At 63.7% G+C, this 57,671-nt stretch carries 49 protein-coding genes (2 of these 49 only partly in view); 24 read left to right on the top strand and 25 right to left on the bottom strand.

Annotated features, from left to right (window positions below; genetic code table 11):
• Positions 1-466, top strand: partial view of a helix-turn-helix transcriptional regulator gene (locus QA643_RS02200; RefSeq protein ID WP_283031581.1) — the 3' portion only. It extends 155 nt beyond the left edge of the window; 466 of the gene's 621 nt are visible here — the last part of the coding sequence; the start codon falls outside the window, past its left edge; its stop codon occupies positions 464-466.
• A gap of 108 nt (positions 467-574) precedes the next feature.
• On the opposite strand, the gene QA643_RS02205 is transcribed toward QA643_RS02200, so the two are convergent.
• The 3 genes from QA643_RS02205 to QA643_RS02215 all read right to left on the bottom strand — a co-directional run bounded on the left by QA643_RS02205 (position 575) and on the right by QA643_RS02215 (position 2,409).
• Positions 575-820 carry a hypothetical protein gene (locus tag QA643_RS02205; RefSeq protein WP_283031582.1) on the bottom strand — a complete coding sequence of 82 codons (246 nt, stop codon included), beginning with the start codon at positions 818-820 and terminating at the stop codon, positions 575-577.
• A 206-nt stretch (positions 821-1,026) separates the two neighbouring features.
• The gene (locus QA643_RS02210) at positions 1,027-1,419 is read right to left on the bottom strand and encodes a response regulator (protein ID WP_283031583.1); all 393 of its coding nucleotides are present in this window, start codon (positions 1,417-1,419) and stop codon (positions 1,027-1,029) included.
• A 264-nt stretch (positions 1,420-1,683) separates the two neighbouring features.
• On the bottom strand, positions 1,684-2,409 hold the full coding sequence (locus QA643_RS02215; protein ID WP_283031584.1) for a Crp/Fnr family transcriptional regulator: 726 nt from the start codon (positions 2,407-2,409) through the stop codon (positions 1,684-1,686).
• A 1,027-nt stretch (positions 2,410-3,436) separates the two neighbouring features.
• Between QA643_RS02215 and QA643_RS02220 the strand changes: the two genes are divergently transcribed.
• From QA643_RS02220 to QA643_RS02255, 8 genes are all read left to right on the top strand, one after another.
• Complete coding sequence (locus QA643_RS02220) at positions 3,437-3,853, top strand: response regulator (protein WP_283031585.1); 417 nt, start codon at positions 3,437-3,439, stop codon at positions 3,851-3,853.
• Between the two features lie 317 nt (positions 3,854-4,170).
• On the top strand, positions 4,171-6,171 hold the full coding sequence (locus QA643_RS02225; protein ID WP_283031586.1) for a flagellin: 2,001 nt from the start codon (positions 4,171-4,173) through the stop codon (positions 6,169-6,171).
• Between the two features lie 171 nt (positions 6,172-6,342).
• Complete coding sequence (gene flbT / locus QA643_RS02230) at positions 6,343-6,723, top strand: flagellar biosynthesis repressor FlbT (RefSeq protein ID WP_283031587.1); 381 nt, start codon at positions 6,343-6,345, stop codon at positions 6,721-6,723.
• Between the two features lie 254 nt (positions 6,724-6,977).
• On the top strand, positions 6,978-9,704 hold the full coding sequence (locus QA643_RS02235; RefSeq protein WP_283031588.1) for a hybrid sensor histidine kinase/response regulator: 2,727 nt from the start codon (positions 6,978-6,980) through the stop codon (positions 9,702-9,704).
• Positions 9,705-9,796: 92 nt separating this feature from the next.
• The gene (locus QA643_RS02240) at positions 9,797-10,276 is read left to right on the top strand and encodes a chemotaxis protein CheW (RefSeq protein ID WP_283031589.1); all 480 of its coding nucleotides are present in this window, start codon (positions 9,797-9,799) and stop codon (positions 10,274-10,276) included.
• A gap of 41 nt (positions 10,277-10,317) precedes the next feature.
• Positions 10,318-10,710: a response regulator gene (locus QA643_RS02245; RefSeq protein WP_283031590.1), complete on the top strand. Its 393-nt coding sequence runs from the start codon at positions 10,318-10,320 to the stop codon at positions 10,708-10,710.
• A gap of 31 nt (positions 10,711-10,741) precedes the next feature.
• On the top strand, positions 10,742-11,611 hold the full coding sequence (locus QA643_RS02250) for a protein-glutamate O-methyltransferase CheR (RefSeq protein WP_283031591.1): 870 nt from the start codon (positions 10,742-10,744) through the stop codon (positions 11,609-11,611).
• 3 nt (positions 11,612-11,614) lie between these two features.
• Positions 11,615-11,938 (top strand): PilZ domain-containing protein, encoded by a 324-nt coding sequence (locus QA643_RS02255; RefSeq protein WP_283031592.1) that lies wholly within the window; start codon positions 11,615-11,617, stop codon positions 11,936-11,938.
• Positions 11,939-12,141: 203 nt separating this feature from the next.
• On the opposite strand, the gene QA643_RS02260 is transcribed toward QA643_RS02255, so the two are convergent.
• Complete coding sequence (locus tag QA643_RS02260; protein ID WP_283031593.1) at positions 12,142-12,474, bottom strand: hypothetical protein; 333 nt, start codon at positions 12,472-12,474, stop codon at positions 12,142-12,144.
• Between the two features lie 142 nt (positions 12,475-12,616).
• Between QA643_RS02260 and QA643_RS02265 the strand changes: the two genes are divergently transcribed.
• Entirely contained in the window at positions 12,617-13,255 is a 639-nt protein-coding gene (locus tag QA643_RS02265; protein ID WP_283031594.1) for a response regulator, read from the top strand.
• A gap of 60 nt (positions 13,256-13,315) precedes the next feature.
• Here QA643_RS02265 and QA643_RS02270 read toward each other — a convergent pair whose 3' ends face one another.
• The 3 genes from QA643_RS02270 to QA643_RS02280 all read right to left on the bottom strand — a co-directional run bounded on the left by QA643_RS02270 (position 13,316) and on the right by QA643_RS02280 (position 18,251).
• The gene (locus QA643_RS02270; protein ID WP_283031595.1) at positions 13,316-16,822 is read right to left on the bottom strand and encodes a PAS domain S-box protein; all 3,507 of its coding nucleotides are present in this window, start codon (positions 16,820-16,822) and stop codon (positions 13,316-13,318) included.
• A gap of 67 nt (positions 16,823-16,889) precedes the next feature.
• Positions 16,890-17,315 (bottom strand): response regulator, encoded by a 426-nt coding sequence (locus QA643_RS02275; RefSeq protein ID WP_283031596.1) that lies wholly within the window; start codon positions 17,313-17,315, stop codon positions 16,890-16,892.
• Positions 17,316-17,531: 216 nt separating this feature from the next.
• Positions 17,532-18,251 (bottom strand): GntR family transcriptional regulator, encoded by a 720-nt coding sequence (locus tag QA643_RS02280; RefSeq protein ID WP_283031597.1) that lies wholly within the window; start codon positions 18,249-18,251, stop codon positions 17,532-17,534.
• A gap of 113 nt (positions 18,252-18,364) precedes the next feature.
• Here QA643_RS02280 and QA643_RS02285 point away from each other — a divergent pair, with 113 nt between their 5' ends.
• The 7 genes from QA643_RS02285 (at position 18,365) to QA643_RS02315 (ending at position 26,303) form a co-directional block, all read left to right on the top strand.
• On the top strand, positions 18,365-19,366 hold the full coding sequence (locus tag QA643_RS02285) for an ABC transporter substrate-binding protein (RefSeq protein WP_283035087.1): 1,002 nt from the start codon (positions 18,365-18,367) through the stop codon (positions 19,364-19,366).
• A 5-nt stretch (positions 19,367-19,371) separates the two neighbouring features.
• On the top strand, positions 19,372-20,136 hold the full coding sequence (locus QA643_RS02290) for an ABC transporter ATP-binding protein (protein ID WP_283031598.1): 765 nt from the start codon (positions 19,372-19,374) through the stop codon (positions 20,134-20,136).
• A 12-nt stretch (positions 20,137-20,148) separates the two neighbouring features.
• Complete coding sequence (locus QA643_RS02295) at positions 20,149-21,012, top strand: ABC transporter permease (RefSeq protein WP_283031599.1); 864 nt, start codon at positions 20,149-20,151, stop codon at positions 21,010-21,012.
• On the top strand, positions 21,009-22,745 hold the full coding sequence (gene araD, locus QA643_RS02300; protein WP_283031600.1) for an L-arabinonate dehydratase: 1,737 nt from the start codon (positions 21,009-21,011) through the stop codon (positions 22,743-22,745). The genes QA643_RS02295 and araD overlap by 4 nt, the downstream gene beginning before the upstream one ends.
• 122 nt (positions 22,746-22,867) lie before the next feature.
• Complete coding sequence (locus QA643_RS02305) at positions 22,868-23,959, top strand: SMP-30/gluconolactonase/LRE family protein (protein WP_283031601.1); 1,092 nt, start codon at positions 22,868-22,870, stop codon at positions 23,957-23,959.
• Between the two features lie 129 nt (positions 23,960-24,088).
• Positions 24,089-24,808 (top strand): ribonuclease activity regulator RraA, encoded by a 720-nt coding sequence (locus QA643_RS02310; RefSeq protein WP_283031602.1) that lies wholly within the window; start codon positions 24,089-24,091, stop codon positions 24,806-24,808.
• 52 nt (positions 24,809-24,860) lie between these two features.
• Positions 24,861-26,303: an aldehyde dehydrogenase family protein gene (locus tag QA643_RS02315; protein ID WP_283031603.1), complete on the top strand. Its 1,443-nt coding sequence runs from the start codon at positions 24,861-24,863 to the stop codon at positions 26,301-26,303.
• Positions 26,304-26,442: 139 nt separating this feature from the next.
• Here the strand turns inward: QA643_RS02315 and QA643_RS02320 are convergent, their stop codons facing one another.
• From QA643_RS02320 to QA643_RS02360, 9 genes are all read right to left on the bottom strand, one after another.
• Positions 26,443-26,865, bottom strand: coding sequence for a GNAT family N-acetyltransferase (locus QA643_RS02320; RefSeq protein WP_283031604.1), 423 nt, complete (start codon positions 26,863-26,865; stop codon positions 26,443-26,445).
• A 248-nt stretch (positions 26,866-27,113) separates the two neighbouring features.
• On the bottom strand, positions 27,114-29,219 hold the full coding sequence (locus QA643_RS02325) for a S9 family peptidase (RefSeq protein ID WP_283031605.1): 2,106 nt from the start codon (positions 29,217-29,219) through the stop codon (positions 27,114-27,116).
• A gap of 176 nt (positions 29,220-29,395) precedes the next feature.
• Positions 29,396-31,111 (bottom strand): iron ABC transporter permease, encoded by a 1,716-nt coding sequence (locus QA643_RS02330; protein ID WP_283031606.1) that lies wholly within the window; start codon positions 31,109-31,111, stop codon positions 29,396-29,398.
• 120 nt (positions 31,112-31,231) lie between these two features.
• Positions 31,232-32,299, bottom strand: coding sequence for an extracellular solute-binding protein (locus tag QA643_RS02335; RefSeq protein WP_283031607.1), 1,068 nt, complete (start codon positions 32,297-32,299; stop codon positions 31,232-31,234).
• A gap of 25 nt (positions 32,300-32,324) precedes the next feature.
• Positions 32,325-33,386, bottom strand: a complete 1,062-nt coding sequence (locus tag QA643_RS02340) for an ABC transporter ATP-binding protein (protein WP_283031608.1) — start codon at positions 33,384-33,386, stop codon at positions 32,325-32,327.
• A gap of 298 nt (positions 33,387-33,684) precedes the next feature.
• Positions 33,685-34,869: an aminotransferase class V-fold PLP-dependent enzyme gene (locus QA643_RS02345; protein WP_283031609.1), complete on the bottom strand. Its 1,185-nt coding sequence runs from the start codon at positions 34,867-34,869 to the stop codon at positions 33,685-33,687.
• Between the two features lie 197 nt (positions 34,870-35,066).
• Positions 35,067-35,852, bottom strand: coding sequence for an LssY C-terminal domain-containing protein (locus QA643_RS02350; protein WP_283031610.1), 786 nt, complete (start codon positions 35,850-35,852; stop codon positions 35,067-35,069).
• Positions 35,853-36,044: 192 nt separating this feature from the next.
• On the bottom strand, positions 36,045-36,776 hold the full coding sequence (locus QA643_RS02355) for a thermonuclease family protein (protein ID WP_283031611.1): 732 nt from the start codon (positions 36,774-36,776) through the stop codon (positions 36,045-36,047).
• Between the two features lie 196 nt (positions 36,777-36,972).
• A complete protein-coding gene (locus tag QA643_RS02360; RefSeq protein ID WP_283031612.1) occupies positions 36,973-38,700 on the bottom strand; it encodes a hypothetical protein in 1,728 nt (575 codons plus the stop codon).
• Positions 38,701-39,116: 416 nt separating this feature from the next.
• On the opposite strand from QA643_RS02360, the gene QA643_RS02365 reads away from it, so the two are divergent.
• Positions 39,117-39,956, top strand: a complete 840-nt coding sequence (locus QA643_RS02365) for a caspase family protein (protein ID WP_283031613.1) — start codon at positions 39,117-39,119, stop codon at positions 39,954-39,956.
• Between the two features lie 204 nt (positions 39,957-40,160).
• On the opposite strand, the gene QA643_RS02370 is transcribed toward QA643_RS02365, so the two are convergent.
• Positions 40,161-40,442 (bottom strand): GIY-YIG nuclease family protein, encoded by a 282-nt coding sequence (locus QA643_RS02370; protein WP_283031614.1) that lies wholly within the window; start codon positions 40,440-40,442, stop codon positions 40,161-40,163.
• Between the two features lie 132 nt (positions 40,443-40,574).
• The gene (locus QA643_RS02375) at positions 40,575-41,477 is read right to left on the bottom strand and encodes an HlyD family efflux transporter periplasmic adaptor subunit (RefSeq protein ID WP_283031615.1); all 903 of its coding nucleotides are present in this window, start codon (positions 41,475-41,477) and stop codon (positions 40,575-40,577) included.
• Positions 41,478-41,794: 317 nt separating this feature from the next.
• Between QA643_RS02375 and QA643_RS02380 the strand changes: the two genes are divergently transcribed.
• Positions 41,795-42,061, top strand: a complete 267-nt coding sequence (locus tag QA643_RS02380) for a DUF1127 domain-containing protein (RefSeq protein WP_283031616.1) — start codon at positions 41,795-41,797, stop codon at positions 42,059-42,061.
• 65 nt (positions 42,062-42,126) lie between these two features.
• On the opposite strand, the gene QA643_RS02385 is transcribed toward QA643_RS02380, so the two are convergent.
• The gene (locus QA643_RS02385; RefSeq protein ID WP_283031617.1) at positions 42,127-44,580 is read right to left on the bottom strand and encodes an adenylate/guanylate cyclase domain-containing protein; all 2,454 of its coding nucleotides are present in this window, start codon (positions 44,578-44,580) and stop codon (positions 42,127-42,129) included.
• A 356-nt stretch (positions 44,581-44,936) separates the two neighbouring features.
• Positions 44,937-47,003 (bottom strand): AsmA family protein, encoded by a 2,067-nt coding sequence (locus QA643_RS02390; RefSeq protein ID WP_283031618.1) that lies wholly within the window; start codon positions 47,001-47,003, stop codon positions 44,937-44,939.
• Between the two features lie 218 nt (positions 47,004-47,221).
• On the opposite strand from QA643_RS02390, the gene QA643_RS02395 reads away from it, so the two are divergent.
• Together QA643_RS02395 and QA643_RS02400 are read left to right on the top strand one after the other, a co-directional pair.
• Positions 47,222-47,896, top strand: coding sequence for a Crp/Fnr family transcriptional regulator (locus QA643_RS02395; protein WP_283031619.1), 675 nt, complete (start codon positions 47,222-47,224; stop codon positions 47,894-47,896).
• Positions 47,897-47,942: 46 nt separating this feature from the next.
• Positions 47,943-48,164: a hypothetical protein gene (locus QA643_RS02400; protein WP_283031620.1), complete on the top strand. Its 222-nt coding sequence runs from the start codon at positions 47,943-47,945 to the stop codon at positions 48,162-48,164.
• A 142-nt stretch (positions 48,165-48,306) separates the two neighbouring features.
• Here the strand turns inward: QA643_RS02400 and QA643_RS02405 are convergent, their stop codons facing one another.
• The 4 genes from QA643_RS02405 to QA643_RS02420 all read right to left on the bottom strand — a co-directional run bounded on the left by QA643_RS02405 (position 48,307) and on the right by QA643_RS02420 (position 54,841).
• Positions 48,307-51,456: an efflux RND transporter permease subunit gene (locus QA643_RS02405; protein ID WP_283031621.1), complete on the bottom strand. Its 3,150-nt coding sequence runs from the start codon at positions 51,454-51,456 to the stop codon at positions 48,307-48,309.
• The gene (locus QA643_RS02410; protein WP_283031622.1) at positions 51,456-52,379 is read right to left on the bottom strand and encodes an efflux RND transporter periplasmic adaptor subunit; all 924 of its coding nucleotides are present in this window, start codon (positions 52,377-52,379) and stop codon (positions 51,456-51,458) included. The genes QA643_RS02405 and QA643_RS02410 overlap by 1 nt, the downstream gene beginning before the upstream one ends.
• A 160-nt stretch (positions 52,380-52,539) precedes the next feature.
• A complete protein-coding gene (locus tag QA643_RS02415) occupies positions 52,540-53,214 on the bottom strand; it encodes an OmpA family protein (protein WP_283031623.1) in 675 nt (224 codons plus the stop codon).
• A gap of 142 nt (positions 53,215-53,356) precedes the next feature.
• Positions 53,357-54,841 carry a caspase family protein gene (locus QA643_RS02420; RefSeq protein ID WP_283031624.1) on the bottom strand — a complete coding sequence of 495 codons (1,485 nt, stop codon included), beginning with the start codon at positions 54,839-54,841 and terminating at the stop codon, positions 53,357-53,359.
• A gap of 506 nt (positions 54,842-55,347) precedes the next feature.
• Here QA643_RS02420 and QA643_RS02425 point away from each other — a divergent pair.
• The 3 genes from QA643_RS02425 (at position 55,348) to QA643_RS02435 (ending at position 57,513) form a co-directional block, all read left to right on the top strand.
• Positions 55,348-56,154: an N-acyl homoserine lactonase family protein gene (locus QA643_RS02425; protein ID WP_283031625.1), complete on the top strand. Its 807-nt coding sequence runs from the start codon at positions 55,348-55,350 to the stop codon at positions 56,152-56,154.
• A 12-nt stretch (positions 56,155-56,166) separates the two neighbouring features.
• The gene (locus tag QA643_RS02430) at positions 56,167-57,048 is read left to right on the top strand and encodes an NAD(P)-dependent oxidoreductase (RefSeq protein WP_283031626.1); all 882 of its coding nucleotides are present in this window, start codon (positions 56,167-56,169) and stop codon (positions 57,046-57,048) included.
• 120 nt (positions 57,049-57,168) lie between these two features.
• Positions 57,169-57,513, top strand: coding sequence for a RidA family protein (locus tag QA643_RS02435; protein ID WP_283031627.1), 345 nt, complete (start codon positions 57,169-57,171; stop codon positions 57,511-57,513).
• Positions 57,514-57,666: 153 nt separating this feature from the next.
• Here QA643_RS02435 and QA643_RS02440 read toward each other — a convergent pair whose 3' ends face one another.
• On the bottom strand, positions 57,667-57,671 hold the 3' end of the coding sequence (locus QA643_RS02440; RefSeq protein ID WP_283035088.1) for a MarR family transcriptional regulator. Its footprint extends 511 nt past the window's final position; the window shows 5 of its 516 coding nt (coding positions 512-516); the start codon falls outside the window, past its right edge; the stop codon is at positions 57,667-57,669.

A 57,671-nucleotide genomic window follows, 5' to 3' on the forward strand; every position in this document is an offset into this window, starting at 1 on the left:
CGGCCCGCTGACGGCGCTCCTGCTCTACATGAACGAGATCAAGCAGCACAGCCATCAGTTTGCGCAGGCGCCAGGCAACCGGCTCTATCTGCAGCAGGTGGTCGAGAACGCGCTTCAGCAAACCGAACGGGTCTGCGCGTTGGTGAAGCAGATGTCGGACCGTCATCCGTCGTCCGTGTCGGAAGCGGTTTGCAGGCAGGCGGGCGACGGTCAGGCCGGCCGCGCCGCGGACGGCGCCCGCAGATCCAGCCTGACGCTTAACCCGGAGTCCGGCCAGAAGCCGCTCACCAAGCGCGAGCGCGAGGTGCTGAGCCTGATCAGCGAGGGGTGCTCCAACAAGCAGGGTGCCTTGCGGATGAATATCAGCCCGAGGACCTTCGAGAGCCACCGCGCCGAGGCTATGCGCAAGCTCGGCGCGCGCAACACCGCCGATCTGGTCCGCAAGGCGCTGCTGCAGCCTGCCTGATTTCTTCCCAAGCAATACCGGCGATGCAATGGCGCGGCCGCGCGTCATGACGCCTTCGGCGTGCCCGGCGCGAGCAAACGCGCCTTCGCGTTCGCCCCGCGCTGAGGTTCAGCAGAAATCTTCCATGAAGGAGCGCGCGCGCGACGGCGGACGCATCGCAGGCGCCGGCTTCGGCTCTTCCGGAATGATCGTGATGGTCCACGCGGCCGGAATGCTCGATTTGTTTTCCACGATCGATCGCACATGACCGGTGACGGTCGATTCCGCCGAACGCGCGGTTGCGGTCCTGCCATTGAACTGGGCGATACGAAAACGCCGCACTTCTTTCGGATCGCTCGTTTCAAACGTGAACATGAGGGCACTCCCTTGGTCGACGCAACTATCGTCAGTCAACGTTATCCGGAAGTGAAAATCGCAAACCGTAGAAGTACGGCTAAGCCGCATCTGCAATGCGGCGCGAAACGTCTGATCGAGGAGGAGAACTCCCGCGCGGTTCGCCGCACCGACGCTGACGAGCGGGAATGGATGGGCGGTCTCGAAGGCGAAGGCGCCCTGCGCTGCTATCCGACAGCGTCGGGAAACACCGCTTCCATTTTCGTCTTCAGCGTGGCGGCGTTGAACGGCTTGACGATGTAGTTGTTGACGCCGGCCTTCTTCGCGGCGATCACGTTTTCAGTCTTGGATTCAGCCGTGATCATGATGAAAGGCGTCTTGGAGAATTCAGGGCTGGCGCGAACTTCCTTGAGCAGGTCGTAGCCGGTCATCGGCTCCATGTTCCAGTCGGAAATCACGAGGCCGTATCGCTTGGTCTGCAACTTGGCGAGCGCGGCCGACCCGTCGCTGGCTTCATCGACGTTCTCGAAGCCAAGCTGCTTGAGCAGGTTGCGGATGATGCGGATCATGGTGCTGTAGTCATCGACCACCAGGATCGGCATCGACAGGTCAAAAGCCATGTTATTACTCCGCGCGAACTGCAAAATGGCCGAACTCGGGTGAATGCGCGCGAAAGAGTCTCGATCGCTTCTTCTCGAACCCGCACCGGTCAGCACCGCCGACAACTATCAGGGCTCGTTGAACAGCGCGTTAATTCGCGATCGGCCGAATCTGCGTTTGGCCGTAGTATTACGGTGGCGGGTGCGGGCGAGGCGCAATCCTCGCGCGCAATGATCGCGCGATGCGTATCACAGATCGGGCCTTCGCATCTGTTGCAGTGAGCGTCAGGCGGCCGCGAAGTGGATGCGCGGATGCAGCAGTCTGGTGTACTGCGCCTTGACCGTCGCATAGCACTCGCAGGACGTCTTGATTAGTCCGTCCACGTTGGTGATTTCGATGTGCCCGCGGCTGTAGTGGATGAAGTTCGCCTGTTGCAGCGTGTTGGCCACCAGCGAAACGCTGTTGCGGCGCGCGCCGATCATCTGGGCCATCGCTTCCTGGGTCAGAACGATCTTGTCGCTGCCGGAAAGATCGCGTGTATGCAGCAGGCATCGCGCCAGCCGGGATTCCACCGTGTGCGAGGCGTTGCAGCCGGCGGTCTGCTGGATCTGGGCATAGACGGCGAGGCCGTGCCGCACCAGCATGGTGCGCAACGTCGCGCTCTGGTCCGCGGCGTTGCGAAGCTGGTCGAGATCGATCGTCGAAGCGACGCCCGGCACCAGCACCACGGCGGTGTTGAGCGCGACCGCGTCGCCGAGCGAGGCAAATGCACCGAAGATGCTGTCGCGGCCGATCATTGCGATCTGGACGTGCTCGCCGCGCGCGAGCTTGACGACCAGCGAGATGACGCCCTTGTGCGGGAGATAGGCACGCTTGAGCGCTTCGTCGACTTCGACCAGCACCATTTCCTGGCCGAGATCGGCGAGGCGCAGATGCGGACGAATCAGTTCGAAGTCGTCCGCGGACAGCGAGGACAAAAATCCATTCGGAGAACGAGGGGCTGAATCCAAAGCAGCCTCCTGCCTTACGGGCTAAGCCGGTCTCTAGCGTGTGGCGCCTGACGCGTACAATCCGAAATGCAGGATGATCCTTGCATATTTTATTGGCAAGAAAAATTGGCAAATGGACGCATAAGCCAATGTTCCTCCGGGCTTTCGCGAAACGAGACCGCGCGGCGCCGCAGGCCCGGCTATCCGAGGATTGCCCGGGCTGGAAGCCGCGCATTGCAGAGCCATGCGCACAGGTGCGATACAACTCCGCGACGTCGGTGGTCGCCGTGCAGGCAATTGCTATGCATTGGTCAGCTGCCCATTACGGTCTCGCGTTGGCGTACCTGAAAGTTGATCATCGATGACGTGATGGCCAGATCAATTGGTTGCACGCGGCCGGCGCCGGCGGATCTGCTCGCATCGATTGGAGACGCAACTCCATTCTTCCCGACGGCGCGCGTTCGAACCGCTGCATCAATGATTGGCACAGCATTCGTTCGCGTGAGCCAGGTGCAAATGCCTGTTCGCCTTGGCCGGGTTGTGGAACCCGCCTTATACACTGTGGAGGGCAGACAGATCGCGCCATTTGCGGCGGAAATGCCGTAGTGCACTGATTCGCAAGGCAAAACTGCCGCGCGAACGGATGGAAGACTGTTCCTTCTCGGGGGCGCGGCTTCCGGTGCATGGGAGTGTTCGGCGCGAGGGAGGGAGGTAGGCGTCGCATTTTGGTGGTCGACGACGACCCGCACACCCGCGTTGCCATTGGGTGATCGACGAATGCCTGTCGGAGGCGGAACAGAAGCGAAGACATGCGGTAACGCTCGCGGCCGCTGGGAGCACGCCGCCGGATATTTTGCGGGAGAGGGCAAATACGGGCTGAACTGCCAGGAGAAGCCTCGGCGCGTTCTGCGTTGTGTTCGTCGATCCCGATGAGACGGCGGAAGTTGCCGGGCATTTCGCGCCGATCAGAAAATTCGGGCGGCCCCATGACCATTGTGAGTGATGACGATTGGATTGAAAGCGCATTATCTGCTTCCCGAGGGCTGACATGACACGCGTTCTCGTCGTCGATGACGATCCCATGGTCTGCACGGCCATTGAGGTCTATCTCGATCGCCACGGTTTTGAGGTCACGATAGCCGACGGCGGCGAAGCCGGGCTTCGGGCATTGGAGGACTCCTGCTTCGACCTGATGCTGGTCGATATCTTCATGCCGCATATGCGCGGCTTCGAATCGATCAGGATATTCCACGAGCGCGCACCGGCCATTCCGCTGGTGGCGATGTCAGGATACGCCTTCGCCAACCTCGATTCGCCGGCGCCGGATTTTCTGCGCATGGCGCTCGAGCTCGGTGCCGCGCGTTGCCTGCGCAAACCGTTCACGCCGGGGGCGCTGCTCGCCGTCGTCAACGAGTGTCTTGCCGAAGCCCGCTCTCGCCTCCGTGGCGCGGTCCAGTCGAACTAGCGGCCCGCGATATCGCCTGCTGCCATCGTCCGGCGATCGATCGTTCGGCGGCGCGATACGCAGCCATTATTATGGACTGATCATTATTATCGACCGGTCATTCGGCGTCCGTCGCGTGCGGCGGCGCGATTGGCGTCTGCGTCCTCGGTAACACTCTATTTACCATAAATTGGATTAGCGCGGCTTTTCGGCGTCTTTCGTACGTTTGCGGATCGCCCCGTTAACCAGCAGGTAGCGGTGCAGGACCAGTGTGGCAGCATCGCCCAAAGAACTTTGTGGCGTTGCGTCAATTGTGTTCATCCAGAAGGGTATGAGTTATGTCCGGTATTGTTCTTTCGGCTTCGGTTCGCCAGAACCTCCTCTCGCTGCAGTCGACCGCCGATCTGCTCGCCACCACACAGAATCGCCTTGCCACCGGCAAGAAGGTCAACACGGCCCTCGATAACCCCACCAACTACTTCACGGCGTCGTCGCTCGATGCGCGCGCCGGCGATATCAACAATCTCCTCGACGGCATCGGCAACGGCGTGCAGGTCCTGCAGGCCGCCAACACCGGCATCACCTCGCTGCAGAAGCTCGTTGACTCCGCCAAGTCGGTCGCCAATCAGGCGCTGCAGACGACGGTCGGTTACTCGACCAAGTCCTCGTTCACCTCCGTCGTGATCGACGGCGCAACGGCCGACAATCTCGTCGCCGATCAGGCCCCGACCAACGCCGCATTCACCGGTACTGCAGGTCCGCAGCGCGCCGCGTATACCGACACGCCGGCGACCGCAGGCACCCAGCTCACGCAGGCCACCCCGGCTGGCAACGCAACCCCTGCGTCGCTGCTGTCGAACCTCTCCCTTACCACTGCGATCGCTGCCAACGACACGCTGACTGTGAACGGCAAGACGATCACGTTCCAGGCCGGCGCGAATGGTCTCGTCGGCACAGGTAATGCCTATACGCTGGGTATCGATACTTCGCTGAGCGGTTTGGTCGCGGCGATCGACACCCTGTCGGGCAACACAGCCGCCACCTCGACGGCAACGGGCGGCGTCATCACCCTGCATTCCGGTACGGCCGCCGATCTCGTCGTGACCGGCTCCACGGGCGTGCTCGCCAAGCTCGGCATCGGCGGCGCCGGCCAAGCCACCGCCACTCGTGGCGGCGGCGCCGTGACTGCCGGTGCCCTGGCCGGCACCACCAAGCTGAGCGTCGGCGACGGCACAGCTCCTTCGCTGTCGAATGCCTTCGCGGTGGGTGACACCCTCACCGTCAACGGCAAGACGCTGACCTTCGTGGCCGCGACCGCGACCGGCAACGATCCGAACGAAATCAAGATCGACAGCGACGTCACCGGCCTGCTGGCGAAGATCGACGGTCTGACCGGCTCGTCGACGGCCTCGACGATCAGCGGTGGCAAGATCACGCTGAACACCGGCACGCTGAGTGACCTGACGCTGACCAGCAGCAACACTGCGGCACTCACCGCGCTCGGTCTGGCAGGCGGCGTGACCCAGGCTCGCACGGAAGTCCCGGGCGTGCTGGAAGGCAAGACCCTCAAGATCGCGGCGACTGGCGGCGGCACTGCCACCGACATCGTGTTCGGCGCGGGTGCGGGCCGCATCTCCAACCTCAACCAGTTGAACGAGGCCCTTGCCGCCAACAACCTGCAGGCCACGTTCGTGTCCGGCAAGCTGACGATCACCACGACGAACGAAGCCGCTTCGGCCACGATCGGTGCGATTACCGGTTCCGCGGTTGGCGCCAGCCAGGCGTTCGCTGCCGGCACCACGGCGCCGGCTCCGGTTGTTGACGCAGATGCCAAGCTGGCCCGTGATAATCTGGTCATCCAGTACAACAACATCATCAATCAGATCACCACCACCGCGCAGGACTCGTCCTACAACGGCATCAACCTGCTCGGCGGTGACACGCTGAAGCTGACGTTCAACGAAACCGGCAAGTCCACGCTGAGCATCCAGGGCGTGAACTTCAACCCGGCCGGCCTCGGCCTCGACGTCCTGAGCACGGGCGCCTTCAAGGACAACGCTGCGATCAACGACATCGTGACGGCGCTGAACGGCGCGTCGTCCACGCTGCGCGCGCAAGCTTCGGCCTTCGGTTCGAACCTCTCGATCGTGCAGATCCGTCAGGACTTCTCGAAGAACCTGATCAACGTGCTGCAGACCGGCTCGTCGAACCTGACGCTGGCCGACACCAACGAGGAAGCGGCGAACAGCCAGGCGCTGTCGACCCGCCAGTCGATCGCGGTGTCCGCGCTGGCGCTGGCCAACCAGAGCCAGCAGAGCGTGCTGCAGCTGCTCCGCTAAGCGCGACGGCAATTTCAACGATCAAGGCGGCGGAGGAAACTCCGCCGCCACCATCGATCCAAATTCCTTGAATATTATCTGGCGGCAGTTCCGCCATGCCTTTGCACGAACGATGTTTCGTAAACGACGTGAGCCGCCGCGCTCGCGCGCGTCTTCGAACGGGGGACGATTGTGCCGCTACGTGTTGAACTGAAGCCATTTGAACGGATCGTGATTGGGGAAACCGTTCTCGTTAATTCCGGCACCCGCACGTCGTTTCTGATCGACGGCGAGGCGCCGATCCTGCGCGAGCGGGATACCATTAACGCCGAGACAGCCAATACGCCAGCCAAGCGGCTCTATCTCTGCGTCCAGACGATGTATCTGAAGAACGACATCCCGCGTTACCGGACGGCCTATCAGGGCTTCCTGCGCGAATTGCGCGAGGCCAATCCGGGCGCCCGCCTCACGATCGATGCCGCCAACGCTCATGTTGCCGCCGGCGCGCTCTACAAGGCGCTCAAGGAAATCAGGAAGCTGGTGAAGCGCGAAGACGAGCTGCTCGTCGCCTGAAGGCACGACCTGGCCCACGCTCCTTGAGGCGTCGTGCATGACGCCCGCTTTATGCCGTCAAGGCTATTTTCAAAAAGCTTTTCTCAAAATCCGCCGATCGTTTTCTGATCGCGCGATCGCATCGCTCGAGCGGCGACGCACGAAATTATTCACCATATCCGTATTAGCACGGACGGCGAAATTAACGCTGCCGTGAAATCCGAGTGGTTATTTCTACACAAGACCGGTGTCTGAATTTCAGAAGGCGTACTCATATGGACGATCTGTTGCGGGAGTTCCTGACGGAGACCAGCGAGAGCCTGGATACGGTCGATAATCAGTTGGTCCGGTTCGAGCAGGATCCGAGCGACGCGAAGATTCTGGATAACATCTTCCGCCTGGTCCACACCATCAAGGGCACCTGCGGCTTTTTGGGGCTGCCGCGGCTGGAAGCGCTGGCCCATGCCGGCGAGACCTTGATGGGCAAATTCCGCGACGGCATGCCGGTCAAGGCCGAGGCCGTGACGCTGATCCTGTCGAGCATCGACCGCATCAAGGAAATCCTCGCCGGCCTGGAAGCCACCGAGGCCGAGCCCGAAGGCACCGACGAAGACCTGATCGAGCAATTGCATGCGATGGCTGAGGGCGGCCACGCCGCCGAGGCGCACGCGGTGCCGCCGCCCGCGCCCGTCCCGGTGGTTGAAGCCCCGCCGGTTGCGCCCACCATGACCAAGGGCACGCTGGTCGAGCAGGTGCTGGAGCGTCCCTTGCGTCCAGGCGAAGTCTCGCTCGACGATCTCGAACGCGCCTTCCGCGAGACCGAGACCGAAGTCGCACCTGCGCCGGCCCCAGCGCCGGTCGCCAAGGCCGCGCCGGAAGCCGCCAAGGAAACGAAGGAAAAGGCCAAACCCGCCAAGCGCGCCACGGCGGTGGAAGCCGACGGCGAGGTCGCCGACAAGATCGCCAACCAGTCGATCCGCGTCAATGTCGACACCCTCGAACATTTGATGACGATGGTCTCCGAGCTGGTGTTGACCCGCAACCAGCTGCTGGAAATCTCCCGCCGCAACGAGGACACCGAGTTCAAGGTGCCGCTGCAGCGGCTCTCCAACGTCACCGCCGAGCTGCAGGAAGGCGTCATGAAGACGCGCATGCAGCCGATCGGCAATGCCTGGCAGAAGCTGCCGCGCATCGTCCGCGACCTCTCCGGCGAACTCGGCAAGCAGATCGAATTGGAGATGCACGGCGCCGACACCGAGCTCGACCGCCAGGTGCTCGATCTGATCAAGGATCCCTTGACGCACATGGTGCGCAACTCCGCCGACCACGGCCTGGAGACCCCGGCTGAGCGGCTCGCTGCCGGCAAGGGCGAGCAGGGCACCATCCGGCTGTCCGCCTATCATGAGGGCGGCCACATCATCATCTGCATCGCCGACAATGGCCGCGGGCTCAACACCGAGCGGATCAAGGCCAAGGCGCTGCAGAACGGTCTCGTCACCGAGGCCGAGCTGGAGAAGATGACCGAGGCCCAGATCCACAAGTTCATCTTCGCGCCGGGCTTCTCGACCGCGGCGACCGTCACCTCGGTGTCCGGCCGCGGCGTCGGCATGGACGTGGTGCGCACCAATATCGACCAGATCGGCGGCACCATCGACATCAAGAGCGTCGCCGGCGAGGGCTCTTCGGTCACCATCAAGATCCCGCTGACGCTCGCGATCGTCTCGGCCCTGATCGTGGAGGCCGGCGGCGACCGCTTTGCGATTCCGCAATTGTCCGTGGTCGAGCTGGTCCGCGCCCGCGCCAACTCCGAGCACCGCATCGAGCGCATCAAGGACACCGCGGTCTTAAGGCTGCGCAACAAGCTGCTGCCGCTGATGCACCTGAAGAAGCTCTTGAAGATCGACGACGGCTCCTCGTCCGATCCCGAGAACGGCTTCATCGTGGTCACGCAAGTCGGCAGCCAGACCTTCGGCATCGTCGTCGACGGCGTGTTCCACACCGAAGAAATCGTCGTCAAGCCGATGTCGACCAAACTGCGGCACATCGACATGTTCTCCGGCAACACCATTTTGGGCGATGGCGCGGTGATCATGATCATCGACCCCAACGGCATTGCCAAAGCGCTCGGCGCCTCCGGGGCCTCGGCCCATGAGATGGCCGATGAAGCCTCCGCCGCGCACGCAATCGGCGGCGAGCAGCTCACCTCGCTGCTCGTGTTCCGCGCCGGCTCGAACCAGCCCAAGGCAGTGCCGCTCGGCCTCGTCACCCGCCTGGAAGAGATTGCGACCGACAAGATCGAGCTCTCCAACGGCCGCTACATGGTGCAGTACCGCGACCAGCTGATGCCGCTGGTGCAGATGAACGGGGTCAGCGTTCAGACCCAGGGCTCGCAGCCGATCCTGGTGTTCGCCGACGACGGCCGCTCGATGGGGCTGGTGGTCGACGAGATCATCGACATCGTCGAGGAGCGGCTGCACATCGAGGTCGCCGGCCAGGCCGACGGCATTCTGGGCTCGGCCGTGATCAAGGGCCAGGCCACCGAGGTGATCGACGTCGGCCACTTCCTGCCGATGGCGTTTGCCGACTGGTTCTCGCGCAAGGAGATGCGGGCGTCCTCGACCGCGCAATCGGTGCTCTTGGTCGACGACAGTGCCTTCTTCCGCAACATGCTGGCGCCGGTGCTGAAAGCCGCCGGCTACAAGGTGCGGGTCGCCGTCAACGCGCAGGAGGGCCTCGCCGCGCTGCGCTCGAACCAGAGCTTCGACGTGGTGCTGACCGACATCGAGATGCCGGACATGAACGGCTTCGAGTTCGCCGAGACGATCCGCGCCGACAACAATCTGAGCCAGATGCCGATCATCGCTTTGTCCTCGCTGGTGTCGCCGGCGGCGATCGAGCGCGGCCGGCAGGCCGGCTTCCACGACTATGTCGCCAAGTTCGACCGCCCCGGCCTGATCGCAGCGCTGAAGGAACAGACCGCCGAGACGCGGAAGGCGGCATGAACAAGTTCAGCCGGACGGCCTAGAGCATGATCTAGAAAAGCAAAACCGGTCTTCCGAAAAATCATGTTCAAAACGAAAGAGCATAAATAGTCATGACACCCAAGACCAAGACCGAGACCATTGAGGGCAACATGGTCGAATACGTCACCGCCGTGATCGGTGGGCAATTGTTCGGCCTGCCGATTTCACGGGTGCAGGACGTGTTCATGCCGGAGCGGCTGACGCGGGTGCCGCTGGCATCGAGCGAGATCGCCGGCGTGCTCAACCTGCGCGGCCGCATCGTCACCGTGGTCGACATGCGGGCCCGGCTTGGCCTGCCTAGGGACGACGACGGCAAGCCGCCGATGGCGGTCGGCGTCGACCTGCGCGGCGAATCCTACGGGCTCTTGATCGACCAGATCGGCGAGGTGCTGCGGCTGTCCGAAGCGAGCTGCGAGGAAAACCCCGTCAACCTCGACCCGCGCATGGCCAAGTTCGCCGGCGGCGTGCACCGCCTCGACGGTCAGCTGATGGTCGTGCTCGATGTCGATCGTGTTCTCGAACTGGCGCCGAAAACCGCGCTCGCAGCCTAGCGCCGTCGGCCTCCACCGCTCGCAGGAAAAGGATTCCGGATATGAAGAAAACGTGTCTCATTGTCGAAGACTCCAGCATCGTTCGCAAAATGGCGCGCCGCATCCTGGAAAGCCTCGGTTTTGAAGTCGTCGAAGCCGAGGACGGTGTGGACGCGCTGGTCGTTTGCAAGCGCGCGATGCCTGAGGCAATTCTTCTCGACTGGAACATGCCGGTGATGGACGGCTACCACTTCCTGTGTCATCTGCGCCGTATGCCGGGCGGCGATGAGCCCAAGGTGGTGTTCTGCACCACCGAAAATGGCATCGATCATATCAAGCAAGCAATCAGTGGCGGCGCCAACGAATACATCATGAAGCCGTTCGACAAGGACATCATCGCGGCGAAATTCCAGGAAGTCGGCTTGATTGAGCTCGTCGAACCGAGCCTCATTTGAAACTTTTTCTGCTTACCACCGAGAGGCTCCCGTGACTCCGCCAGACTATGAGTATCTGCGTAAGATCCTGAAGGATCATTCCGGTCTCGACCTGTCTGCAGACAAGCAGTACCTGATCGAAAGCCGCCTGCTTCCGCTGTCACGCAAGTGCGGCCTGCCGGGCATCGCCGAACTCGTGCAGAAGATGAAAGGCGGGTCGTCATCGATCATCGCTCAGGTGGTCGAAGCCATGACCACCAACGAGACTTTCTTCTTTCGCGACAAGGTGCCGTTCGAGCATTTCCGCGACACGATCATGCCGGAGATGTTGAAGGCGCGCGCTGCGCGTAAGAGCATCCGGATATGGTGCGCCGCCGGTTCGACCGGGCAGGAGCCGTATTCGCTTGCCATGACGCTCAAGGAGATGGGCGCGGCCCTCGCCGGATGGCGCGTCGAGATCATCGCGACCGATCTGTCGACCGAAGTGCTCGAGAAGTCGAAGTCGGGCGTCTACAGCCAGTTCGAGGTCCAGCGCGGCCTTCCGATTCAACTGCTTGTCAAATATTTCAAGCAGAACGGCGAATTGTGGCAGATCAACCCGGAACTGCGGGCCATGGTGCAGCACCGGCAGCTGAATCTGCTGCACGATTTCTCCCTGCTCGGCACGTTCGACGTCATCTTCTGCCGGAACGTGCTGATCTATTTCGATCAGGACACCAAGGTCAGCATCTTCGGCCGTCTCGCCAAGGCGATGGAAGGCGACGGGTTCCTGGTGCTCGGTGCGGCTGAAACCGTGGTCGGCCTGACTGACGTCTTCAAGCCGTTCCCGGACAAGCGCGGCCTCTATCGGCCGAGCGGCGCGCGTGCGACGTCAGGAGCGGGCGCGGCGATGCCAAGGATCGCAGCGATGGCAGGACGGTGAGCAATGACGGACGAGAGCAAGGGCGCGGAGCGGGTAACGTTCAGCCGGGGCTATGATGTCTGCCTGATGGCGATCGACGGCACCTGGCGGAGAGACTGCCAGCTCAACGCCATCTCGGACACCGACGCCACGCTGACCGTGGAAGGATCCATTCAAGGCCTCAATCTCAAGGAGTTCTTCCTGCTGCTGTCGTCGACCGGCCTTGCGTATCGCCGCTGCGAACTTGTTCGCGTCAACGGCACCGAGATGGACATTCGCTTCCTCAGAGGCAAGCATGGCAAGAAGAAGTCAGGCGCCTCGTCAAAGGCCGAAGAGGCGATGCATTGAGACCGGCCGCGCCGGCGGTCCAAAAATTCCGGCGCAGCGCAGACCGATTGCCATGGTGGCGGCATCCGCGTCCGGTGGTGCGCCGGCCGCATGCCGGATGCCAGGCGGCGATTGCACCAGGTAGTTAACGACGCGAGAAAGTCCGAAGGAAAATTTGCGGCGGAGGGACATGTGCTCTACAGCGGGTCGGCGCCGGGTCGGCCTTATGCCCCGATGACCGGAAGCGCCGGCCGATCCGTGGCGGATCGATCGCTACCCTCGGCATCCAGCAGGGCGCGCAGAGCAATGCCAAGGTTGACGTCGCAGGCCTGCACCGCCGCGGCCGCTTTCATGTAACGAGGCGACACGTCATCGAGCACGATGACATTGGTGGAACTCTCGGGACCGCCGATGGACATTTCGCCCGCGATCGTCTGTTCGATCAGCCGCAGGCTGCTCTGGACGTGCTCGATCATGCTGACGAGGTCCGAAACCACGGCGCGATCGGCGTCATTCTGGTCGGGCGCCTGTGCGAGGCCGGCCGCTACATGCTGCATGAGTGCACTCCTCAATCACTTTTTTAGGTGTGCGTTGCTACTTGTGCGTTAAGCCGTGGTCCCGTACAAATACGGTTCGGTATGGCGTTGAATACCGTTATCCGAGTGTGCGTCACATCCAACCACGCATGGACGATGGAACATGGCTGAAAAAGCCTCCCGCGGGGAGATTTTCGTAGTCGATGACGACCCTGCCGTTCGCGACACGCTTTCGATGGTCCTATCGGCAGCTGGCTATCAGGTCATCTGTTTCGCCGATGGCGCCGCTTTGCTGGCGATAGCACGAACGCGGACGCCAGCCTGCATCCTGCTCGATGTGCATATTCCCGGTAAGTCCGGTCTCGATATTCTGAGGGAACTTCAAGGCGAGGACTATCCTGCGCCGATCTTCATGATCTCGGGGCAGGGCGACATCGCCATGGCGGTCAGTGCCATCAAGAATGGCGCGCTGGACTTCATCGAAAAGCCGTTCCGCGGCAGCGAAATCGTGGCAAGGCTCGAAGAAGCGATCGAGGCCTATGCCCGCCGGCAGGCGCAAAACGCGCCGTCGCGCATCGCGACCCTGCACTTTCCGGGACGCGAGCCGCTCACGCGGCGCGAACGCGAGGTGCTGGAGCAATTCACCGCCGGGGCTTCCAACAAGGAAGCCGGGCGGCATCTCGGGATCAGCCCGCGCACGATCGAGGATCATCGCGCCAACATCATGAAGAAGCTGGGCGCGCGGAATGCCGCCGACCTGGTTCGAATCGTGATGACCACCCAGCGTCAGGGCCAGATCTGAACGCAGCTGCGCTCCGATCGTCGCCGGATCCGACGCGCGCCTGCGCCGGGCAATGCGCCGTCATCCGGCGAGCGCCTTGCGAATCATGATCGCCATATCCGATTTCCGATACGGCTTGGCCAGCAGCAGGACTCCTTCGTCGAGCCGGCCGTGATGAATGATGGCGTTCTCGGTGTAGCCTGAGGTGAACAGCACCTTCAGCCCCGGCCTGACTTTCGCTATCTCGTCGGCAAGCTGGCGCCCGTTCATGCCCGGCATGATCACGTCGGTGAACAGGAGGTCGAAGGCGTGGCCGGCCTGGACCAGCGCGAGGGCTTCCGTCGCATTCGCCGCATCCAGCGTCACGTAGCCGAGCGAATGCAGTTGCGCCAGCACATAGTCGCGCACCAGCTTGTCGTCCTCCACGACCAGGATCCGCTCGTGGCCGCCCTCGACGGCCGGCGCCGGCGTGGGCTCCGCCGCGGGCAATGCGCCGGTGGCCGGCGGCAGATACATCTTGATCGTGGTGCCGTGGCCTTCCTCGCTGTAGATCATGACGTGTCCGGCCGATTGCTTGATGAAGCCGTACACCATGCTGAGTCCGAGGCCGGTGCCCCTGCCGGGACCCTTCGAGGTGAAGAACGGGTTGAACACCTTGTCGAGGATCGCGGCCGGGATGCCGGTTCCGGTATCGCTCACCGCGATCATCGCGTAGCGGCCCGGCCGGACGTCGCTGTGCATCTTCGCATAATTGTCGTCGAGCACGACAAAGCCGGTTTCGATGATCAGCTTGCCTCCGTCAGGCATCGCGTCGCGGGCATTGAGGGCCAGGTTGAGGATGGCGGTGGCGAGCTGGTTGGGATCGACGATCGCCGGACAGGTCTCCTCGCCAAACACGGATTCGATCTCGACATGCTCACCGAGCGTTCGCTGCAGCAGTTTTGCGGTGTCGATGATCAGCGTGTTGACGTCGGTCACCTTCGGCTCCAGCGGCTGCTTGCGCGCGAAGGCGAGCAAATGCTGGGTAAGGTCAGCGCCGCGCGAGGCCGCCTCGTCGATCATGCGCGTGATGGCGGCGAGTTGCGCCTCGCCCTTGACGGCATCGGCGAGGATCTCGATCGTTCCGGTGATGACAGTCAGGATGTTGTTGAAGTCGTGCGCAATGCCGCCGGTGAGCTGTCCCATCGCCTCCATCTTCTCGGCCTGGCGGATTCTGTCTTCGGCGGCGATCCTGTCGGTGAGATCGCGGACGAAGGCGTTGAACAGGAAGCCGCCGCGCGTCCGTAGCGCGGCGATGCTCAGCTCCGCCGTGATCTCCTTGCCGTCGCGCCGCCTGATCCGGAGTTCGCGGCGGGGTTGGCGCACCACCTCGTTGCCGGACTGCAGGAAGGTTTGCAGGGCCTTTTTCAAGGGCCCTTCGCCGTCCCGCCGGCCCATCAGATCGAACACGTTCCTGCCGAGCGCTTCCTCGCGCGGCCAGCCGAAGATGTTTTCCGCCTGGGCGTTCCAGTCTCGTATCAGGCCCTTCTCGTCGATCTGAACGAACGCGTCGAGCGCGGTGTCGATGATACCGCGCGCGAGCCGTTCGCTTTCACGCAGCGTCTCCTGCGCCAGCCGGCTCTCGGTCATGTCACGGCCGACGAAGAAGAAGCGCTTGACCGGCTCGGACCACGTTCCAAGCCATGACAGCCACACCTCGCGGCCGTCCTTGTGAATGCAGCGCGTATCGGCGATCTTCGGGCGCAGTCCGCGCCGGGCCGCGCGCATTTCCTCGCGCGAGTTCGCAAGATGGCCGGGATGGATGAAGTCCTCCCCGCTGCGGCCGATCATTTCCTCCGGCCGATAGCCCAATATGGTCTCGCAGCTCGGGCTGATCTGAACCAGATAACCGCGGGAATCCATCACCATGATCAGATCCTGCGAAGTCTCGAAGATGCGCCGAAGTTCCTCGGTTTGTTGCCGCAGCACTTGCCTGGTCTTGTTGGCCTCGGTGATGTCCCGCGCGACCTTCGAGATCCCGATGATCGCGCCCGAGGGCGCCTTGATCGGGGAGGTGCTGAGCGAGACCTCGATCCGGCTGCCATCCTTTCGCAGGCGGACGGTCTCGTGTTGCTCGATGTGTTCGCCCCAGCCGATCCGGCGCAGCGTGTCATGCACCTCGGGCAGGCGATCCATCGGAACGATGAGGGTGATGTTCTTGCCGGCCGCTTCCGCGGCCGTGTATCCGTACAGCCGCTCCGCGGCCGAGTTCCAGCCGGTGATCGTGCCGTCGAGCGAGGTCGTGATGATGGCGTCGTTGGAGGATTCGACGGCCGCGCTGAACAGTCGCTCCCGTTCGGCGTGATGGTCACGCGCCGCTTCGGTGCGGCGATGCTCCTGGACCTCCTGCTGAAGCGCCGCGGTCTTTGCGTTGATCTCCTTGATCGCCTGTGCGAAGGCGCGCGCCAGCACGCCGGTTTCGCCGCGTGCACTCACGGGGATGGCGACCTTTCCCTTGCCGGCCACGCCCTGAACCGCCTCGGTCAACTGCACGATCGGCCGCGTCAGCGACCTCGCGATCAGGAGCGCCAGCACAGCCGCGCATAGCACCGCGATCCCCCCGACCAGCAGCGAGGTGTTCCTGATGCTCGCGGCCGGCGCCATGATTACGGCGTTGGGGGCGGTTTCGATCACCCCAACCCATTCGGAGCCGGCCAAAATCGCAGGAGCAAATGCGATCCCGTTGGATCGGCCGTCCTCGCCCGTCACGATATCGGCGCTGCCCTGGTTGGCGCCAGCCAGCGTCGCCAGATGCGGGAAGTCGGCTTTCCAGTCATTGGGCCTGCCGAGCAGCGCGCCGAATTCGCGGGACCGGTCCGGGTGAATGAGATAGTCACCGGCCTGGTTGACGACGTAGATGGTCTCGCCCGGCCATACCGACGAGCGGATGCGGTCGAAGGCGCGCCGCATGTCGACATTGATCATGAAGAGGCCGAACAGCTTGCCATCGCCCGCGAAGATCGGTGTCGCGACGCGTATCGTCGGCCGGTGCACTTCCTCAATCAATCCGTTGAAGCGGCCGAGATCGAGCGGCGAGACGTAGAGCTGCGTGGGCCCGAGCCGCATGGTTTCCTGGAAGTAGCCGCGATCGCCTCGCTTCTGCAGGCCCTGTTCCGGGACGATCCTGACCGTGCCGTTCGGACCATTGCGATCGACGCGAACCAGCTCGCGTCCGCCGTCATCGAGGCCGACAATCCGGAACATCGAATAGGTCGGCTTGGCGTTGAGCTCGGCCGCGAAGCGTGCCGCTATCCGGTCACGCCAGGTCTTTTCGGAGACACCGTCGACCGGATCGGCGCCGCCGGCATTGTGGGCGCGCACCAGTCCGTGCAGGGCCACCGCCGAGCGAAAGCCCGCGACATCTCCTGTCGCGCTGGCGGCATAATATTCGAGATCGGTTGCGATCTGCCGTGAATGGGTCTCGATGCGGTCGCGGGCGCGCTGCAGGAGCGCCTGTTCCAGGCTGCGATAGCTCAGCCATCCGACCGCGGTAACCGCGATCGCGACCAGTGCAATCATCGCGATGGCCAGCCTGGTCGTGAGCGTCATGTCGGTATTCGCTCGCCCTCCGCCTCTGCCCGGCAGGCTGCCGGGGCGAATCGGATGCTAGGGCGCATTACGGGGAGGAAGCAACACCGCCGGCAGGGCGCGCGCCGCGCTGCGCGGCTTCCAGGCAGCCGGTGACGGCGGCCAGGAGGTCGGCAGGCCTGAACGGCTTCTGCAGGCTGGAGACGGCGCCGAGCTTGGTCGCCATGGTGAGGAAGTCGGGACCTGAATCCGCCTCGGCCGAAATCGGTCGGCCGGAAATGACGATGATTGGAAGCTGTGGCTGCTGCTGGCGAACCATCCGCATGGTTTCAAATCCATCCATGCCCGGCATGAAGATGTCGAGGAACAGCAGGTCGAAATCTCCGGTCTGGCATAATGCCAAGCCCTTTCGTCCGTCGCCGGCGGTGACCACACTATGGCCGGCACGCTCCAGCAGCAGGCGGACGGTCATCTGGACCGCCGCATCGTCATCCACGACCAATATTCTCGCCAAAGTAAAAAGTTCTCCGGCTCCGATTGAATCAGGCAACGGCAGGTTGCGAGTGTCGCCGAATCCGCACGTTGCCGCAACTGCTTCACAGCCGCGAACGTTCCGCGCCCGGCCGTTAAAATGCAGGTAAAATATGCTGTATCCGCATGTTGCTAGGCAGACAAAAGCGGGGAGCGAGCGACTGCGGGCGTGATTCCCACCCGTGCTGCGCGGCGGGGATCAGTTGCTGAGATATTCGGGATAGCGCGAGCGGATCCGGACGAGTTCGCTGAGCGTGCCGGACAGATGGGTGCGCAGATGTTTCTGCGCCTCATCGGGCTCGCCGGCATCGATCGCTTTCACGATCAGTCTGTGATGCCGCACGATGTCCTGCGCCTTGCCGGGCGAGGGCAGATGCATCCGGCGCAGCCGGTCGATATGTCCGCTGCGGCTGCGCACCAGCGACCAGATGTCCTGCTTGTCGGCCGCGGTATAGAGCTGGCTGTGGAACTCGTTGTCGGCAGCCATGAACTTCTCGAAGTCGCCGGCCTTCGCATATTGCTGCTGGCGGGCGATCGCGGCGTGAAGTTCGGCGATGAGGGCTTCACCGTGCTGCAGCGCGAGGCCACGCACGATCTCCAGCTCGACCGCCTGGCGCAGGAAATGCGCCTGCTGCGCCAGCCGCACATCGACCCGGCTGACCACCGTGGCGTATTGCGGGAAAACGTCGACGAGGCCTTCCTCCTCGAGCCGCATCAGTGCATCGCGGATCGGCGTCGAGCTGACGCCAAACTGGGCGGCGAGCGCGGCGCGCGACAGCGGCGACCCCGGCGGCAGCTCCAGCGAAATGATCACGCCGCGGAGACGCTCGAATACCTGCGGCGCCGCCTGGCGGTCGCGATCCAGCCGGCTGGCGGATCGCGGGGCAGCGCGGCGCGAGACGATTTGCGGGGGAGCCATTCGGGCGACCGGCCGTTTTCGGAAAGGGCTTGCTTCAGATGCACTAATACATTAGTGCATCTCCGCGAAGGCGTCAACGCGGCGCCGGGAGGAGATACACAATGAAAAACGGAATGTGGCGCGCCTGCGCGGGCGCCGTTGCGATGTTGCTGCTGTCGGGCGCCGGGGCCTCGGCCCAGCAGAAATCGGAAGTCACGCTGTCGCGGCAGCCGGGCATTTTCTACATGCCCTCCCACATCATGGAAAAGAACAAGCTGATCGAGAAGCATGCGGCTTCTCTCGGCGTCCCCGGCGTCACCACCAAATGGGTCAATTTGAGCGGCGGCGGCGCGCAGACCGATGCGCTGCTCGCCGGCAGCGTCGACATCCTCAACACCGGGACCGGCAATCTCCTCTTGCTGTGGGATCGTACCCGCGGCGGCGTCAAGGGCATCGTCGCTACCTCGGCGCAGCCGATGACGTTGATCAGCCGCGATCCGAATATCAAGTCGATCAAGGATTTTGGCCCGAACGACAAGGTCGCGGTGCCGACCGTGAAGGTCTCGACCCAGGCCATCGTGCTGCAGATCGCGGCCAGCGAGGCGTTCGGCGCCGACCAGTGGTCGAAGCTCGATGCCAACACCGTGCAGCTCGGCCATCCCGACGCCTATGTCGCGATGACCAATGCCCAGCACGAGGTGCGCAATCACTTTTCAATTCCGCCGTTCACGTTCCTCGAAATGAAGAACGTGCCCGGCGCGCATGTGGTGCTGTTCTCGCCCGACGTGATGGGCGGGCCGCTCAGCCAGGCGCAGTTCTTCACCACGACCAAGTTCGCCGACGCCAATCCGAAGATCGTGCAGGCGGTGCGCGATGCCACCAAGGAAGCGCATGACTTGATCCGCAGCGACACCAAGGCTGCAGTCGAGATCTACAAGGAAGTCACCGGCGACAAGACCAGCGTCGAGGATCTTCTGGCGTGGCTCAAGGAGCCCGGCATGATGGAATGGAACCTGCAGCCGCAGGGCACCATGAAGTTCGCCGCGCATCTGCACAAGGTCGGTACGCTGAAGACCATGCCGAAGGCGTTCACGGACTACTATCTGCCAGTCGCCCACGACCTGAAGGGCAATTGATCCACATGACCGCGCTTCTCGATGTCAGTGACGTAACACTGCGCTACAAGACCTCGAGCGCGGTAGTGACCGCGACCGAACGGGTCAGCTTCTCGGTCGATCGTTCCGATCGCTTCGTGCTGCTCGGCCCCTCCGGTTGCGGCAAGTCGACGCTGCTGAAAGCCGTCGGCGGCTACATGAAGCCGAGTGAAGGCAAGATGCGGATTTCGGGCCGGGAAATCTCGGAGCCAGGTGCCGACCGGATGATGATCTTCCAGGAGTTCGACCAGCTTCTGCCGTGGAAGACGGTGCTGGAGAACGTGATGTTTCCGCTTCTGATGACGCGAAAACTGCCGCGCAAGGACGCCGAGGCGCGGGCACGGGCCTATATCGAGAAGGTCAGCCTCACCCGCGTCGTCGACGCCTATCCGCATACGCTCTCCGGCGGCATGAAGCAGCGCGTTGCAATCGCGCGCGGCATGGCGATGGAGCCGGACATTCTGTTGATGGACGAGCCGTTCGCGGCGCTCGATGCGCTGACCCGGCGCACCTGCCAGGATGAATTGCTGCAGCTCTGGTCGGAAACGAAGTTCACGGTGCTGTTCGTCACCCATTCGATCGCCGAAGCGATCAAGATCGGCAACCGCATCCTGCTACTGTCGCCGCATCCGGGCCGGGTCAAGGCCGAGGTGATCGATGTCGACAAGGTCTCCGGCGAGGACGGCAGCGCGGCGCGGCTGGAAAAGCAGATCCACGATTTGCTGTTCGCCGACGCCATCACGGCACACTAGAGGGAGTGCGCGATGGGTGAAGCGAGAATTCTGTTGCGCGATGCTGCCGACCTGAAGGCGGCGGTGCCGGCCGAGGTCGAACGCAAGCTGACCGTGCTGGAGCTGTTGTGGAACGACGGCTTTGTCCGCAAGGCCGTGATCATCATCTTTCTCGCGGCCGCCTGGGAAATCTACGGCACCGTGCTCGACAATCCGCTGCTGTTTCCGACCTTCCACGACACGATTCTGACGATGTTCGACAAGGTGCGCGACGGCACGATTCCGTTGCGCGCCTGGGCGTCGCTAAAAGTGTTGTTCATGGGCTATGCCGCCGGCATCGCGCTGGCGGCCATCTTCACCATCCTGGCGATCTCGACCCGGATCGGCACCGATTTTCTCGAAACCATCACCGCGATGTTCAATCCGCTGCCGGCGATTGCGCTGCTGCCGCTGGCGCTGATCTGGTTCGGCCTCGGCAATGGCAGCTTGGTGTTCGTGCTGATCCATTCGGTGCTGTGGCCGGTCGCGCTCAGCACTCATTCCGGCTTCAAGAGCGTGTCGAACACGCTGCGCATGGTCGGCCGCAATTACGGCCTGCGCGGTCTGCCTTACGTGTTCCGCATCCTGATCCCCGCTGCCTTTGCCTCGATCCTCACGGGATTGAAGATCGGTTGGGCGTTCGCCTGGCGCACGCTGATCGCGGCCGAGCTCGTGTTCGGCGTCTCGTCGGGGCAGGGCGGTCTCGGCTGGTTCATCTTCGAGAACCGCAACCTCCTCGACATTCCCGCCGTGTTCGCCGGCCTGTTGACCGTGATCGTGATTGGCCTGATCGTGGAAAATCTGATCTTCCGCACGATCGAGCGCAACACCGTCCAGAAATGGGGCACACAGTCATGACAGCCAAGAAGAACCCCACTGAGCTCCGCAGCGCGCGCTGGTTCGCGCCCGACGACCTCCGCGCCTTCGGCCACCGCTCGCGTGCGATGCAGATGGGCTATGCGCCGGAGGAGTGGAAGGGCCGGCCCGTCATTGCGATCCTCAACACTTGGTCGGATGCGCAGCCGTGTCACATGCACTTCAAGAGCCGCGTCGATGACGTCAAGCGCGGCATCCTGATGGCGGGCGGCTTTCCGATGGAACTGCCGGCACTGTCGCTGTCGGAATCGTTTTTGAAGCCGACCACCATGCTCTATCGCAACATGCTGGCAATGGACGCCGAGGAATTGCTGCGCGGCCATCCCGTTGACGGCGTCGTGCTGATGGGCGGCTGCGACAAGACCACGCCGGGCCTTTTGCTGGGCGCCACCAGCATGAACCTGCCGACGATCTATCTGCCGGCCGGCCCGATGCTGCGCGGCAACTGGAAGGGCAAGACGCTGGGCTCCGGCTCGGATGCCTGGAAGTTCTGGGACGAGCGGCGCGCCGGGAAAATCTCCGACAAGGACTGGGTCGATGTCGAGGCCGGCATCGCGCGCAGCTACGGCACCTGCATGACCATGGGCACCGCCTCCACCATGACGGCGATCGCGGAATCGATCGGCATGACGCTGCCGGGCGCGTCTTCGATTCCCGCTGCAGACGCCGGCCATATCCGCATGGCCTCGGAATGCGGCCGCCGCATCGTCGAGATGGTGTGGGAGGATTTGACGCCGGAGAAGATCCAGACCCGGAAAGCGTTCGAGAATGCGATCACGGTTGCGATGGCGATGGGCTGCTCGACCAATGCGATCATCCATCTGATCGCGCAGGCCCGCCGCGCGGGGCAGGACATCGGGCTCGACGATTTCGAGAAGGCGAGCCGCAAGGTTCCCGTGATCGCCAATGTGCGGCCGAGCGGCGACAAATATCTGATGGAGGATTTCTTTTATGCCGGCGGCCTGCCCGGCCTGATGAGCCGGATCAGGGAGCATCTGCATCTCGACGCCATGACCGTCACGGGCCAGACGCTCGGCTACAACATCGCCCGGGCGGAGGTCTATAATGACGACGTCATCCGCACCGTCGAAAATCCCATCTACAAGGAGGGCGCGCTCGCCGTGCTCAAGGGCAATCTCGCGCCCGACGGCTGCGTGATCAAGCCAAGCGCCTGCGAGCCGCGCTTCCTCAAGCACACCGGCCCGGCGCTGGTGTTCGACGATTACCCCTCGATGAAGAAAGCGATCGACGATCCCAATCTCGACGTCACCGCCGATCACGTGCTGATCCTGCGTAATGCCGGCCCGCAGGGCGGGCCAGGCATGCCGGAATGGGGCATGCTGCCGATCCCGACCAAGCTCGTGAAACAGGGCGTGCGCGACATGGTGCGGCTGTCGGACGCGCGCATGAGCGGCACCAGCTACGGCGCCTGCATCCTGCACGTCTCGCCGGAATCCTATATCGGCGGCCCGCTGGCGCTGGTGCGCACCGGCGACGAGATCACGCTCGACGTCAATGCCCGCACGATCAACCTCGATGTATCGGAAGCGGAACTGGCCAAGCGCCGCGCCGAATGGAAAGCGCCGGAGCCTCGTTATGAGCGCGGCTATGGCTGGATGTTCACCCGCCACATCAAGCAGGCCAATGAAGGCTGCGATTTCGATTTTCTGGAGACCGGGTTTGGAGCACCGGTGAGCGAGCCGCCGATTTACTAGCCACCGTCGTTCCGGGATGGTGAGAAGCACCAGACCCGGAACCTCGAGATTCCGGGTTCGGTCGCTGTCGCGACCGCCCGGAATGACTGTCAAACAAAAAGCATCACAGGGGGAGAACCACCATGACCATCACTCGACGCAATTTGCTCACAGGCGCCGGCGCGGCTGCCGCCTCGACGCTGCTCACACGCACCGCCGGCGCGCAATCGTTCCCGTTCACGCCGAACCAGCGCTATCCCGATCCGGCCGTGCAGATCCTCGATCCGAGCTTTGCCAAGTACCGGCTTTATTCCTCGACGGTGGAGCAAGTCGCGACCGGCATGCGCTGGGCCGAAGGGCCGGCGTACTTCCCGGAAGGAGGCTATCTCCTGTTCTCCGATATTCCCAACAACCGCATTATGAAGTTCGACGAGAAGACCGGCCAGACCTCCGTCTTCCGCGCCAACGCCAATTACGCCAACGGCAATGCGCGCGACCGCCAAGGCCGCCTCGTCACCTGCGAGCATTCGGTCACCCGCCGCATCACCCGCACCGAGAAGGACGGCAAGATCACGGTCTTGGCCGACAAGTTCGAGGGCAAGCGGCTGAATGCGCCGAACGACATCGTGGTCAAATCCGACGACACCATCTGGTTCACCGATCCGTTGTTCGGCATCAATGGCGAGTGGGAAGGCAAGAAGGAGAAGCCCGAGCAGGCCACCACCAACGTCTACCGCCTGACCAAGGACGGCAAGCTCACCGCCGTGATTACCGACCTCGTCAATCCCAACGGGCTCGCGTTCTCGCCGGACGAGAAAAAACTCTATGTCGTGGAGTGGAAGGGTACGCCGAACCGCAGCATTTGGAGCTTTGACGTCAACGACGACGGCACGGTGGCTGGCAAGACCAAGCTGATCGACGCCGCGGATCAGGGCGCGCTCGACGGCTTCCGCGTCGACCGCGACGGCAATCTGTGGTGCGGCTGGGGCTCCAACGGCGCGCTGCAGTCCGAGCCGACGGATGTCGGTGGCCGCAAAGTATTCCAGCTCAAGGGCAAGTCCGAGGATCTCGACGGCGTCATGGTGTTCAGCCCGGCCGGCAAACCGCTCGCGCACATCCGTCTGCCCGAGCGCTGCGCCAACCTCACCTTCGGCGGCCCGAAAAACAACCGCCTCTACATGACGAGCTGCCACTCGGTCTACGCGCTCTATGTGGAAGCGCACGGGGCGGTTTAAGCCATCTGTCGTTCCGGGATGGTCCGAAGGACCAGACCCGGAACCTCGAGATTCTCAGGTGCGCAATTGCGCACCATAGTTCGATGCTGACGCATCGCCCCGGAATGACGAACAACTGGGATGCATGAAATGACAAACCTAAGCGACGCCACCCGCAACAAGCTAAAAACCGTCTCAACCGCCACCGTCGCCACCGCGCTGTTCAAGCGCGGCTTTCGCATCCAGATGATCCAGGATGTGCACCCGATCGGCCCTAACCAGCCGGTGCTGGTCGGCGAGGCCTTCACGCTGCGCTACATGCCGGCGCGCGAGGACCTCAACAAGATCGACGTGTTCCGCGATCGTGGCCATCCGCAGCGCAAGGCGGTGGAGGATTGCCCGCCCGGTGCGGTGCTGGTGATGGACAGCCGCAAGGACGCGCGCGCGGCGTCCGCCGGCGCCATTTTGGTGACGCGGCTGATGCAGCGCGGCTGCGCCGGCGTGATCACCGATGGCGGTTTTCGCGATTCCGCCGAGATCGCCGCGCTCGGTTTCCCCGCCTATCACCACCGCCCGAGCGCGCCGACCAATTTGACGCTGCACCAGGCGATCGAGATCAACGTGCCGATCGGCTGCGGCGACGCGCCGGTGTTCCCCGGCGACGTCATCCTCGGCGATGCCGACGGCGTCATCGTGATCCCCGCGCACCTCGCCGATGAGATTGCCGATGAGGCGGTCGAGATGACGGCGTTCGAGGATTTTGTTACCGAGGAGGTGCGCAAGGGCCGCTCAATCCTCGGCCTCTATCCCGCAACCGACGAGCAGACCTCGAAGGATTTTGCGGCTTGGCGCAAGGCCAACAAGCGATAGTATGCCGCTGGCTGGCACAGAACGCGTTCTCCTCTAACTGCGAGTCCACATCATGCTGATGTTCAACAATCTGATCAACGGCGAATGGCTGTCCGATGGCGCCCGCGCGCCCAACATCAATCCTTCCGACACCAAGGACATCGTCGGCGAAGCCGTGCGCGGCACGCGTGCGCAAGCCGAGGCTGCGATTGCCGCTGCCAAAGCGGCGTTTCCGGCATGGTCGCGATCGACGCCGCAAGCGCGCTACGACATCCTGAAAAAGGCGTCGGACGAAATCCTGGCCCGCAAGGACGAATTGGGCCGGCTGCTATCGCGCGAGGAAGGCAAGACGCTCCCGGAAGGCGTCGGCGAAGTCGCGCGCGCCGGCCAGATATTTGCGTTCTTTGCCGGCGAATGCCTGCGGATGGCCGGTGAGAAACTGGCTTCCGTGCGCCCCGGCATCGACATCGAGATTACACGCGAAGCACTGGGCGTTGTCGGCTTGATCACGCCGTGGAATTTTCCGATCGCGATTCCGGCCTGGAAGATCGCCCCGGCTTTGGCCTATGGCAATACCGTGGTGGTCAAGCCCGCCGATCTTGTTCCGGGCTCGACTTGGGCGCTGGTCGATATCCTGCATCGCGCCGGCTTGCCGAAGGGCGTGCTCAACCTCGTGATCGGGCGCGGCTCGGAAGTCGGCGCGGTCCTGCTTGAGCATCCCGATGTTGCCGCGATCAGCTTCACCGGCTCGGTGGCCACCGGCCAGAAGGTGGCCGCGGCCTGCATCGCCTCGCGGCCAATGAAGAAGTTCCAGCTCGAAATGGGCGGCAAGAACCCGCTAGTCGTGCTCGACGACGCGGATCTGAAGGTCGCCGTGGAATGCGCCGCTAATAGCGCGTTCTTTTCCACCGGCCAGCGCTGCACCGCCGCGTCGCGGCTGATCGTCACCGCCGGCATTCACGACAAATTCGTCGAGGCGCTGACCGAGCGGATGCGCGGCCTGAAGGTCGATGACGCGGTGAAGGCCGGTACCGATATCGGCCCCGTCGTCGATCAGAGCCAGCTCGATCAGGATCTCAAATATATCAGCATCGGCAAGGACGAAGGCGCCAAGCTCGCCTTCGGTGGCGAGCGCCTCAACCGCGAGGCGCCCGGCTTCTACCTGCAGCCGGCATTGTTCACCGATGTGAGCAACAAGATGCGGATCGCGCGCGAGGAGATCTTTGGGCCGGTGGCCGCGGTCATCCGGGTCAAGGATTATGCCGAAGCGCTGGCAACCGCGAACGACACCGATTTCGGCCTGTCATCCGGCATCTGCACCACCAGCCTGAAATACGCCAGCGACTACAAGCGCAATTCCGAAGCCGGCATGGTGATGGTCAATCTGCCGATCGCCGGCGTCGATTATCATGTGCCGTTCGGTGGCCGAAAAGGCTCCAGCTTCGGCGCCCGCGAGCAGGGCCGCTATGCCGCCGAGTTCTATACGGCGGTCAAGACGGCCTACACGCTGCCGTGAGGGCCTTTGCTCTCACCCGGCGCATAGCGCCGGGTGAGAGGATGATTCTGGTATCGTCGCGGTCAGGAAGCGCGCAGAGCAAGATTGTACGGGAAGCGCTCCATCTCCGGCACGAACCGCTGTTGCCGAAATCCCGCTTTTAATAATACCCGCTGCGATGCGATGTTATCGGGATGGCGAAGGCGCACAGCACCGGCCAATGCGTCTGCCTTCTTGCGATAACAACGCAGTGCAGCACTAATTCGGTCGCATAACCTTTGCCCCACGCTTGCGGAGCAAGGAAGTACCCAACTTCGGGACCCCAGCCTGGATCGAAGGGATCCTCATAGAGGCCGCCAAAGCCGATCGTCGAATTCGTTTCCTGCTCGATGACGACCCAGGGCGCGCAGCCGAGGCGTCGCCGCTGCCGTTCATGTGCGGCGAGATAGCGCCGGCAGTCGCGCAGCGATTTCTGCCGCGTGGTGTATCGCATCGCTGTCGCATCGCCCAGGATTTCGAACAGCGGCTCCGCATCCGCCAGACGTGGCGGCCGGAGCAGCAGGCGTTCGGTTTCCAGCAGCATGGGAGGAGACTAGCTCCTCCAGATCGTGATTTGAAATCCGATGTTTGGCTCGCCTCGATGCTCGGCAAAGGAAAAACGAGCGGTGAGTCGCGATCACCTCTCTATCGTCGTCCCGGGCAAGCGAAGCGCGACCCGGGACCCATGACCACAGCTCGACGTTGTTACGACGATCGTCGACCACCGAGCGCTACAGATAGATTCCGCGGTATGGGTCCCTGCGTTCGCAGGGACGACGGCGGTTTGCGTGGCTACACCACACCCTTCTCCGCCAACCCCACCGCCCATAGCGCGAACGCATAGACGATCGCGACCTCGTCGAGCCGGTTGAATCGCCCGGACGCGCCGCCGTGGCCGGCGCCCATGTTGGTGCGCAGAAGCACCGGGCCGCCGCCGCTCATCGTGGCGCGCAGGCGCGCGATCCATTTCGCCGGCTCCCAATAGGTGACGCGCGGATCGGTCAGGCCGCCCATCGCCAGGATCGCCGGATAGTCTTTTGCCGCGAGATTGTCGTAGGGCGAGTAGGACAAAATGGTGCGAAAATCCTTTTCGCTTTCGATCGGGTTGCCCCATTCCGGCCATTCCGGCGGTGTCAGCGGCAGCGTGTCGTCGAGCATGGTGTTGAGCACGTCGACGAACGGAACTTCGGCGACGATGCCGGCGAACAACTCTCCGGCACGGTTGGCCACTGCCCCCATCAGCATGCCGCCGGCGCTGCCGCCATGGCCGACGATGCGCTTTGCATTGGTGTATTTGGCTTCGATCAGCGCCCGCCCGGCGGCGGCGAAATCGTCGAACGTATTCGTCTTCTTCTCGCGCTTGCCGTCGAGATACCAGCCCCAGCCCTTGTCGGCGCCGCCGCGGATATGCGCGATGGCGTAGACAAAACCGCGGTCGACCAGCGACAGGCGGTTAGAGGCAAACGAGGCCGGCATCGCCATGCCGTAGGAGCCGTAGCCGTAAAGCAACAACGGCGCCTTGCCGTCGCGCACCAGGTCCTTGCGGTGCAGGATCGAGACCGGCACCTGCGCGCCGTCATGCGACGTCGCCATGATGCGCGTGGTGACGTAGTCGGCGGGGTTGTGGCCCGACGGAATCTCCTGCCGCTTGCGCAGGATGCGCGCCCGCGTCGCCATGTCGTAGTCATAGACTTCCGCCGGCGTCGTCATCGACGAATAGGAGAATCGCAGATTCGTCGTCTCGAACTCGTAGCCGCCCATGGTGTCGAGCGAATACGCCGCCTCGTCGAAGGCGATGGCGTGCTCTTCGCCCGTCTTGAGGTCGCGGATGATGATCGCCGGCAGCGCGTTGGCGCGTTCCAGCCGCACCATGTGGCCGGCATAGAGCTCGACATCGAGCACATAGACACCTTCGCGATAGGGAATGAGATCGCGCCAGTTCGCGCGCTCGGGCGCGGCGAGCGGCGCGGTGACGATCTTGAAGTCGATGGCGCCGTCGGCATTGGTGAGAATGAACAGTTCATCGCCGCGGTCGGCGATCGAATATTGCACGCCTTCCTGGCGCGCGGCGACCAGGCGCGGCGGCGCGTCAGGATTGGCAAGATCGATCAGCCGCTGCTCGGATGTTTCGTGGTCGCCGCCGGCGATCACGCAGAAGCGGCCGGACGAACTCTCATGCAGATGGGTGAACCAGCCGGAGTCCTGCTCCTCATAGACCAGCGTATCATCGGCCTGCTTGGTGCCGAGTTTGTGACGCCAGACCTGCATCGGGCGATGGTTGTCGTCGAGCTTGACGTAGAAGAAGCTTTGACAATCCTTGCTCCAGACGATGCCGCCGTCTGTCTCCTCGACGAGATCGGCACGGTCGACGCCGGTTACCCAGTCGCGCACGCGGATCGAAAAGTATTCCGAACCCTTGGTGTCGGCGGTCCACGCCTGCAGCTGGTGGTCGGGTGAATGCCGGGCGCTGCCGAACTTGAAATATTCGTGGTTGGCGGCGAGCGCGTCGCCATCGAGCACGATGTGTACGTCGCCCCCGTCGCGCGGCGTGCGGCCGAACAGCTCATGCTGGCCGCCCTCGCGGAATTTCCGCAAATAGGCAAACGGGCCGTCCGGCGCCGGCACGCTGGAATCGTCTTCCTTGATCCGGCCGCGCATTTCCGCGACCAGCTTTTTCTGCAGAGACACGGTGTGGCCGAGCAGGCCCTCGGTGTAGTCGTTCTCCGCTTCCAGATATTTTCGGATGTCCGGGTCGAGGATCGAGGGGTCGCGCAAGACCTCCTGCCATTTGGCGTCCTTCAGCCAGGCATAGTCGTCCGTCACCGTGATGCCGTGGTGGGTGAAGGTATTCGGGCGCTTCGGCGCTGATGGTGCGGGGTTCTTGATAGATTGGGTCACGCGGTCCTCGAGGCTCATGGTGGTGACTTATATCGGGGTGAACGCGGCGGATTACCAGAGCGTAGGAGCCGTAGGGTGGGCAAAGCGAAGCGTGCCCACCATCGCGCGGTACGATCGGTGATCGATGGTGGGCACGTCGCTGACGCTCCTTTGCCCACCCTACGGCTCCGCTCTGACTAACTATTCCTTAACCGCGCCCCGGCGCCGCCGCCGAACATCGGGATGCGGTTCACCGCCAGCACGACCGCAAAGGTGATCACCAGCATGGCGATGCCGAGCACGGAAATCGCGGCCAGGTCGCCGCTTTCGTTGAGGTCGTAGATCAGAACCGACAGCACCTTGGTCTGCGAGGTGAACAGCACGATCGCCGCCGAGAGTTCGCGCATCACGCCGATGAAGATGAAGCACCAGGTCGCGATCACGCCGGTGCGCAGCAGCGGCGCGGTGATCCGCCACAGCGATTGCAGCCGCGTTGCGCCGAGGATGCGGCTGGCGTCTTCCAGCTCGGGGTGAATGGTCGCGAACGCCGCCTGCAATTGCTGATAGGCCGACGGCAGATTGATGGTGAGGAACGCCAGCAACAGAATCCAGAGCGTGCCGTAGAGCACGAAAGGCGGCCGCGTATAGCTCAGGAATAATCCGACGCCGAGCACGATGCCGGGCACCGCGACCGGCGCGGTGGCGAGAAAGCCGAGCAGGCGATGGCTCGCGATCACGCGGCGCGTCGTGACATAGGCGACGACCAGCGCCAGGATCGTGCCGACGGTCGCCGTCGACGCGCCGAGGATCACCGTGTTCTTCAGCGCAAGCTGGGTCGACGATAGTTCAGTGAAGACAAAGACGATGTTGTGCAGCGTCGCGGTCGACGGCGTGGCCAGCGTGGTCGCGTTCGGCGAGAACGCCGCGTTGAGCAGCGCGAAATAGGGCAGGAACACGGGATTGAGCAGCACGATCAGGCAGAACGCCAGCGCCGCCCAGCGCCAGCCGCCCATCTCGACCGGGCGCGGCGGGCCATACTTGCCGCCGACCACGGAAAAGCCGCGGCGGCCGAGCAGGAATTTCTGGCCCTGCAGCAGAAGGATCGTCAGCAACAATAGCGGCACGGCGGCGGCCGCGGCGAGTTCGAGTTTCGGCGGGTACTGGAACAGGCTCCAGATCTTGGTCGTCATGGTGTGGAAGCCGGCCGGCAGCGCCAAAATCGCGGGCGATCCGAACAGCGTCATCGCCTGCAGGAATGCGATCAGCGCGCCGGCGACCAGCGCCGGCAGCGCGAGCGGGATCGTGACCCGCCGCGCCGTGGTCCAGGCCTTGCCGCCGAGAATGGCGGAAGCGTCTTCCAGTTCCCCCGGCATGTTGTCGAGCGCATTGGCGACCAGCACGAACACGAACGGAAAGGTGTAGCAGGAGATTACGAAGATCAGCCCGGTCAGTGAATAGATGTCGAACAACGGATCTTCGGCGCCGGTGAGATAGCGATAGAGCTGGTTCAGCATGCCGCTGTTCGGCGCGGCCAATAATTCCCAGGCGACCGCGCCGAGAAACGGCGGCGTGACAAAGGATGCCGTCACCAGCGCGCGAATGATCTGCCGTCCTGGCATGTCGGTGCGCGACACCAGCCAGCCGATCGGCGCGGCGACCAGGCAGCAGATCACCGCGGAGGTGGTGGCGATGATCGCGGTCGTCCACAGCGGGTCGAGAAACGCGGGATCGGTGAACAGCGTGACGAAATTCTGCAGCGTAGGACGGCGTGTCTTGTCGGTGAAGGCGAACAGCACCAGCCACGACAGCGGCAGCACGATCAAGAGGATCATGAAGGTCGCGAACAGCCACAGCACGGGGCGGGTGAGGTCGAGGTGGCGCTTGGGGGTGTCGGTGGTGGTGATGGCGGTCATGTCAGACATTCTCCGTCATTCCGGGGCGATGCGAAGCATCGAACCCGGAATCTCGAGATTCCGGGTTCATCGCTGCGCGATGCCCCGGAATGACGGTGGTAAGTGTGGTCGCCGGCATCCTCACACCCTGAACAGCCGCGCATAGCGCGTCTTGATCTCTTCCGCCATTTTCTCCACGCCCTGCGCATCCTCCTTCATCAGCTTGATGTCGGAAATCTTCCGCCGTCCCGGTTTCGACTGCACCTGCGCATGCGCCGAATATTGCGCGGTGTAGTCGGTGAAGAATTGCTGGGTCTCGCGGGTATGAAACCAGGCCTGAAACAGGCGGCCGGCATTGGGATGCGGCGCCGACGCGAAGATGGCGGTCGGGCCCGAGATCGTCGGCGCGCCCTCGGCTGGGTAGATCGGCTCGACCGGCTGACCGGCTTCCTTCAGCAGAACGACGCCATATTCATTGCCGTCGGCCATCACCGCCCGCTCGCCGAGCGACAATTTTTTCGGCGGATCGGTCGACGACTGCACCTGCATCACGCGCTGCTTCGACAGTTTCTCCAGGTAGTCCCAGCCGAGCTCGCGCACCATCTGGAAGGTCGCGGTCATGATGGTGCCGCTATAGGCCGGATGGCCCTTCACCATCTTGCCCGCCCATTTGGGATCGAGCAGGTCGGCAAAGCTTTTCGGCGCGTCCTCGGGCTTCACCAGATTGGTGTTGTAGGCGATCGACGACAGATAGATGCGCGAGGTGGCGGACATGCCGTCGGGATCGCGGTACTCAGCGAGAAAATGCTTGGCTACATCCTCCGGTACAAAGGGCGCCAGCCAGCCTTTCCGCTTCCAGGTGATGATGTGCGACGCATCCGAGGTGTTGATCACGTCGGCGGCGCGAATGTTGCTGCCGAATTCCTGATCGACGCGCTGAAACAGCCGCTCCGAGCCGGAGCGTTCGATCTGGATCGTGATGCCGGGATACGCCGCCTCAAAGGCCTTGCCGAGCTTTTCGCCGACCGGCAGGTCCATCGAGGAGTAGAAGGTCAGCTTGCCTTCTTTCTTCGCGGCTTCCACCAGTGCCGGCGTGATCGCGACCGGCTCCGGCGCCTGCGCGCGAAGCGGCGAGGCGAACAGGGTTCCGGCGGCCAGCGCCGCCGTGCCTTGCAGGATGTCGCGTCTGGAAAGTTTTTTCTCCTGCATCGCGTTCTCCCATTCTTGTTTCTTGTTATCGGCTCAGCGCTCGGCAGCGCTCGGGCGGCAACGTCAGCCAAACCTCGTTGCCTTTCGATACGTTGGTTTCGTTCGGCGTGGTGACGCGCAGACTGGTGCCGTCGGCGAGCTCGACCATGTAGTCACGCGCCATGCCGAGATAGACCTGCCGCGTGACAACGGCGCGAATCGCGTTGTCCGGCGATGCAGGCGCCCGCGTCGACAATCCGACATCATGCTGGCGGATCGCGACCGCGGCGCTCTCGCCCGCCGTGAGCGGCGCACCGATCACCTTCAGCGTCGCGCCCGCAAAGGAAACATGGTTGGCATCGCGCGCGGTGCCTTTGATGATGTTGCTGGCGCCGATGAAGCGGGCGACGAATTCGGATTCAGGGCGGGCATAGATGTCCTCGGGCGTGCCGAGCTGATCGATCCTGCCGCCGTTCATGACCGCAATCAGGTCGGCCGTGGTCATGGCCTCGGACTGGTCGTGGGTGACGTAGACCGTGGTGTAGCGATATTCGTCGTGCAGGCGGCGGATCTCGAAGCGCATCTCCTCGCGCAAGTTCGCATCGAGGTTGGAGAGCGGCTCGTCGAGCAACAGCGTCTCCGGCTCGACGATCAGCGCCCGCGCCAGCGCGACGCGCTGCTGCTGCCCGCCGGAGAGCTCGCCGGGATAGCGCTGCGCCAGTGCTTCGAGTTTTGTCGTGGCAAGGATCGCCGCCAGCTTCTTCGCAATGGTGTCGCGGTCCAGTTTGCGCAGGCGCAGGCCATAGACGATGTTTTCCGTCACCGTCATGTGCGGCCACAGCGCGTAGCTCTGGAAGATCATCGACATGCTGCGCTGTTCGGGCGGCAGCGTCCGTGCGCGTGACGACACCAGGTGGTCGCCGACATGAATCTCGCCGTCGGATGGCTCCAGGAAGCCGGCGATCAGCCGCAGTGTCGTTGTTTTGCCGCAGCCGGACGGGCCAAGCAGGCAGACCAATTGTCCGTGATCGATTTTCAGGGACACGTTATCGACCACCGCAAGCGCACCAAATCGCTTGGTCAGGCCGCGCAAATCAACGGACGCCAATCGTCTCACTCCCAACTTTGTTTCTGCACGGATCAGCGCCCGGCTTGGTATGCCAGTATACGCACGAATGCCGGTTGGGGAAGAGAGTTGAGCGATGAACGAACTCGCGCCTCCGTCGTCCCTGCGAACGCAGGGACCCATACGCCGCGGCCGGGGAAATGGGCACGCGGGTGGACGGCTTCGCTTTGCAAGCTGCAGCGGCCGTTGCCCCAGCGTCAGCTACCGAGCTCCATCGATGGATCACGCGGTATGGGCTCCTGCGCGTGCGCAGGGGCGACGAGGATGTCTAAGCGAGACGCTACGCTCCGACGTTCTCGCCGAGATATTCAATCGCGGCTTCGGTTCCGCCCTTGCCGTGCGGGATGCCGAGCGCGTTGAGGCCGACCTCGACGACGCCGAGCGTGCCCAAAATCATCGGTGCGTTGACATGGCCCATGTGCGCGATGCGGAACGCCTGGCCGGAGAGGTCGCCGATGCCGGTGCCGAGCACCACGCCGCATTTCTCCTTGCAGTAGCGCTGCAGCGCCAGCGGATCATGGCCGTTCATCGTCACCGTCGTCACGGTGTTGGAGCGCTCATTGGCCTCCGCGATGTTGAAGCCGATCACCTGGCCCTCGGACCACGCCGCCACCGCGCGGCGCACCGCTTCGCCGAGCAGGCGATGGCGCTGGAACGCGTTTTCCAGTCCTTCCTCCTTGAGCATGTCGATCGCCTTGCGCAGCGCGAACAGCAAATGCACCGGCGCCGTGCCGGCATATTTGCGGTAGTGCTCGGTGCCCTCGCGCTCGGTCCAGTCCCAATAGGGCGTGCGCAGATCGGCCTTCTTGTGCACCGCCAGTGCGCGTTCGTTGGCGGCGACGAAGCCGAGGCCGGGCGGCGTCATCAGGCCCTTCTGCGAGCCCGACATCGCGACGTCGACGCCCCATTTGTCCATCTCGAACGGCATGCAGCCGAGCGAGGCGACGGTGTCGACCATGAACAGCGCCGGATGGCCTGATGTCTTGATCGCCTTGCCGATCGCCTCGATGTCGTTATAGGCGCCCGATGCGGTATCGACCTGCACGGCGACGATCGCCTTGATGCTGTGATCCTTGTCCTGCCGCAGCCGCGCCTCGACCTCGGCGGGGCGGATCGCGCGGCGCCAGTCGCCCTTGAGCACTTCGACCTCGGCGCCCATCGCCTTGGCAGCCTGGCCCCAGCCGATCGCAAAGCGGCCGCTCTCCAGCACCAGCATCTTGTCGCCGCGCGACAGCACGTTGGAAAGCGTCGCCTCCCAGGCGCCATGGCCGTTGGCGATGTAGATGTAGGATTTGCCCTCGGTCGCGAACAGTTTCGAGAGATCCTCGAGCAGGCTTTCGGTCAGTTCCACCATCTGGGTCGAATAGATGTCGAGCGCCGGGCGATGCATCGCCTGCAACACTTCGTCGGGCATGGTGGTGGGCCCCGGGATGGCCAGAAATTCCCGGCCCGCGCGAACGGTCATTTGTTGGTTTTCCTTAATTGGCAGGACGCCAGGGAGAGCGGCATAGCTCGAAGCTAGGCATAATATTGGATCGAGGCCGTCATTGCGAGCCACCGGGTCGCACAAAAATGTGCGCCCGATGACAGGCTCCGCGAAGCAGCCGCAAAATAGGTCAAATTGCACTCATTGCTCTTCACAACAGCGGCAGAAGGACCAGCCTATTTCCCCACAGCATCGGCGATCGCGCGCCAGATCTGATCCTTCAGCTCGGTCGCCGGCGGGCTCGGGATCGTCACCGCGGGCGCCTCGCGTTTCTTGCAGGCCTCGACCAGCCGCAGCACCCAGATTTCGCCATCGGTATAATAAAGGTCGCCGCCGCCGTTCCTCCCTGCGATCGTGGGTCCGATGCCGGTGACCTGGTATTTCGCTTCCACCATGCCGGCGTTTTCGAGATCTGCGGCCAGCAGCGCGCGCTCGGCATCGAGATCGGGCGCGATGTGATGCGTGACCGCGGCGGTATAGTGGCTGACACCGACGCCGCGATCTTCTGTCGCTGCCCCGAGCCAGACCGGGCGTTTTTCGGCGCCGCTTTCCAGCACCCTCCAGAAGCGCACATGGTTGCGGCGGTCGGCGCTGGCGCCGATCGGCTTTTCATAGGCGAGATCCTCGCGGCGGCCGAGGTAATAGAGATTGCTCACCGGCGCATCCTTGTAGGGCCGGTCGAGCAGCACGCTGCCGATGATCTCGATCGAGGATTTCAGCGTGATCCGGTCGGCCGGATACCAGCCTGCTTCATGCATCGCGCAGACCACGTCGCCGAGATCGCCGATCAGCCCGACATTCATGGGATCGCCGGGAATGCCCTGTGCGGTGCGCGTCACCATGGGCATGTCGGCGAGCCCGCGTTGATGCTCGTAATGCGTCCAGAACCCCGGCAGCACCAGATAAGCGAGCACGCCGTAGCCGGTAAGGATAAGCAGCACGATCAGCAGAACACGATTCAATCGCCAATGATTTCGAACGTTGGTCACGCGTGTGAACTCTTGCCAATTCCGTCGCGGAGGGAAGGATATTCGATAGTGCGGGGGCCTTCATCCTTCGAGACGCGCGTTCCGCGCTCCTCAGGATGAGGTGTCAGACCCTCATGGTGAGGAGGCGCGTTAGCGCCGTCTCGAACCATGAGGCGACAGAAGCAGCTACCGCCTTGTCTCCCTGCAACCCGCGGCCTCGGCTTCCTCGACGGAGCAGAACCAGCGCGTGCCCTTTGAGATCTTCATCTGAATTTTCGCATACCAGCGGCTGGTCGGCTGATGATAGATGCACTCGCCGGAGCGGTTGACGTTGCCCTTGATGGTGCAGTCGGGCGAGGGCGCGACCGGGCCGGACGCCGATGCCAGCAGGATGGCCCTGGCATTTTCCGGCGGCGTGACGGCGCCGAGGATCGCGGTCTTCTTGTTGCGCACGCGCCAGTCCCACGGCGCGATGAACGCGCCCTGCCACATCCCGGCTTTGGCTTCGCGCGCGGCCTTCTCCTCGGCTTCGTAGTCGCGCGAGATGCGCGTCAGCGCCAGTGCCCAGCCGTTCGATACCAGCCATTTCTGGATGTCCTCGCCGTCGGCTTCGCAACGCGCCACCGTACGGCCGCGCCGGTCACTGACGGCCCTGGTGTGGCAGGTCCAGCTCTTGGCCCCGAAGCGTTTCGTCAGTTCGTCGCGCGCGGCGGCGCCGCAGGTCCAGCGCTCGCCTTTGGTGTTGAGGCAAAGCTGGTCAGTCGCCGGTGCGTCGATGCCGCCGAGACGGATGCGGGCGTTGCCGATATGAACATAATCGCCTTCGCGGATTTTCGGCACGCCGGTGATGTCGGCCGCCTGCGCGACGGCGGGAAGCGACAGCAGCAACAATGCGAGCAGCAATTTCTTAAAATTCATCGGCGGTCCCGGCGGAATGATGCGCACCAATCCGGCGGATTGTGCGGACAAAGCGGTTGGCTTGCCAGCGCAGCAGCGTCGCATCCCTTTCAACTTCCTGTCATTGTGTTTCGTCATTCCGGGGCGATGCGAAGCATCGAACCCGGAATCTCGAGATTCCGGGTCTGGTCCTTCGGACCATCCCGGAATGACCGAGTTAACTCTTCGCCATCCGCCTCTTCGCCAGCGCGAGTCCCATCAGCACGAACGCCGACGTTACCTCCGGCCCGCCGACCAGGATCCGCGTCGGCGTCTTCATCTTGTTCCACTCATAGGCCTTGTACGGCCCATGCCTGCCGCCCTCGCCGAGGCTTGCCGTGATGCAGGCGAGCGCCGGCGCGAATGTCGAGACGTCGGCGCCGAGATGCGCCAGGGCCATCAGCGCCAGCGCCGCATCGAACGCGTTCATCTCGCGCGTGATCAGTTCGCCCTGGACGTAGCCGAGCACGCGAAGGCGGATGAATTCGAACGCGCCGTCCGGATCGATTGCCTGCCGCGCCGCCGCAGGCAATGCCATGAACGCGGCGTGGCACCGGCCGAAATAGGCGGAGTAGAGTTCCGGCAGATAATAGATGTGCGAGCGCGGATTAGCGAATGCAGAGCTTTCGGTGAGCCGGCGCTGGAAGCCGATGATGCGCCGCACCGTCTCCAGCCGCGACGGCGTTTCGAGAATCTTCCAGCGCGTCAGGTTGCGGAACGAGACTTCGAGAATGTCGAGATTGAGCGTCGGATCGAGGTCGTTGCCGTAGGGCCGGTCGCCGGCGAGATTGTCGATCCAGGTGACGACGCCGCCCTCGTAATCGATGTTGTCGTTGAGCGGCACGGTGACGCGCGGCTCGTTGGCGCCCTCGCGCACCTGGTAGCCGCGGTAGAAGTCGAGCAGCGGCTGGTCGAGGATCGGATCGCTCGCACCGGCCTGCGTCGCCGCCGAGAACGAGCATGCGGTGGTGTCGCAATCCGGCACGTAGATGCCGAAGCCGAGATCCTGCTTGATCTGGGCGAAGAAGCGCGAGAACCGCGGATGCGGACCCGGCGCCAGCGCCGTGATCACGTTCACCGTGGTGCCGTCATGCGCGGGCACTTCCTCGGCTGAGGTCTTCAGGCAGAAATCCACCATCTGCGAAATCGCGCGCCGCGACGAAGCGGCCTCATCCGCCGATGCCAACCCGGTCTCCAAGTAGCTCAGCAGCGCCTCGGTGAAGAAGGCGTCGTAATAGGCCGAGCGGTGCCGGATCTGCACCGGCTCCCACATCGGCTCGGCGATCCCTCGCCAGGGCGGGTTGATCAGGGCGCGCGCCGGCGAATGCGCGATGAATATCCGCGCTAGGCTGAACAGCAGCGTCGAGTTCTTGTAGCCGCGCGAGTTCAGCCCGGTCAGCGCCATCAGCATCTCGCGACCGCCCATGTCGGCATCGCCGATCAGGTTGAACGCGGCATAGGTCGGGATGAAGCCGTTCTTGGCAAAGGACCGCAGCAGGTGGGCCGCGCAGCGGCGGATTACCCGGTCGATCTCGCCGGCCCCGGGCGGGCGGCCGGGGGTGGTGACCGACCCGGGCGCCGGATGGTTTACGCCGATATCGGCCATCAGCTCGGCGATCGGGGCGCCGACGGCAGCCCAGTCCGGCTCGGCGTCATCACGCGCCCGCACCAGCGCCTCCCGCACGGCGCCGAGCCGCTTCTCGTCGCGCAGCGCCGGGTGGCCGGTGCGGCGGAGCAGGGCGCGGAGCGCCGGGTTACCGAGCGCGGTCCGATAGAACTTGCCGAGATGAGGGTCGCCGCCGCGGTATTTCAGCAGCACGGGGTCGCAGACGTCGTATAGCGAGGGGCCATCCTTCCGCGCGGTCAGCGCCCGGCATGTGGCGCCGGCAATCGTAGAAAAACCCATGCAGTCTCTTTCCGCCGGAACGGTGAAGGGAGGGCTGCGTTAAGCACGGTCCGTATTATCCCGGGGTTTTGGGACATTCGGACCGGCTCGATGAGGAGTCCCCGCAGCCACCGCCGGCCGGATCGGGCCCGCAAGCCTTTGAAAATTATTCAAATCCGCCAAGAAACACAAATGTGATGTAGATCACTTAGTAAAAATTTACCTTCCGCCAGTATCGGCGGCGGGCTGGGGGCATGCGTCAAAGGAGGTTGTTCGGGAGGGGCCGACAGGCTAAAAGCCCGCTTGTTGCGGTGCCGCAAATTGAGCGCAATTGGACGGCACACAGCTTGCAACCCCATCAAACCTGAACGGTCCTGACGCGACTAACTGGCGCGATCTTGTTTGGCGCTTTGGACAAACTTGGGAATGGAAACGCGATGAACCTCGGTCAGCTTCACATCTCCCGCCGCACCGCCACCATTGCCGTGGCCTTTGTCGGCCTGGTGTCGCTGGCGATCGGCGCCCATGCGGCGCTGAACAAGCGTTCGCTCGACGCCGCCAAGGCGATCGGTACCGAGCAGACCGGCTCGATCGGCGCCGGCGCCAGCCGGGTCGCCCTCGTCATCGGCAATGGCCATTATCCCGATGCTTCGGCGCCGCTGGCGCAGCCGATCAACGACGCCCGCGGCCTCACCGCCGCATTGCGGGCCAAGGGGTTTGACGTCGACGTGGTCGAGGATGCCACCAAGGACGACATGGCGCGCGCGATCGCTCGCCTGAAGACCAAGGTCAAGCCTGATACCGTCGCGATGCTGTTCTTCGGCGGCTATGGCGTGCAGGTCGGCCGCGAAAGCTTCATGATCCCGGTCGACGCCGCGATCTGGAAGGAAGCCGACGTCCGCCGCGACGGCGTCTCCATCGAACAGGTGCTGGATACGATGAGCGAGAAGGGCGCCAAGGCCAAGCTCGTCGTCGTCGACGCCTCCCGCCGCAACCCCTATGAGCGCCGCTTCCGCTCCTATTCGCACGGCCTCGCCCCGATCTCGACGCCGGAAAATGCGCTGATCCTGACCTCGGCGACGCCGGGCAAGGTCGCCGACGACGGCAAGGGCCAGTACAGCGTGCTGGTCACCGAGCTGCTCAACAATCTGGACTCGCAGGCCAGCGCGGCCAGCGCCTTCAACAAGACCCGCATCTCCGTCTCCCGCGCCTCCGACGGCGAACAGGTGCCGCAGGTCTCCTCGTCGCTGCTCGAAGACGTCCACCTGGGCGGCTAGGGGCGCCCCACCGTCGCCCCTGCGAACGCAGGGGCCCATACCGCGTGATCTATCGAGAGGGCGCGGCGTTGGACACTCTGCGTCGGCCAATGCCGATGTCGTTCGTTAAAGTAAGGTCGACTTCCCGCATGCCCCTTCCGACGGCCGCGGCGTATGGGTCCCTGCGTTCGCAGGGACGACACCGTTTATGTGGGCGATAGCGGTTCAAACGATCAGATAGCTGAGATCCCGCCACTCAAGATTCTCGCGCTCGATCAGTTCGATTTTCCAGTCGCGCTTCCAGCGTTTGAGCTGCTTCTCCCGCGCAATCGCTTCATCCGGCCGTTCGAACGCGTCGACATAGACAAGCCTATAAGCGCCGTAGGCTTTGACAAATGAAGAGCCCTCGCCGTTGCGATGCTGCTCCATGCGTCTCGCGAGAGAATTGGTCGCGCCGATATACAGCGTCCCATGACGCCGGCTCGCGAGGATGTAAACGTAGTACATGCGCCACCGTCGCCCCTGCGAAAGCAGGAGCCCATACCGCGTGATCTGTCGAGGGGACGCGGTAGCTGACAAGGCAGCACACAATTAACGGTCGTGGTTATGGGCCCCTGCGTTCGCAGGGGCGACGGCGAGTTATTTCGCGTCCGCGCTCGCCATCACCGGTCGCACCGGATCGCCCTCGCGGAGCAGCGCGCCGGCGCGCGCCACCACGATGTCGCCTTCCTGCAGGCCGGAGGTGATCTCGACCTGACCAGCCGACATCAGCCCGGTCTCCACCCGCCGCGTCTCGACGCGCGAGCGCCGCACCACCTGCACCACGGTGCCGGCGGTGCCGTAGAGGATCGCGGTCAGCGGCACCGCGACGCCGCAGCTCTGCCCGGTCTTGATCTGCGCGCGGCCGGATGAATTGACCAGCAGGCGGCGGTTGGCGATGACGCCGACGAACACCTGCGCAAGCTGGCTGTTCGGCTCGACGGTGGTCGACAGACGCCGCACCTTGCCGTCAACCTCGCCGGCGCCGATCACCTTGATCCGCGCGGTCTGGTTCACTTGCAGTTTTGCGATGTCGCGCGTCGGCACCATGCCGACCAGATCGAACTCGCCGCGCGCGATGATCGAGAACAGCGCTTCGCCCTTGCCGGAGGCCATCGCGCCGACCGAAGCGGTGGAAGCCGAGATCACCCCTGCGACCGGCGCTTGCACCGAGATCTGGCCGCCCTCGGGCAGGTTCAGCTTCGCCAGCACCTGGCCCGCGGAGACGCTGTCGCCCGCATCCGCCATCACTTCGGCGACCTTCAGCCCCATCCGCTCGGGCCGCACCTGCGTCTCCTCGCGCGCAATGATCGTGCCGGAGACTTCGACGATATTGGCAAAGCAGGATTTCGCGGCCTTGAGCACGGTCACTGCGGCGCCCTTGGGGGCGGCGGGGTCGATCTCGTCGGCGGCGCGCGAAATGGATGTCGAAAGGCAGAATACGCCCGCGGCGACGAGGACAGTGAGCTTCGGCGCAAGATCGCGCGCGGCAAAGGCGGGCATTGACAATTCCTTCTCAAATTCAGGGTCTTGGATACCAGAAAGGCGGCCGAGGAGCCAAGCAGGACGAGGCCTTTCCCGGCGGCGCATCGGCGCGATTTTCCAGGCGTCCCCGGGGCTTCCCGACGTTCTCTATTTTTGTCTTGGCCGCACGGGGAAATGTTCAACCCGGTGAATAGCGGCTGCTTGACCCAAAACGCGGGATCATGCGGTGCGCAAGCGTGCTCGCCGAAGCCTGCTGACAGGATGCTGGCAACAGCCCTTCGATAGAAAGGAGGGGCCGGCAAGCCCATCGGGTTCCGGCTTCGGAGAACATAGCCATGACGATGCTGACCCTTATGCAGACTTCCGCCGCCAGGCCATTTGTCTTGCGAACGGCAGTTCGGCTGGCGCACCTGCGCCGTTTCATCAACCGCTTCTTCGCGGCCGTGATCGCGCGCCACGAGCAGCACGCCGCGCGCGCGGCCCTGCAAAAGCTCGACGATCGCACTCTCGCGGATATTGGCATGTGCCGCACGCAGATCGAGAGCAATCTCGAAGATCTGGCGCAGGCCCGCGCGCGAATGCAGCAGCCGGGGTGGCATTGAGGGGATGCGGGCGGCGGCGCTGCCCGGCAGCTTCACCCTCCAGGGGAGGGTAAGCAAACCGCGCGCTATTGCTTCTTCTTCATCCGCGCGGCGGCGGCCGCTGCATCCACGACATTGTCGACCTCTTCGCGCCAGCGGATGATCTCGGCGGCGAGGATCGGGTGATTGAAGCCCTTCAGGTTCAGATCGTCGATCGGCTTTCCCTCGACCCACTGTTCGACCATGCCGTAGACGCGCCTCGACACCACGATCTGGTTCGCCTTGGCCTCGTCGCACAAGCGTGAGGCGAGGTTGGTCACGCTGCCGATCGCGGCATATTCCAGGCGCTGCTCGAAACCGATTTGGCCGAGCGTGGCGTAGCCGAGCGCGATGCCGATGCCGAAGCCGAGATTGTGACCACGGTTGCGCCATTTCTCGGTCAGCGCGCCGACGGTGTCGCGCATCTCGACTGCCATCTTCACGGCGCGCGCGGTGTGATCGGCGAACTGGATCGGCGCGTTGAACAGGATCATCACGCCGTCGCCGGCATAGCGGTCGAGCGTGCCTTCATACTTGAAGATCAGTTCGCCGAGCGCGGCGTGATATTCACGCAGCACGTTCATCGCCTCTTCCGGCTCGGTGGTCTCGGTGAAGGCGGTGAAGCCGCGCAGGTCGCAGAACACGACGGTGACCTCGCGGCGGTGGCTGTCGAGCAGGCCCTCATGACCGTCGGACGAGGCGATCAGTTGCGCCACCTGCGGCGCCAGGAAGCGCTCCAGCCGACGGATGCGCTCGATCTCGCCGAGCTGCGTTTCGACGCGCTCTTCCAGCGAGCGGTTCCAGTCGCGGAGCTGGTCGGTCTGGTCCTGCAGCTTGGCGGCCTGCCGGCTCACCATGTCGTTGGCGGCGAGCAGTTCGCGGCTCTTGTGGTCGACCTCGGTGAACAGCCGTGCATTGCGCATCGCCAGCACCGCCTGGTGCGCAAAGGTCTTCATCAGGCCGATCAGATTGTCGGAGAACTCACCTTCGTTCCGTCGCAGCACCACCAGCGAGCCCAAAATGCCGGTCTGGTCGACCAGCGGCACCACCAGCACCGAGTGGAAGCCGGCCTCGATCGCAACGTCGCGCAGCGGATGCTCGGAGGTCGCGCCGAGCTGCGGGATCGCGATCGGCTCGCCGGACGTGGCGGCTTCGCCGAGCGGGGAATTGTCGGCATCGATGGCGCGATGGCGGCCTTCGGCCGCCTTGTCGATGCCGATCGATTCGGTCAGCGAGAACTGGTGATTGCCGGCATCATAGCCGTAGATCAGCACGGCGTCGGCGTGGGTGATTTCGAGCGCGCGGGCGGCGACGGTCGGCAGCACGGCGTTGAGATCGAGCGAGGAGGCGACCGCGCGGCCGACTTCCTCGAGCACCTTGAGCTCGTTGATCGATTGCGCCAGATCCCGCGTTCGCTCCTTCACCTTGTCTTCGAGGTCGGAATAGGTCTCGGCAAGCTGCCCGGCCATGCTGTTGAACTGGTTGGCCAGCTCTTCCAGCTCGTCGGAGGTTTTCACCTCGATGCGGTGGCCGAAATCGCCGGCGCCGAGCCGCCGCGCGCCGGCCTGCAGCGCCGTGATCGGTACCAGCATGCGCCGCGCCATGATGGTGCCGGCGATGATCGCGACCACGAGGCCAAGCGCGATCAAAAACGCGATCCGCACCAGCTGATCGCGGATCGGCGTCAGCGCCTGCGCCGTCGGCTGCTCGAAGAACACGTGCCAGCCGAGCTTCGGCACCACGCTCGATGTCGTCAGCACGGCATCGCCGCGGACATCGGTGCCCGAAACCGGCGCGACGCCGCCGGGCTTGCTGACGGCGGCGACCTGCGGCAGCGCCAACAGGTTCTTGCCGATCTCCGGGCCGGTCGAGGACGTCGCCAGCACGTCGCCCCTGGCGTCCGTGACGAAGGCATAGGTGACCTTGCCGATCTGCGCGTCGATCAGGAACTCGGAGAGGAAATCGAGGTCGATCTCGGCCAGCGTGATGCTGCCATCGGCATGCGACAGCACGATCGACATGAAGGGACGTTCGCCGCGGAAATAGGCCGGCGCAAAGCTGCTGCCGCGGGCGGCGGTCTCGGTAATCCTGACGTCCCGCGAGAAGTCCGCGTTGCTGCCGGGCGTGATGATCTGCCGCGTCATGCGCAGCTGTTCGCGGCCCTGGGCGTTGATCAGGGAGAGCTGGCTCACCTGCTGCACCTGCCGCAGCAATTGCGCGTAATCGTCGCGGCGCTTTTCGGGCGTGTCGGAGGAGGCGCGCGTGACCCAGTTGATCTGCCGTTCGAGGTCGGCCATCGATTGCTGGATCCGCTTGGCGGTCGCTTCCGCCTTCTCGGACATGCCGTCGTTCAGCGAGCTCTTGATGCCGCGATAGGTGATCCAGATTTCCATCGCGCCGTTGACGGCCAGCACGAACACGACGAGCCCGACCAGCGCGACGACGTATTTGGCGAACAAGCCTTCGCGCAGGAACCAGACTCTGTCTTTGACCTCGCTCATCCGGACCCTCGGCACCGCACCGGGCGCGCGCATCGGTTTGTCGCTGGCGCCGCCTGTCTCGGCAGCCCCGGCTGAGGGCCTGTTTAGCACGAATTGGCAGGCGGGTTTGTGGGCCCGCCAACATGGTTAGCCCGGATTTTAGGCAGGAATCGGGGAGATTTCGTCATGCGCGGCTTGATCGAACCTCGCCCCGCTTGCGGGGAGAGGTCGGCGCGAAGCGCCGGGTGAGGGGGTACAGGTCCATCGGCAATCACTGCTCGCGGAGAGAGCCCTCACCCCAACCCTCTCAGTGCGAGCTTCGCTCGTCGCGGCCCAGTGAAGGACGGGGAGAGGGAGTTGAGCAGGCTTCCGCTGCATCAGCGATTGAATAACTGCCGCAGTACCTCGTTCATCGGCTGGCTGTCCTGCTGCGCGGTCGTGTCGCCTGGCGGCATGGGAGCTGCCGGCTCGGATGGTGCGGCTTGCGCGGGGTCCTGCTCGGGCGGATTCGGACCGACGAGGCTGCGCTGGCCACCCGGACGCGCGCGGCCCTGGCCGGGACTTTGGCCCCCGCCGCCCTGGCCGAACCCGCTGAGGCCTTGCTGCAGAAGATTGCCGATGGTCTCGCCGAGCTGGCCGCCGAGCGGGTTGTTGGCTGGCGGCTGGCCGCCCGCTGCGCCCTGTCCGCCGGTCGTGCCGGGCTGTCCGCCGAGCAGGCTGCCGATCGCGGCGCCAAGCCCCGCGCCCTGCTCGCCGAACAGGCCCTTGCCCATTTCCTTCAGCTTGGCATAGGCCGCCTCGGGATTGTCGAGGATGCCCTGCATCTCCGGATAGATCCGTGGGTTTCCCCACGGGCCCTCGATCATCACGGGGATGCCGAGCCCGACCGGATCATTGGCGCGGCCCTGGCCTTCGGTGGTCAGCACCAGCTTCGGCTCGACGCGAAATCCGATCTGCTTGGTGTCGAGCGCGATGGTTCCGACGCCGGTCATCTTGACCAGCGGGCCGACGAGATTGAGGTCGGTGGTTTGCGCCTGGCCTTTGTCGATCTTGAACGAGGCCGACAATTGCGAGAGGTCGGTCGCTTTCTCCTCGCTCTCCTGCCAGCCCGACAGCGGGCGCGCGGTCAGCGAGCGGATCATTTGCGCCACGTTGAGCCCTTTGATCGCGCCGTCCTGGAACACGATGAAGGCGGTGCCCGCCATGTTCGACATGATCGCGCGCTGGCTGGTGCCGGAGGAGAGCACGCTGATCCTGGCCTGCATCCTGCCGTCCAGCCTGTCGAAATCGGCGAGGCCATGCAGCAGTGGCAGCGCGCGCACGCCGGTAAGGTCGACGCCCATCGCATAGGTCGGCGTGGCGGCGGAGACATCGACGGTCAGATCGCCGCTGGCGCTACCTTCATAGGCGCCGAGGTTGGCGACCCGCGCCTTCAAAACGCCGCTTGCAAGGGTGGCATCGATCGCGGCGCGAGCGAAACGCGCCTCGCCGATACTGAGTTCGGCCGCCGAAATGCGCGCCTGGATGTCGATATAGTTGAGACCATTATTATCGATCGTTGCATTGCTCCAGGGCTGCCCCGACGTATTGCCGCTGCTTGACGATGCGAGCGCGAGCTTCTGGAAGTCGAGATCTAGCTTGACCAGCGGCTTGCTCGACAGGTCGAACGAGGCCCAGCCATTGAACGCGGCCTCGCCGAGCGCGCCGGTCACGCTGTTGATCATCACGACCGGGCCGTTGAGGCGGGCTTCGGCTTTGGCTGTGAGCTGGGCCTCCAACAGGCCCGGCGCATCGATCTTGATCTCGGCCGGAATGTTCTGCCGCTCGAGCGGCGGCGCGGGCAGCGCTGCCTTGAGCTCGAATTTGAGCGGGTTGCCGTTCTTGCGCGCATTGCCCGACACGGTGACCTTGCGGTCGGCATCGATGACGATGTCGACATTGACGGTCTCGATCCTGTTCTCGACGCGGTCGCGCAGGTTGGAGAGCACGACGGTGCCGCCGCTAACGCTGATATGGTCGATCGAGACGGCCTCTGACGTCTTGCCGGCGGCGGGCTTCGGGGAGGAAGCGGCATCCCTCACGCGCTCGCGCCGTAGCGGCAGATTCACCACCGGGCGAATGATGACGAGCTCGGTGATGTGCGGCTTGCCTGCCCACAGGCTCGCAAGCGTCACGTCGGCCTCGATGCTCGCGGCGGCGAAGCGGCGGTTGATGTCGCTGTCCTTCGGATTCTGCAGCGTGACATCGTTCAGCGTGATGTTGAGCGATGGCCACAGGCCGATCCTGGCGCCGCCATTGATAGTGAGCTTGTAGCCGGTCTCGCGCTCGACCCGCGCCGCGATCTCGGTCGTCAGGAAACCCGAGGGGATGCCGATCGCCAACGTCAGCGCGATGATAACGATCACGGCAACGATGGCGGCGCCGGCAATTTTCAGTGCTTTCATATCGATATTCCAGACCGCGCAAACGGCACTTATTTCGGTGGCGCAACCCGTAGGCGCAACCGCTCAGGCAAGTTTATCCCGGAAAGGGAGGAGGACCCAGCGCCCAAAAATATTCCGGGGGTGCTGCAAAGTTATGTGACTTATGACACACTCGGTGACCGGGGAATCCTGCTAACGGCGCATTCGGGGGACGGTAATTCGATCTGGAAGGCAATACGATGAGTAAACAGGCCGAATTTGCGGTCATTCTGAAAATGAACCCGATGTTTGCCGATTTGGGCGCGGATGAATTGCAGCGCATCTCCGGACTTTGCCACACCCAGCAGCTCGGCGTTGGCGAAATGTTGTTTCAGAAGGGCGATCCCGGCGATGCTCTCTATGGCGTACGGCGCGGGCAGATCCGGATCGAGACCGGCGCCTCCGACGGCAGCCGCCTGACGCTGAACTTCATGGGATCCGGCGATCTCTTCGGCGAAGTCGCCGTGCTCGACGGCCAGGAGCGCACGGCGGACGCGACGGCCGGCGAGCCGTCTGAACTGTTCGTGCTGCGGCGCGAGGATTTCCTCGCCTTTCTGGAACGCGAGCCGAAGGTCGCGATCAAGATCATCATGCTGTTATGCCAACGCATCCGCTGGCAGAGCGAGCGGATGGAGGAATCGGTGCTGCAGCCGCTGCCGGTGCGCCTGGCACGACGGCTCTGCGCGCTCGCCTCCGATTTCGGCTCCGAAGTGCACATCTCGCAGGAACAGCTCGGCGTCTTCGTCGGCGCCGCCCGCGAGAGCGTCAACCGCCAGCTGCAGCTCTGGCGCAAGGACGGCATCTTGGACCTGCAGCGCGGACGCATCCTGCTGCAGAACATGACCAAGCTGACGGCGGTGGCAAGGAACGAGTAGGGTCCCATTCATTTCGATCGTTGACCTGCTGTGGTATGATGACTGCATGAACAGGCTACTCAAAGAAGTAATCGAGCATGCTGAGAACTGGCCCCTGGAGGACCAGCAGGAGCTCGCGGAATACGCCCGCGAAATCGAGGCACGCCGGACCGGTGTCTACACGAGGTCGGATCAAGAGCGCGTGGCCGTCAGGCACGGATTGGCGGAGGCTGATCACGGGCAATTCGTGTCGGAGGAGCGCGTTGCTGAAGCCGACAAGCGCCCATGAAGGATGAAAGTACGTTACACGCCCACGGCATTTTCAGATCGCTTCCATCGCGTGCGTGACGCGATAGAAATCTTGCATATTCGGCACACATCTCGAAGAGCTTGGAAGGACGACAGGTAGTCGTCGCGCGCGAAGCCTTCCCTCACTCCGCAGCGGGCGACATTGCCGGCGGGCCCTTGGCCGGCGGCTCGCTGCGATGATCGTGACCGTGGCTTGCGGGCTCGGTCTCCGCGCTCGAGACGATCAGCTTGCGGCCGAACCGCCAGCACAGCGCGCCGATATCGTCCATCACCATGAACATCGCCGGCACGAACACCAGCGACAGGATGGTGGAGAAGATCAGGCCGCCGATCACCGCGAGCGCCATCGGCGAGCGGAATTCGCCGCCGGCGCCGAACGCCAGCGCTGACGGCATCATGCCCGCGGCCATCGCGATCGTCGTCATCACGATCGGGCGCGCGCGCTTCATGCCGGCGTCAATGATGGCGACGTCGCGCGGCTTGCCCTCGCGGATGGCCTCGACCGCGAACTCCACCAGCATGATGGCGTTCTTGGTGACGATACCCATCAGCATCAGGATGCCGATCCACACCGGCGTGGTGAGCTGCTTGCCGGTCAGGAGCAGCGCAATGATCGCGCCGCCGATCGAGAGCGGCAGCGAGAACAGGATGGTGATGGGCTGCAGGAACGTTCCGAACAGCAGCACCAGCACGGCGTAGACCATCATCAGGCCGGCGGTAATGGCGGTCGCAAAACCATCCGACAGTTCGGCCAGGCTTTCGGCATCGCCCGATGGGCTGACCCTGACGCCCTTGGGCAGGCTCTTCATGACCGGAAGCTCGTTGATCATCTTGGTGGCGTCGCCGAGCGCTGCCGTGCCAACGAGGTCCGCGGCCACCGTCGCCTGCCGCTCGCGGTCGTAGCGGCTGATGCTGGTCGGACCCTGATCGAGCTGGATGTCGGCGACAACAGACAGCGGCACACCGCCACGTTCGCCGCGCTGGCCGAGCGGCACGCGCAATTGCTGCAGCATCTGCAGGTCGCTGCGGGCGCTGTCCTCAAGCTGGACGCGGATCGGAACCTGGCGGTCGCCGGCGTCGAATTTGGCCAGCGCCGGGCCGACGTCGCCGATCGTGGCGACGCGGATCGTCTGCGACAGGCTTTCGGTCGAGACACCGAGCCGCGCCGCCAGTTCGGCGCGCGGGCGAATGCGAAGCTCGGGCCGGTCGAGCGCGGTTTCCGAAATCACGTTGGCGATGATCGGAATCCGCTTCATCTGCGTCGCGAGTTCGCTGGCGACGTTGTTGACGATGTTGCTGTCGGTGCCGGTCACGACAAGCGAGATCGCGCGCAGGCCGTTTTCGTCGAGGAACCAGAAGCGGATATCCGGGACGTTCTCCAGTTCCCGCCCGATCTCGAGTTCGAGCTGCCGCTGGGTGATCTTGCGCTCTTTCTTCGGCGTGTAATTGATGATCAGCGCGGCGCGGCGGACTTCCTGCGTTCCCGGCGGTACCCTGCCGCCGTCGACGAAGATGCTCTTCACCTCAGGCCGCTTGCGCAGACGTGCGACGATTTCTTCCGTCACCTTTTCGGTATAGGCGAGCTGCGAGCCGGGCGGCAATTCCATTGCCAGCAGCGAGCGTGCGGTGTCTTGCGCCGGCAGGAAGCCCTGCGGCAGCAGCGTGATGCTCCAGATCGAGGCGGCGAACACGCCGAAACCGATCAGCACCGTGATGAAGTAGTGTTTCACCGACCAGGTGACGAGCCTGGTGTAGGTCTGCAGGATGCGCCCGGGCGGCGGGTCCTCATGCGGGTGATCCTTCAGGAAGTAGGCGGCGAGCACCGGCGTGACGAAGCGCGCCGCGAGCAGCGAGAAGAACACCTGCACCGAAACTGTGATGCCGAACTGCTTGAAGAACTGCCCGGCGATGCCGGACATGAAGCTGGCGGGCGCGAAGATCGCGATGATAGTCAGCGAGATCGCGATGACAGCCAGGCCGATTTCGTCGGCGGCCTCGAGCGCCGCGCGGTAGGGCGATTTGCCCATCCGCATGTGGCGCACGATGTTCTCGATCTCCACGATCGCATCGTCGACCAGGATACCCGTCGACAGCGTGATGGCGAGGAAGGAGACCAGGTTCAGCGAGAAGCCGAGCAGGTCCATCATCCAGAACGCCGGGAAGATCGAGAGCGGCAGGGAGATCGCGGCGATGATGGTCGCCCTGATATCGCGCAGGAACAGCAGCACGATGATGACGGCGAGGATTGCGCCTTCGAACAGGGTCGAGATCGCGGCGAAATAATTGCCCTTGGTGAATTCGACCGAGGTGTCGATCAGTTTCAGGTCGACGTCGGGATAGGCGACCTTCAGCGCGTCGATGCGCTTCTGCACAGCCTCAGCCACCTTCACGTCGCTGGCGCCCTTGGAACGCTTGATGCCGAGCGCCACCACAGGCTCACCGTTGAAGCGGGCAAAGGTGCTGCGATCGGCGATGGTATCGGTGACGGTGCCGAGATCGTCGAGCCGCACCTCGCCGCCGCCGAACAGCGGGATCATGGTGCCTGCGAGCTCGTTCAGCGTCTTGGCGCCGGCGAGCGTGCGGATCGCCTGGTCGTTCTTGCCGATTTGGGCGCGGCCGCCGGCGACGTCGACATTGGTGCCGCGCAGGATCTGGCTGACATTGACCGCCGTGAGGCCCGCCGCCTGCAGTCTATCAGGGTCGAGCGAGACCAGAATTTCGCGCTCGACACCGCCGATGCGCTCGACCTGGGCGACGCCGCGCACGCCCTGCAGCGCGCGTTTGACGACGTCGTCGACGAAATAGGACAATTGTTCCGGCGTCTTGCCGGGCGAGATCGCCGCATAGGTGACGATCGGCAGGCCGATCACGTCGACGCGCTGGATCAGCGGCTCGTTGACGTTCTGCGGCAGGTTGGCGCGCACGCGGGTGACGGCGTCCTTGACGTCGTTCAGCGCGCGGTCGGTGTTGGTCTCGAGCGCGAACTGGATCGTCGTCACCGACAGGCCGTCGGTGATCGACGACGAAATATGCCGCACGCCCTCGACGCCGGAGACGCCGTCTTCGATGGTCTTGGTGACCTGGCTTTCCAATTCGGAGGGAGCCGCGCCGAATTGCGCGACCGCGACCGAGATCACGGGAATGTCGGCGCTGGGAAGCCGCGTTATCGCGAGCTTGGTGAAGCTGGCCCAGCCCAGCACCAGGAGAATGATTGAGAAGACGATCGAAGGAAGCGGATTCCGGATCGACCAAGCCGAGATATTCAAAGCCATTAGCGTGCCCGCGTGCGTTCGAGTTCGTCGGCGAACATGGTCTTGATCTGGTCGCCGTCATGCAGCGAGGTGCCAGCGTCAGCCACAACGATTTCGCCGACATCGAGGCCTTCAAGAATTTCAGTCGAGGTTTCCGAGGTGAGGCCGACCCGCACCTTTCGCGTCTCGATCGTGTTGCCCTTGACCACCTGCAGCGTCAGGCGGTCGATTGCGGTGCGCGGCACGGCGACGCCGCAGGAGCGCTTGGCGTCGATATTGGCGCGCGCAAACATGCCGACCTTGAGCGAGGGATTGTTGTTCAGCGAAATCCTGACCTTGCCGAGTTGGGTATTGCGGTCGATCTGCGGCGAGATCTGGCGGACCTTGCCGACCACGTCGGGCGCGTCGTCGCGGCTGATGCGCACGGTCGCGCCGGGATTGAGCTTGAGCAGGTGCACGCTCGGCACTTCGGCTTCCAGCTCGATTTCGTTGTTGACGGAAATGCGCAGCATCGGGCCGGCCTGCGGCGAGGCCGGTGCGCCGACTGCGGTCCTGACTTCGGTGACGAGACCGGCCGCGGGTGCGCGCAGCGTGACTGGACCTGGCCTGCCGGCCGGCGCGCCCGGAACTTGCGGTGGCGCGGTGAGGCGCACCAGTTCCTGATTTTCGGTGACCGTGTCGCCCTCCTTGACAAGAAGGTCAGTCACTCGGGAGCCTTCCTGATCGACGCCGATCTGCGCTTCGCGGCGCGGCACAATGAAGCCGGTGACCCGCACCATGTCGGAGAAGCAGGCATTGGTGGATTTGGTCACGATCACCAGCGCCTGGCCTGGCGTCTCCTTTTCTTCGGCGTGGGGACGGTTCTCGAACCAGTAATAGCCGGCCGCCACAATGACAACGAAGGCCGTTCCAAGCGCAGGTTTGAGGTATTCGGAAAACTTCATCGCCGGATCAATCCAGACTGCAAGTCAGTCAAACAGGGTGTTTTGCAAACAGGGTGTTTTGGCGGCTGCAAGACCGGCAACGGAGTCGAAAACGAATACGTCCCGCACGGGTGCTGCGGGACGTATTGTAGCCGCAAAATAGAGACCGGTGCCACGCCCCTTACTTGGCTGCGTTCGCCGCGGTCTTGTTTTCCATATTCACGACCTGCACGCGGCGGTTCACTTCCGCGAGCGGCTGGCTCGGATCCTTGAGCTTGCTCTTGCCGTAGCCGACGGTCACGAGATCGGTGCCGTTGATGCCGTATTTGTCGATGAGATAGCGCTTGATCGCGTCGGCGCGGCGCTCGGAAAGGTCCTGGTTATAGGCCTCGCCACCGGCCGCATCGGTATGGCCCGCGACCACGAAGGTCGAGCCCTTGAGGTCGTTATTGGTGAGCGCGCGGCCGAGCGCCTGGACCGACGGCAGCGATTTCGTGCTGATGTCGGCGGAGTTGTAGTCGAAATTGATCTCCAGGTCGATCTTCGGCTTGTCCTGGACAATGGCGGCGATTTCCTCGCGCTCGGAGCTCGATAGCGAACGGGTGGAGCGGCCGCGGAACTTCTGGACCACTTTGCTCTCGGCGGCGGCCACCGTCGGATCGACCGTCTGCTGCGGGCCGGCCGAAAGGCCGCGGGTCAGCGGCTTCTTTTCCGGCGCAAGCGCGCGAAGGATCTGATCCTCGGTGACGTTCTTGTCCTGCGCCAGGGCGCTTGCCGCGCCCAACGACACGGCGGCGCCGAGCGCTGCAACCGATACGATTGCGGAAAGGGTTTTCGTTACCGAGAAATTCGCCATTGCCTGTCCCTCCTGCGGGCTTCCCCACGCGGTTCCAATGTCATCCAAACGCTGCCGGACCTTGAGGTCACACCGGCTGCTGTTCTTTAGTCTGGGCACCCGCCACTGGGTTCGAGGCGCCGGCCAGCCTTCATCGAAAAAATTACTGCACGCCGTACTCGGCGAATTCCTTGACGATATTCGGATCCATCGCCTTGGCGTTGTTGATGTCGAGGTCGCCTTCCGAAATCGAGCCGTTGCGCTTCTTGGCAAGGCCCCGGCCATATAGCGACGAGGTCAATCTGGGGTTGATCTTCAGAGCCGCATCGAAATCAGCAATTGCATTCTTGTTCTGGCCGTTCTTGAGATTGAGCAGGCCGCGGCTGTCGAGCGCGTCGACGAAATTCGGCCGCAGCCGCAGCGCCTCGTTGCAATCCTTCAGCGCCGCCTGCAGGTCGCCGATCACGGTGCGCGCCCAGCAGCGGTTGTTATAGGCTTCGACGTCCTTCGGGTTCAGCCGCAGCGAATTGTTGAAGTCCTTGATGGCGAGTTCATAGAAGCCCTTGCTGGCGTAGACCTGCCCGCGCCGGTATAGCGCGGCCGCGTCATCAGGGTTCTCGTTGAGCTTGGCGTTCAGGCTTTTGATGGTCGGATCGTCGGCGAGCGCGGGCGCGGCCGGACTCGGGGGCTCCGCCGGCTTGGCCGGTGGCGGGGGTGCCGGAAGTGCGATGTCGGCCGGTTTGGTCGGCGCTGCAGGCGGTGGGGGCGGCGGCGCGGGCGCAGCCACCTGAGACGAGGGGGAAGGGGACGGTGCTGGCGGCGCGGGAGCTGGCGCAGGGGCGGGGGCTGGGGCAGCGACGACCGGAGGCGGCGGGCTCGCCGGGCGCGGGCCACTGCCGCTCGGGATAAAGGAGAAATCCTCGGCCAGTGACGAGGAAATCCACGGCACCTGCTCGCTGCGCGAGGCGCGGGTGACGCCGACGCGGGTGCGGTTCAACGTTTCCTCCGCCGTCAGGTCGGGGGTGCGGATTTCCTTCAGCAGTTCGCGCACGAACAGGCTGCGGTCGCTGCCATTGTCAGAGATCACCGAGGACAGCGCGGCCGAATACATCACCAGCGTGCCGTTCGGCGCGATCACCGGCGCAAGGCCGGCGGAAAAGCTGCGGAAGCGCCGCTCGAACGGGTTGCGCCTGGAAGCGTCGATCAGCGCGATCTTGACGCCGGCGCCGCGGCTGTTGATCTCGCCGAGCACGGTCTCGAGGCTGAAGCCGTCGCGGCGCACGTCGGCCTCGGTCCAGATCTGGGCGTCGACGGGGATCATGTAGCTCTGGCGGCTCGACTGCACGCCAAAGCCGGAGAAGAATATCAGCGCGACCGATCCGGGCTTGATCTTGCCGTAAAGGCGCTCAAAGGCGCGGCGCATCTGCTCGCTGGTCAGGTTCTCGCCGATATCGACGTTGAAGCCGTCGCGCTTGAGCTCGTCGGCGATGTCGCGCGCGTCGTTGATCGGCTCCTTCAGCGGCGCCTCGGCGTCGGGATATTTCGCGTTGCCGATCACCAGCGCATAGCGTTCGCCGGCGGCGAAAGACGGCGCGACCGAGGCGAGCGCGAAAAGCAATGCAAGGAGCAATACAAGGCGGATTTTCATAATGATGGCAGTCCAGATCACGGCAACCCAGCCAAAATAGCGCCGATACTAGCTCGCGCGGCGGGCGACCATACTCTACGGGTCCGGCATTATCAAACCGCCGCCGCACCCCCGTCAACTGATTGCGATCTCGTAATTAATTGCGACAATTCACCGCGACAGAACCACAGTGGAGGAGGGAATAAAGCGCCCATTGTGGCTGCGCGGCAACGTGCGATCCCGGCTCGCGCAACCAGTTCCCCATCGAGCGGGGAAATCCTTTCGGTGCGGCCTCTTGGCCGCATGGTTGGCGAAAGCTCGCTGCCCGCCGCGATGCAAATTTCTGGCTTGAAGCCGCCGCCCGCAAATGCCGCGTCACTACCTGTGCGGGCGGTAATGTGACTGCTCTCACAGAGAGTGTTGCGCTGTCATATGGCCGTCATTCGCCTTCCGCGTTTGACCTTTGCGGATGGCAATGGCTTGGTGGCGGGATCGGCCGCATCCAAACCAAGAAAAAAGTGACACCGATGGGAAACGCCTACGAAATCTACGCGCTGCGCTATGCGACGATGTCGTCCCGCACCCCGCATCTGAATTTTCTCGTCCCCGATCCGCACGACACCACCGCGCAGGACCTCGATTATTTCGTCTGGCTTATCAGAGGGGGCGGTCGCGACATCCTGGTCGACACCGGCTTCAACGCCGAAGAGGCCAAGGCGCGCTCGCGCAAGCTTAACCTCAATCCGGTCGACGCGCTGAGGGATTTCGGTGTCGCCGCCGAGACGATCCACGACGTGATCGTTACCCATTTGCATTATGATCACGCCGGTAATCTCGATCGCTTCCCGAACGCGCGGTTTCATCTGCAAGAGCGCGAGATGAGCTACGCGACCGGCCGCTGCATGTGCAACGGCCTGCTCCGGCATCCGTTTTCGGTCGAGCACGTCACCACCATGGTGCGCCATGTCTATGGGGACCGCGTCACCTTCCATTCCGGCGACGGCGAGATCGCGCCCGGCGTGACCGTGCACCGCGTCGGCGGGCACTCCGACGGATTGCAAGTGGTGCGGGTGGAGACGGCGCGGGGGCCGGTGGTGCTGGCCTCTGATGCCGCGCATTACTACGCCAATTTGCACAAGCGCAGCCCGTTTCCGATCGTCTACAATGTCGGCGACATGGCGCTGGGCTGGGAAACCGTCGAGCGCCTGGCCGGCCATCCCGACCGCTTCATCCCCGGCCATGATCCGATCGTGAGCGAGATCTACCCGCGCGCCAGCGACAACGTCGATGCCTTCGCGTTGCATCTGGCGCCCTCGCGATCGTTTGCGAAATAGGCGCGGCCGGGTATGTCGGAATACAGGACCATCGGGTTCATCGGCCTCGGCGTGATGGGCGAACCGATCTGCCGCAATCTTACGAAGAAGAGCGGCAAGCGCGTGCTTGCCTTCGATCTGTCGCCGGAGCCATTGGCGCGATTGCGCACCGACGGTGCCGACGTCGCAGCCTCCGTTGCCGATGTCGTCAAGCAGAGCGAGCTGCTGTTCCTTTGCCTGCCCAGCGCCAGGCATGTGCGCGCGGTGTTCGAAGGCGAGGGCATTCTGAAGAACATCAGGAGCGGTCAGGTCGTCGTCGATCTCGGCACGTCCTCGGTCAGCCAGACCCGGGACTTTGCCAGGCAGTTGCAGGCAAAAGGCGCTGATTGGGCCGATGCGCCGATCGCACGCACGCGTCAGGCGGCGCAGGACGGCACGCTCAGCGTGATGGTGGGAACGACGCCGGCGCGCTACGCCGTGATCGAGCCGCTGATACGCTGCTTCGCCACCGACGTCACCCATTGCGGCGAGGTCGGGGCCGGGCAGGTGACAAAAATCCTCAATAACATGGTGCTGTTCGAAACCGTCAACGCGCTCGCCGAAGCTGTTGCGGTGGCAAAGCACAATGGCGTCGATCCAAAACTGCTGCTGGATACCTTATCGAAAGGCTCGGCCGACAGCTTTGCGCTGCGTAATCACGGCATGAAGGCAATCGTGCCCGGCAATTTCCCGGAGCGTGCGTTCTCGACCGAATATGCGCTGAAGGATCTGTCCTACGCGCTGGAGCTTGCGACTGAAGCCGGATTGAAAATCCGCGGCGCGGAGCTGGTCGGCACCATCCTGCAGGAAGCGATTGATGCCGGATCGGGCGATAATTATTTCCCCGTCATCGCGAAGCATATTGATAGGTTGTGAACGTCGTCATTCCGGGATGGTCCGAAGGACCAGACCCGGAATCCCGAGATTCCGGGCTCGATGCTCCGCATCGCCCCGGAATGACGGTACACTTTAGATAACCGCTAGCCGGAGACCATCATGATCACGCGCTTTCCCGGGCTTACGCCGACCCGCAGCCGCGCCGTCGCGCATGATGACCTTGTTTTCACCGTGGCGGTTGCGCCCGATCCGGTCAGCCCTTCGATGTATGAGCAAAGCGTCAAGGCGCTCGGGCGTATCGACGAAAGCCTCGCGCTGTGCGGCACGGACAAGAGCAAAATCCTCTCGGCCATCGTCTATATCGCCGACATCAAGCAGAAGGCCGAGATGAATCGGGCCTGGGACGAATGGGTTGACCGCAACAATCCGCCGATGCGCGCCTGCCTCGGCGTCGATCTCGAACCGCCGCATATTGTGGAGATCGTGGTGACGGCGGTGAAGTAGGGCACAGCTATCGCCCCCCGTCATTGCGAGGAGCGTAGCGACGAAGCAATCCATTTCTCCGCTTGCGGCGCGATGGATTGCTTCGCGGAGCCTGTCATCGGGCGCGCATTCGCGCGACCCGTTGGCTCGCAATGGCGGGGAGAACGCCTCGTTTCAGT

It is taken from the genome of Bradyrhizobium sp. CB3481 (assembly GCF_029714305.1).
Taxonomy (GTDB): Bacteria; Pseudomonadota; Alphaproteobacteria; order Rhizobiales; family Xanthobacteraceae; genus Bradyrhizobium.

Coding starts and splice junctions, on each gene's coding strand:
- QA643_RS02435 (WP_283031627.1), top strand. CDS start 57,169: ATGATCACGCGCTTTCCCGGGCTTACGCCGACCCGCAGCCGCGCCGTC.
- QA643_RS02425 (WP_283031625.1), top strand. CDS start 55,348: ATGGGAAACGCCTACGAAATCTACGCGCTGCGCTATGCGACGATGTCG.
- araD (WP_283031600.1), top strand. CDS start 21,009: ATGACAGCCAAGAAGAACCCCACTGAGCTCCGCAGCGCGCGCTGGTTC.
- QA643_RS02305 (WP_283031601.1), top strand. CDS start 22,868: ATGACCATCACTCGACGCAATTTGCTCACAGGCGCCGGCGCGGCTGCC.
- QA643_RS02390 (WP_283031618.1), bottom strand. CDS start 47,003: ATGAAAGCACTGAAAATTGCCGGCGCCGCCATCGTTGCCGTGATCGTT.
- QA643_RS02355 (WP_283031611.1), bottom strand. CDS start 36,776: ATGAATTTTAAGAAATTGCTGCTCGCATTGTTGCTGCTGTCGCTTCCC.
- QA643_RS02205 (WP_283031582.1), bottom strand. CDS start 820: ATGTTCACGTTTGAAACGAGCGATCCGAAAGAAGTGCGGCGTTTTCGT.
- QA643_RS02430 (WP_283031626.1), top strand. CDS start 56,167: ATGTCGGAATACAGGACCATCGGGTTCATCGGCCTCGGCGTGATGGGC.
- QA643_RS02315 (WP_283031603.1), top strand. CDS start 24,861: ATGCTGATGTTCAACAATCTGATCAACGGCGAATGGCTGTCCGATGGC.
- QA643_RS02375 (WP_283031615.1), bottom strand. CDS start 41,477: ATGCCCGCCTTTGCCGCGCGCGATCTTGCGCCGAAGCTCACTGTCCTC.
- QA643_RS02360 (WP_283031612.1), bottom strand. CDS start 38,700: ATGGGTTTTTCTACGATTGCCGGCGCCACATGCCGGGCGCTGACCGCG.
- QA643_RS02220 (WP_283031585.1), top strand. CDS start 3,437: ATGACACGCGTTCTCGTCGTCGATGACGATCCCATGGTCTGCACGGCC.
- QA643_RS02405 (WP_283031621.1), bottom strand. CDS start 51,456: ATGGCTTTGAATATCTCGGCTTGGTCGATCCGGAATCCGCTTCCTTCG.
- QA643_RS02380 (WP_283031616.1), top strand. CDS start 41,795: ATGACGATGCTGACCCTTATGCAGACTTCCGCCGCCAGGCCATTTGTC.
- QA643_RS02245 (WP_283031590.1), top strand. CDS start 10,318: ATGAAGAAAACGTGTCTCATTGTCGAAGACTCCAGCATCGTTCGCAAA.
- QA643_RS02260 (WP_283031593.1), bottom strand. CDS start 12,474: ATGCAGCATGTAGCGGCCGGCCTCGCACAGGCGCCCGACCAGAATGAC.
- QA643_RS02225 (WP_283031586.1), top strand. CDS start 4,171: ATGTCCGGTATTGTTCTTTCGGCTTCGGTTCGCCAGAACCTCCTCTCG.
- QA643_RS02290 (WP_283031598.1), top strand. CDS start 19,372: ATGACCGCGCTTCTCGATGTCAGTGACGTAACACTGCGCTACAAGACC.
- QA643_RS02345 (WP_283031609.1), bottom strand. CDS start 34,869: ATGACCGTTCGCGCGGGCCGGGAATTTCTGGCCATCCCGGGGCCCACC.
- QA643_RS02415 (WP_283031623.1), bottom strand. CDS start 53,214: ATGGCGAATTTCTCGGTAACGAAAACCCTTTCCGCAATCGTATCGGTT.
- QA643_RS02400 (WP_283031620.1), top strand. CDS start 47,943: ATGAACAGGCTACTCAAAGAAGTAATCGAGCATGCTGAGAACTGGCCC.
- QA643_RS02410 (WP_283031622.1), bottom strand. CDS start 52,379: ATGAAGTTTTCCGAATACCTCAAACCTGCGCTTGGAACGGCCTTCGTT.
- QA643_RS02385 (WP_283031617.1), bottom strand. CDS start 44,580: ATGAGCGAGGTCAAAGACAGAGTCTGGTTCCTGCGCGAAGGCTTGTTC.
- QA643_RS02210 (WP_283031583.1), bottom strand. CDS start 1,419: ATGGCTTTTGACCTGTCGATGCCGATCCTGGTGGTCGATGACTACAGC.
- QA643_RS02255 (WP_283031592.1), top strand. CDS start 11,615: ATGACGGACGAGAGCAAGGGCGCGGAGCGGGTAACGTTCAGCCGGGGC.
- QA643_RS02285 (WP_283035087.1), top strand. CDS start 18,365: ATGTGGCGCGCCTGCGCGGGCGCCGTTGCGATGTTGCTGCTGTCGGGC.
- QA643_RS02320 (WP_283031604.1), bottom strand. CDS start 26,865: ATGCTGCTGGAAACCGAACGCCTGCTGCTCCGGCCGCCACGTCTGGCG.
- QA643_RS02280 (WP_283031597.1), bottom strand. CDS start 18,251: ATGGCTCCCCCGCAAATCGTCTCGCGCCGCGCTGCCCCGCGATCCGCC.
- QA643_RS02395 (WP_283031619.1), top strand. CDS start 47,222: ATGAGTAAACAGGCCGAATTTGCGGTCATTCTGAAAATGAACCCGATG.
- QA643_RS02335 (WP_283031607.1), bottom strand. CDS start 32,299: ATGCAGGAGAAAAAACTTTCCAGACGCGACATCCTGCAAGGCACGGCG.
- QA643_RS02370 (WP_283031614.1), bottom strand. CDS start 40,442: ATGTACTACGTTTACATCCTCGCGAGCCGGCGTCATGGGACGCTGTAT.
- QA643_RS02330 (WP_283031606.1), bottom strand. CDS start 31,111: ATGACCGCCATCACCACCACCGACACCCCCAAGCGCCACCTCGACCTC.
- QA643_RS02235 (WP_283031588.1), top strand. CDS start 6,978: ATGGACGATCTGTTGCGGGAGTTCCTGACGGAGACCAGCGAGAGCCTG.
- QA643_RS02265 (WP_283031594.1), top strand. CDS start 12,617: ATGGCTGAAAAAGCCTCCCGCGGGGAGATTTTCGTAGTCGATGACGAC.
- QA643_RS02270 (WP_283031595.1), bottom strand. CDS start 16,822: ATGACGCTCACGACCAGGCTGGCCATCGCGATGATTGCACTGGTCGCG.
- QA643_RS02310 (WP_283031602.1), top strand. CDS start 24,089: ATGACAAACCTAAGCGACGCCACCCGCAACAAGCTAAAAACCGTCTCA.
- QA643_RS02365 (WP_283031613.1), top strand. CDS start 39,117: ATGAACCTCGGTCAGCTTCACATCTCCCGCCGCACCGCCACCATTGCC.
- QA643_RS02420 (WP_283031624.1), bottom strand. CDS start 54,841: ATGAAAATCCGCCTTGTATTGCTCCTTGCATTGCTTTTCGCGCTCGCC.
- QA643_RS02295 (WP_283031599.1), top strand. CDS start 20,149: ATGGGTGAAGCGAGAATTCTGTTGCGCGATGCTGCCGACCTGAAGGCG.
- QA643_RS02240 (WP_283031589.1), top strand. CDS start 9,797: ATGACACCCAAGACCAAGACCGAGACCATTGAGGGCAACATGGTCGAA.